Source organism: Ralstonia flaminis, assembly GCF_958415495.1.
GTDB classification, from domain to species: Bacteria; Pseudomonadota; Gammaproteobacteria; order Burkholderiales; family Burkholderiaceae; genus Ralstonia; species Ralstonia flaminis.
Map to the genome: position 1 here is coordinate 169,731 of NZ_CATZLL010000010.1, position 41,696 is coordinate 211,426.

At 60.7% G+C, this 41,696-nt stretch carries 38 protein-coding genes; 19 read left to right on the forward strand and 19 right to left on the reverse strand.

The window, feature by feature from the left end:
- Positions 1-459: 459 nt before the first annotated feature.
- The 15 genes from pilV to R2N11_RS16725 form a co-directional block, all read right to left on the reverse strand.
- Positions 460-1,758 (reverse strand): shufflon system plasmid conjugative transfer pilus tip adhesin PilV, encoded by a 1,299-nt coding sequence (gene pilV, locus R2N11_RS16655; RefSeq protein ID WP_012435640.1) that lies wholly within the window; start codon positions 1,756-1,758, stop codon positions 460-462.
- Positions 1,759-1,770: 12 nt separating this feature from the next.
- Positions 1,771-2,247, reverse strand: coding sequence for a hypothetical protein (locus tag R2N11_RS16660; protein WP_012435639.1), 477 nt, complete (start codon positions 2,245-2,247; stop codon positions 1,771-1,773).
- Positions 2,248-2,269: 22 nt separating this feature from the next.
- Positions 2,270-2,770: a type 4 pilus major pilin gene (locus R2N11_RS16665; protein WP_012755741.1), complete on the reverse strand. Its 501-nt coding sequence runs from the start codon at positions 2,768-2,770 to the stop codon at positions 2,270-2,272.
- 36 nt (positions 2,771-2,806) lie between these two features.
- Positions 2,807-3,880: a type II secretion system F family protein gene (locus R2N11_RS16670; protein WP_012435637.1), complete on the reverse strand. Its 1,074-nt coding sequence runs from the start codon at positions 3,878-3,880 to the stop codon at positions 2,807-2,809.
- The gene (locus R2N11_RS16675) at positions 3,877-5,463 is read right to left on the reverse strand and encodes an ATPase, T2SS/T4P/T4SS family (protein WP_012435636.1); all 1,587 of its coding nucleotides are present in this window, start codon (positions 5,461-5,463) and stop codon (positions 3,877-3,879) included. Before R2N11_RS16675 ends, R2N11_RS16670 begins: the two co-directional genes overlap by 4 nt.
- A gap of 1 nt (position 5,464) precedes the next feature.
- Positions 5,465-6,718 carry a type 4b pilus protein PilO2 gene (gene pilO2, locus R2N11_RS16680; protein WP_012435635.1) on the reverse strand — a complete coding sequence of 418 codons (1,254 nt, stop codon included), beginning with the start codon at positions 6,716-6,718 and terminating at the stop codon, positions 5,465-5,467.
- Position 6,719: 1 nt separating this feature from the next.
- Positions 6,720-7,337, reverse strand: coding sequence for a type IV pilus biogenesis protein PilP (gene pilP, locus R2N11_RS16685; protein ID WP_225694717.1), 618 nt, complete (start codon positions 7,335-7,337; stop codon positions 6,720-6,722).
- 105 nt (positions 7,338-7,442) lie between these two features.
- Positions 7,443-9,134 carry a type II secretion system protein GspD gene (locus tag R2N11_RS16690; RefSeq protein ID WP_012435633.1) on the reverse strand — a complete coding sequence of 564 codons (1,692 nt, stop codon included), beginning with the start codon at positions 9,132-9,134 and terminating at the stop codon, positions 7,443-7,445.
- Positions 9,131-9,655 (reverse strand): toxin co-regulated pilus biosynthesis Q family protein, encoded by a 525-nt coding sequence (locus R2N11_RS16695; RefSeq protein ID WP_012435632.1) that lies wholly within the window; start codon positions 9,653-9,655, stop codon positions 9,131-9,133. The genes R2N11_RS16690 and R2N11_RS16695 overlap by 4 nt, the downstream gene beginning before the upstream one ends.
- 17 nt (positions 9,656-9,672) lie before the next feature.
- A complete protein-coding gene (locus R2N11_RS16700; RefSeq protein WP_012435631.1) occupies positions 9,673-10,149 on the reverse strand; it encodes a lytic transglycosylase domain-containing protein in 477 nt (158 codons plus the stop codon).
- Positions 10,146-11,396, reverse strand: coding sequence for a TrbG/VirB9 family P-type conjugative transfer protein (locus tag R2N11_RS16705; protein WP_012435630.1), 1,251 nt, complete (start codon positions 11,394-11,396; stop codon positions 10,146-10,148). Before R2N11_RS16705 ends, R2N11_RS16700 begins: the two co-directional genes overlap by 4 nt.
- Positions 11,393-12,166, reverse strand: coding sequence for a lysozyme family protein (locus tag R2N11_RS16710; protein WP_012435629.1), 774 nt, complete (start codon positions 12,164-12,166; stop codon positions 11,393-11,395). Before R2N11_RS16710 ends, R2N11_RS16705 begins: the two co-directional genes overlap by 4 nt.
- Positions 12,167-12,185: 19 nt before the next feature.
- A complete protein-coding gene (locus R2N11_RS16715; protein WP_012435628.1) occupies positions 12,186-13,397 on the reverse strand; it encodes a TraB/TrbI/VirB10 family type IV secretion system protein in 1,212 nt (403 codons plus the stop codon).
- A gap of 10 nt (positions 13,398-13,407) precedes the next feature.
- Positions 13,408-14,289, reverse strand: coding sequence for a TrbG/VirB9 family P-type conjugative transfer protein (locus R2N11_RS16720; RefSeq protein ID WP_012435627.1), 882 nt, complete (start codon positions 14,287-14,289; stop codon positions 13,408-13,410).
- A complete protein-coding gene (locus R2N11_RS16725; protein ID WP_012435626.1) occupies positions 14,286-14,999 on the reverse strand; it encodes a VirB8 family type IV secretion system protein in 714 nt (237 codons plus the stop codon). Before R2N11_RS16725 ends, R2N11_RS16720 begins: the two co-directional genes overlap by 4 nt.
- A gap of 421 nt (positions 15,000-15,420) precedes the next feature.
- Here R2N11_RS16725 and R2N11_RS16730 point away from each other — a divergent pair, with 421 nt between their 5' ends.
- From R2N11_RS16730 to R2N11_RS16800, 15 genes are all read left to right on the forward strand, one after another.
- Positions 15,421-16,470: a TadA family conjugal transfer-associated ATPase gene (locus R2N11_RS16730; RefSeq protein ID WP_316681677.1), complete on the forward strand. Its 1,050-nt coding sequence runs from the start codon at positions 15,421-15,423 to the stop codon at positions 16,468-16,470.
- Positions 16,471-16,482: 12 nt separating this feature from the next.
- On the forward strand, positions 16,483-16,827 hold the full coding sequence (locus R2N11_RS16735; RefSeq protein WP_012435624.1) for a hypothetical protein: 345 nt from the start codon (positions 16,483-16,485) through the stop codon (positions 16,825-16,827).
- Positions 16,828-16,829: 2 nt separating this feature from the next.
- Complete coding sequence (locus tag R2N11_RS16740; protein ID WP_012435623.1) at positions 16,830-17,159, forward strand: VirB3 family type IV secretion system protein; 330 nt, start codon at positions 16,830-16,832, stop codon at positions 17,157-17,159.
- Entirely contained in the window at positions 17,153-19,600 is a 2,448-nt protein-coding gene (locus R2N11_RS16745) for a VirB4 family type IV secretion system protein (protein WP_012435622.1), read from the forward strand. The genes R2N11_RS16740 and R2N11_RS16745 overlap by 7 nt, the downstream gene beginning before the upstream one ends.
- A 56-nt stretch (positions 19,601-19,656) precedes the next feature.
- Entirely contained in the window at positions 19,657-20,448 is a 792-nt protein-coding gene (locus R2N11_RS16750; protein WP_012435621.1) for a TrbJ/VirB5 family protein, read from the forward strand.
- An 11-nt stretch (positions 20,449-20,459) separates the two neighbouring features.
- Entirely contained in the window at positions 20,460-21,530 is a 1,071-nt protein-coding gene (locus R2N11_RS16755; protein WP_012435620.1) for a type IV secretion system protein, read from the forward strand.
- Between the two features lie 4 nt (positions 21,531-21,534).
- The gene (locus R2N11_RS16760) at positions 21,535-22,797 is read left to right on the forward strand and encodes a TraI domain-containing protein (protein WP_012435619.1); all 1,263 of its coding nucleotides are present in this window, start codon (positions 21,535-21,537) and stop codon (positions 22,795-22,797) included.
- Complete coding sequence (gene traD / locus R2N11_RS16765) at positions 22,794-24,650, forward strand: conjugative transfer system coupling protein TraD (RefSeq protein ID WP_012435618.1); 1,857 nt, start codon at positions 22,794-22,796, stop codon at positions 24,648-24,650. Before R2N11_RS16760 ends, traD begins: the two co-directional genes overlap by 4 nt.
- Before the next feature lie 7 nt (positions 24,651-24,657).
- Entirely contained in the window at positions 24,658-25,164 is a 507-nt protein-coding gene (locus tag R2N11_RS16770; RefSeq protein WP_012435617.1) for a hypothetical protein, read from the forward strand.
- Positions 25,136-25,384 carry a hypothetical protein gene (locus R2N11_RS16775; RefSeq protein ID WP_012435616.1) on the forward strand — a complete coding sequence of 83 codons (249 nt, stop codon included), beginning with the start codon at positions 25,136-25,138 and terminating at the stop codon, positions 25,382-25,384. Before R2N11_RS16770 ends, R2N11_RS16775 begins: the two co-directional genes overlap by 29 nt.
- Positions 25,384-26,001, forward strand: a complete 618-nt coding sequence (locus R2N11_RS16780) for an IncC plasmid conjugative DNA transfer DtrJ family protein (protein WP_012435615.1) — start codon at positions 25,384-25,386, stop codon at positions 25,999-26,001. The genes R2N11_RS16775 and R2N11_RS16780 overlap by 1 nt, the downstream gene beginning before the upstream one ends.
- A gap of 59 nt (positions 26,002-26,060) precedes the next feature.
- Positions 26,061-26,927: a hypothetical protein gene (locus tag R2N11_RS16785; protein ID WP_012435614.1), complete on the forward strand. Its 867-nt coding sequence runs from the start codon at positions 26,061-26,063 to the stop codon at positions 26,925-26,927.
- 106 nt (positions 26,928-27,033) lie between these two features.
- Positions 27,034-27,378 carry a flagellar transcriptional regulator FlhD gene (locus R2N11_RS16790; RefSeq protein ID WP_012435613.1) on the forward strand — a complete coding sequence of 115 codons (345 nt, stop codon included), beginning with the start codon at positions 27,034-27,036 and terminating at the stop codon, positions 27,376-27,378.
- Positions 27,379-27,514: 136 nt separating this feature from the next.
- Positions 27,515-27,988, forward strand: coding sequence for a hypothetical protein (locus tag R2N11_RS16795; RefSeq protein ID WP_012435612.1), 474 nt, complete (start codon positions 27,515-27,517; stop codon positions 27,986-27,988).
- Between the two features lie 107 nt (positions 27,989-28,095).
- Positions 28,096-29,817: an ATP-dependent helicase gene (locus R2N11_RS16800; RefSeq protein ID WP_012435611.1), complete on the forward strand. Its 1,722-nt coding sequence runs from the start codon at positions 28,096-28,098 to the stop codon at positions 29,815-29,817.
- 4 nt (positions 29,818-29,821) lie between these two features.
- Here the strand turns inward: R2N11_RS16800 and R2N11_RS16805 are convergent, their stop codons facing one another.
- The 4 genes from R2N11_RS16805 to R2N11_RS16820 all read right to left on the reverse strand — a co-directional run bounded on the left by R2N11_RS16805 (position 29,822) and on the right by R2N11_RS16820 (position 36,699).
- Positions 29,822-31,129 (reverse strand): replication initiation protein, encoded by a 1,308-nt coding sequence (locus R2N11_RS16805; RefSeq protein WP_012435610.1) that lies wholly within the window; start codon positions 31,127-31,129, stop codon positions 29,822-29,824.
- A gap of 969 nt (positions 31,130-32,098) precedes the next feature.
- Entirely contained in the window at positions 32,099-33,175 is a 1,077-nt protein-coding gene (locus tag R2N11_RS16810; RefSeq protein ID WP_012435609.1) for a ParB/RepB/Spo0J family partition protein, read from the reverse strand.
- On the reverse strand, positions 33,168-33,866 hold the full coding sequence (locus tag R2N11_RS16815; protein WP_012435608.1) for a ParA family protein: 699 nt from the start codon (positions 33,864-33,866) through the stop codon (positions 33,168-33,170). Before R2N11_RS16815 ends, R2N11_RS16810 begins: the two co-directional genes overlap by 8 nt.
- A 718-nt stretch (positions 33,867-34,584) precedes the next feature.
- A complete protein-coding gene (locus R2N11_RS16820) occupies positions 34,585-36,699 on the reverse strand; it encodes a site-specific integrase (protein ID WP_012435607.1) in 2,115 nt (704 codons plus the stop codon).
- A 196-nt stretch (positions 36,700-36,895) separates the two neighbouring features.
- On the opposite strand from R2N11_RS16820, the gene R2N11_RS16825 reads away from it, so the two are divergent.
- From R2N11_RS16825 to R2N11_RS16840, 4 genes are read left to right on the forward strand one after another with little or no spacing between them, the layout of a single operon-like run.
- On the forward strand, positions 36,896-37,504 hold the full coding sequence (locus tag R2N11_RS16825) for a hypothetical protein (protein ID WP_225694715.1): 609 nt from the start codon (positions 36,896-36,898) through the stop codon (positions 37,502-37,504).
- Positions 37,501-37,686 (forward strand): hypothetical protein, encoded by a 186-nt coding sequence (locus R2N11_RS16830; RefSeq protein ID WP_004635264.1) that lies wholly within the window; start codon positions 37,501-37,503, stop codon positions 37,684-37,686. The genes R2N11_RS16825 and R2N11_RS16830 overlap by 4 nt, the downstream gene beginning before the upstream one ends.
- A gap of 54 nt (positions 37,687-37,740) precedes the next feature.
- Complete coding sequence (locus R2N11_RS16835) at positions 37,741-38,595, forward strand: DUF5677 domain-containing protein (protein WP_004635267.1); 855 nt, start codon at positions 37,741-37,743, stop codon at positions 38,593-38,595.
- Between the two features lie 16 nt (positions 38,596-38,611).
- The gene (locus R2N11_RS16840) at positions 38,612-41,011 is read left to right on the forward strand and encodes a restriction endonuclease (protein WP_004635269.1); all 2,400 of its coding nucleotides are present in this window, start codon (positions 38,612-38,614) and stop codon (positions 41,009-41,011) included.
- Positions 41,012-41,696: the final 685 nt, after the last annotated feature.

Consider the following 41,696-nt stretch of genomic DNA (forward strand, 5'->3'; position numbering starts at 1 on the left):
ATCGGAGTTGCTGGCGTCATACGTTCCGTCTGCGTATCCATTAAAGGGCCCAAGGTTGCCACAGCTGTTGGTTGTATACGTTGCCACCAACACGTGACCTGCAGGCGGCGGCGGGGGCGGAGGTGCCGTCGGCTGACAGTTCAGGCCTACCCAGCTCGATCCATTCCAAGAAGGGCCACTGGCAGCGTAGTAGCCCGAAGGACACGAAGGCGGTGGCTGATAGTTGCAGCCAGGCGCACTCCAATAGGAACCCTTCCAAACGGGACTTGAAGTCGTCGTCCATCCAGCGCCAGACGAACACTGCGGTGCCGGGACTGGGCCCCTTGCGATAGGGCTCGGGCAAGTCGAGTCTTGGTATCCCGGTGAACAAAGCACAGGGTTCGCCATTGCAAGTCTGGATCCCGCCAGAAGCACAATCACCGACAAGACCCTAAGTAGCATCCTCATTTCACGACTCCATTAGTATCCGCAATAGGTCCCAACAGTGGCAGTCGCGCCACCGATGCCGGCATTTGATCCATCCATGATGTAGACAGTCCACGGGCCTGATCCCCACGCTCCATAGTTGACGACCGTCGTCGGATCGACCGCAAAGTTCGCCGGGGTCACAACGATCATCGGGGTTCCGCCCGCCGGACAAGTCGGCCTCGGAATTCCAGAACCATGTTGCGCGGTGTAATACCCGAAGCGCTGCAAGCTCCCGCCAATTGGTTTCCACACGTTGTACAGACAAACTAATTGCTGGCCAGAGCCATCAGCATTGCCTGCCTGTGTTCCGTTTTGGGCACACGCCGTGTTGGGCGAAGCAACGTTACCCAGCCTCTGCGTTCCCGCCGCGACCACATCGCCGGACTGGTCGACCGAGAATATGGACTGTGTCCAAGGGTTGTTGACGATACGGAACGTGCCATTCAAGCTCTCAAGGTAGATCGATGTACCGTTCGATCCTTTCAGGCCTAGCACACCGCCCTCGCCCACCTGCTCCCAAGTGACTACTTTGCCGTTTGCGGTCGTGATCGATGGCACGGCAAGCGAACCACCGGAAAGAGCCTGCAAGCTTTGTGAGCTGATCTGCTGTGCGCCACTGATGTTGTGCAGCGCCCCCCCTTGATCGGTCATACCAAGGTCGGTCTGCATGTTGTTCAGCTCGGGATGGCCAGGAACCTGAACGCGGTACAGATAGCTGTTGTTCGCACTCACGCCTGTGAACGCAAGCAGTGACACCAGGTGACCGCTGCCTGGATTGGTGAAATTGGTCAACGGAAGCTTCCATGCCCCGTATGCGCCGTAAGCATTTGCGGGGGTCATGGTTGCGTCACCATTCTGGCCGGCATAGGGGACGAATCCGCCCTGCGCCCCTGCTTGGGCGGCAATCTGAACAAGCTGGACAGTGTCCGCGATTGCCCTCCCGCCAACCGATTGCACGACCGACTGCAACGTCCCCGCGGTGGGCTGCAGGACCTGAAGTTGCCATGTCTGTCCGAAAACATTCGTGGTCGAAAAGCCGTTCGGCAAGTAACCGCTGCTGATCAGCATTGCGGTGGTGATGGTCACCGGCACGGTAGGCGTTGCAATCGCCGCGATCGATGTCCCGTTGTCTTGAACGTACTGAGCCGCGGCCTTGTTGTAGATCACCTGCTGGCTTGCCGCGGCCGCAGTCTGCACGTTTGTCATGCCCGACGCCTGCCACTGGTAGAACTGCCCCACGCTCAGCAACGACAGGGCGATGGCGATCATGTAACCGAGAATTGCATCCATTGCGCGTCGCCTTCAGGAAGACGTCTGAACCCAATTGAGGAGTGAGCTAACGGGGATGGTCGTGGGTACTGACATGGTGTTTCCGCCCGCCAAACTCACCGCCACACCTGCGGCCCGGATGACGAACCAATTGTTGCCGCCCTGCGCATCGGCGAGTAACTTTCCCGCTGCACCAGGTGCCGCTGGCAGGTACCCGTAGACGTTGCGACCGCTACCATTCGCCGTCGTCATACAAACAGCACCAGCAGGCAGCAACACACCTGCCGGTAGCGTCACGGTCATGTTTGGACTGATTGCGCCACGCTGCGCGATCGCTGTGCTAACACATGCGGTCCCAAACATCGCAGCTTGCTGAGATGACACCACCGAGCGCGTCTCCATCTGGCCTGCGGGGCCGGCACCAGGAACACTGTCGGCGAGCTGGAACGCTTGAATGCCAAGCCCGAACAGCAGCATGACTGCGGCGAGCGGAAGGAGTGCGAATGCCATCGAAACGCTGACTCGCTGGGGCTCAGTGGAACGTCACGACAATCGTTGCGGTCGCGGAGCAAACAGCGCCGGCCTGCGACGTGTCAGGCATGTTGCTGCGTGTAAAACTCTGACCGCCAACCGTCAACAAGTCGTAGCCTGACAGACTCGTCACGGTGGACGTGCATTCGTCAGTTGTTTGCGACCCGCCACCCCCAAAAGAGATCACCCCGCTCGTGCCACTATTTGCCGAACTCAAAGTAATGGGATTGCCCCACTTGTCGAAAATGCCTCCGCTCTTGACCATGGTCGGAGGGAAGGTGCCTCCGTTAATAAGCCCGCCCAGGTTCGCGTTCGAAAAATTGGCAAAGCCGGTATTGCTCTGCGCGAACCCTGCTCGGGCCTTTGTCATGACGTAGCCAATATCCGTCGCCGCGCCACCACTCTTCTGATCCGACTTCGCCTGCCCGCTGTTGCTGAGCGTGTTGCCCACTGCGAGGATTGCCAGCGCGATCGCCACGAGCGCCCCAATGATCCGTTCCATATCACCCTCTCCTAAAGTAAAACCACGTCCAACGATTTACATCTGCCTCATCGACGACGTGAGAGCCGACGAAAGCGCGTTTGAGCCAAACTGCATGACAAACATGGCTGCGTACACAAGAAGACTCAGGGTCAACGCCATGCCACCGCCGATCGCAAGCACCTTTCGCTCGACATAGGCCGCGTTCTCTCGCGCCACGTTCGCCAGCTTTTCCGACGAGTCGGCTTTGCCCATGTACTCGCCGATCTCATCGATCAGATCCACGGAAGGGAAGTCGTGCCCAGTCCGCATCATGGAAGTTGCAAGATCAAAGCCATTGCGTGTGCCGGATGAAATGGCGAGCAGCCGCGACGCCAACCATGGCGATGCCGTGCGCACCTGTGCGGCCAGCGATTCCACTTCAGGGATGCCCGCCCGCTGCAGAGCAAGAAACGACAGCAACCAAGAGAACCCTGCGATCTCCCGATAGAGTGGGAACGGAAAAACCCATCGATCAAAGAACGCCCTCCCACGGCCAGCCCAGTTCGGTAACGCCCATGCGCACCAGAGCGCATAGGTAAGCAGCCCGTACGTCGCCAAAGGCATTGCCGCGCTTTGTGCAAACACGCCCATCAGGTAGAGGACGCGTGCCCATCCGGTCCACTTCTCGGCCGGCAAGATTCCTGCGAACTCGGGCACTACGTCGGCACCGATAAAGCCGAGTACCTTGTAGAGCGCGTAGACATAGACAAGCGCCGGCGCGAAGCCGAGGATCAGCTTCCAAAAGATGCGATCCACCAGTTCGCGCACCTCGATGACGAGCTTCATTGCCTCGGGAAGCTTGCCCGCTCGATCACCAGCGTCGAGCACGGTTCGCTCAAGATTGGTGAGCGACGAGTCCATTGCCGCCGCCAGCGTCTGGCCGTTGCGGACGCCTTGTGTCACGGCATCGATTGCAGCAGCAGCGCGACGTTTTCGCCGTCGTAGCAAGCCGGCCCCGAACCGGGTAAGCACGCGCTCTAGCGTTACGTCGTTCGCCAGATGCGTTGACGCACGTTCATAGAGGCGTTTTCGGAGCTTCCATGGCAGAGGATTGCCCTTCAGCCACTGCAGAGCTTTCTGGAGATTCATACGCCCTCGCGATACGCCTCAATGGGCACGTTCTTCTGCGCGTCGCGCGGATCGATCCTGCCGGCCAACACACGTTCCATGACATTGCCGAGCATGGATTTGTCGGAGCCCTCACGCAGGCGGTGATTTCGACGTGCCAACGACGTCCCCCTGAGGAAGTCTTCCATCAGCTCTTCGGTGCTAAGGACAACCTCTGCAACTGCCTCACGCCCGCGGATTTGCCGGCCGAAGCAGTGCGGACATCCCTTTCCCCGCACATGGACCTGTTCGATGTTTCCCCAGGTTTTGATGCGGTCGAGCAGAATTCCCGGCATTGCGTCGAGATGTTTGGCCAATGGCTCCCGACACTCCGTGCACAGCACGGGAACCATCCGCTGCCCCATGAAACCCGCGATGATTTTGTGGTTGCACATCAACTCCTTGGAAAGCAGCGTGTGGTCGAGCATTTGCAGGCGACCAATCAGTTCGAACGGATCAAGAACGTGGAGCGAGCCGAAGACCAAGTGCCCGGTCTGCGCTGCCTGAACTGCTGCAACACCTTCATTGCCTGTGCGGATCTCGCCGATGTCGATGATGTCCGGGTCCATCCGGAGCATGCGTTCGACGAGGTATGAGGAGTTCTGCCCCGTCGAAAGCAGTTGCACTGCCCATTCACGCGGGTACTCGACCGGATGCTCACGGGTGATCTGCCGCAGCTCGGGCGAAATCTGCCCCTTGTAGCGCAGCATTTCGTAGCCGGTCGTGGTCTTGCCACTTCCCGTCGGCCCCGTCTGAATAAACAGACCATCCGGCATCAGGACGACCTGCTCGAACATCGCGAGCTGCAGCGTCGTGAATCCCATCCGCTCAAAGTCGACTTTGCCGGCCGGCGCCTCCGGTCTCACCAGTCGCAGACGACTCGCCGGCGTCTCGCGTCGCTGAAGTGTGGCCGTGTGCCTGCGCGGTTGCAGGCGATTAACCATGACGCCACCACCGGCCTCGATCGGATAGGCTGGGCCGCGCGTAATGCGAACACTTTCAATATCGGTCTCAGGCAGCTTGTTGCCGCTGATCTGCGCTTCCTGGAACTCGAGCGGATTGAATGTCGGCTCTTTGACGGTTGCGAGGCCGACGCAAGTTGCTCGCACAAAAGCTTCCCCCTGCGCAGCGTTCAGTTCCCACTCGGGCACCGTCCATAGCTCGCCGTCAATGCGCAACTGAAATTCAGCATGGTCTTCTCGCTGCAGAACGTGAAGGTCGGACGCCCCCAGTTCGGCAGCCTCGACGTGCCGCCGGCGCGACATTTCCAGAAACTCAAGGTATGCGTCGCCCGATTGCCCGTCCGACGTGCTTTCGCGCGCTTGCGCCAGCTCCTGCGGGGCAAGAGATTCAACAACCGGCTCCAGACCATGGCGTTTGAGGTCAGCCAACCATGTGAGAAAGGCCGAACCACCTGCATAGCGGCCATCGACCTGAATCTTCTCGCCGACCCCCGCCCACACGACGTGTTGCATCAGCGTGGCAGGAACAGGCGGGAGCCGCATTGGCTCGACATGCGCGTCAACGCGCGAGAATGCCCTGAACCGCTCAACCAAAGCCACCATGTCAGCTCCCCACCTTGAGGGCAGCAGTCGCCCCAGGAAAACGGTTAACGTAGAGCGTCCCTTTCGCATGCCACTGGCCATCTCGCAGGTCGACGCTGACCTCGGTCAGCCGCAAACCTGGGACTTGATCGAATGCAGAAGCACCGCTGAACCATGGAGCCATCGCAAGCGTGAAATCGGCCGCATTCCCAATCCACGGGGCCGGTTCAGGTGCATCGGGGCCATTCGCGCCAGGAAGCGCGGCGGGCTGCGTCGCCGCCAGCTTCAACTGGAAAGCTTTGCGGTGCGACACGCTCCAAACGATGCGCTTCGCAACCTCAAAATCATCAATACCTGTTGGTTGGATCGTGAACGTATAGGGCTTAACTTCCGTCGAGCGAGAGTGGTTTCCATCGTCGAGGAGCGTGCCGGGCGCGTCCTCAGCCACACCCCCGTCGCGCTCCCATTGAGCGGCAACGTTGACCGTGACGGGACTACCGAACTGGCAGCTCCAGCCGGTCAGCAACCAACCTTTCGTGGCGAGTGCCCTGCCGTGCCAAGCCGAACGACATGCGTCGACAACAGCAGACGGCACAGGTTGAAGTGTCCATGGCGGAATTTGTTGCTTGGCTTGCTTTGCCGCGTGCATCGCCTGTGCAGCACGTTGTCGCGCGAGATCCGCAGCGCGCTGTGCCTCAGCCTGCCGTTGCTGATACCACCACGTGCCGACGCCGGCCAATGCCGCCACTGTCAGCACCCCGGCCACCGGTAGCACGTAGCGTCGCGGCCCCGGCTCCAGATCGGTCAGCCCCTTCACCGATCGCGAAGTGCGAACGATGTCTGCGAGTTCGGCTTCGGTCCCGCGGACTACGTTCCAGTCACCGGACGCTTTGTGCAACGCATGGAGTTGCTCCAATTCTTCGAGCGTGCCAGTCCGGTCCCCGTCCGGTAAAACCTCCTGGCCGTCGCGCACCGCGATGTACCAATACAGGTCAGCGCTGATCCGATAGAAGCCGCACCAAGGCTGAGGATGTGAGTCAGCGACAAGGGCTGCAAGCGGCTTGGTTCGCCAGTTGGAGGCAGCGCCCTCGAGGCCCGCACAAAAGCCGGCCTGTACGTGCCCTGTGCGCGTCTGATGGACGACACTCCACCGTGCTTGCAGATCACGAGCCTTCTTGCGCAGTGCCGCGCGGCTTGGCCTGGCATCCTCATGCCGCCAAGTCAGGCCGACGGCATAGGTGCCCTTGATCCCTGGAAGGTTGAGGACTTGAGCCATGTCACACCGCGAGCTTCAGAACTTGCTTGCCGCGACCCACTCTGACTTGTTTCGCATCGACGCCGATGACTTGCCAGCCATCGCCGAGCTGAGTGCCAGCCACTGCATCCGAAATCGTGATGCCGTTGATTTCGATGAGAGCCGAGTAGACGCCGTCAGCTCCCCCGATGTGAACCAGACGCGGTTTCCCATGTTTGGCCGCAGGTAGCGGAATCGGTGGCTTCGTAACGTTGCCGGGAACGACCAGCGACGGAACAACTCCCGGTTCCCCTGCCTGCCCAGGCGTCACGCTCGTTGCAGCCTGCATCGCGCGCGACTCCGAGCTTTTGATGTCCGCCTGGTACTTCGCAATTTCAGCCTTGACCTTCAGGACTGCCGCTTGCCGTTGCAGGATGCTGAGTTCGTCGGCCTCAGCACCTGCCTGAGCGGCTTCGGTCTTCGGCGAAGGCGCAGCCGCAACAGGAATCGACGCCTGGGGTGATGGAGCAGCCTGGGTTGGCCGTACAGACGTTTCTGCAACTTGCGCGGTACGAGCCGCAGGTGTTGTCGTTGGCGGAGTTGTTGTTGCCGAAGGCTGCGCATCACGAATGGATTGAGCGGCCTGCATCGCCTTCTCCATGCGAGGCGCCGAGGCACCCTGCGCAATTGCAAATCCTGCACCGGCGCTCAGCGCAAGTCCAACCGCTGCAGACAAGAAATGTCGATTCATCATGAACCCCAGGTATCAAAGAAGCCGTGCGGTGATAACGACGGCAATCATCGTTTCGCGCTTTGCGGCATCCACCCCACCGCCCGTCACTGGGACGTAGGGCGAGCCAACGCCGTTGTTCGTGGTACTGGTCGTTTGATCGCGCAAGCCGGTAAGTACCAGCGACTCGCCCGGCTTCAGGCCGACGGTCTGCTGGAAACGTGCCAGTGGCTTGGTTCGCAGCTGCACCTTGGACAAGGAGGCCCCGCTGCCCTGGGTCTGTTCTTGTAGCGGGTTCAGATTCGACAGGGTCATGTCGAACATGATCAAGATGCGGCCGTTGACAACCTTTGGCGTGAACGTGCTTGTGAAGCCGGAGATGTCAGGGGCGGTTTGCATGGAAGACGTGGAACCCACGTTCGACGCCAACGTGGTCTGCGAGCTCGGGATGTAGTCCTGCAAAGTTGCAGACTGCATTGCCATGACCTTGCCGTTTTGGGTAACTCCCGAACGCGACACAACCTGCGTAACGTTGCCCAGCGTCGACAGCGCTTGCACTGCCACCTTGGTACCGTCCAGCTTGCCGCCGACAATCGTCGCGCCGACGGACATGGGTGTCGCGTTGCTCGACACCGTTGGCGGCGCCACCCCGGTGAACGTGGCACCGGTGTGCCCATTTCCGCTCTTGTACCCGAGCGAGAGATTCAAGCCGTAGTTGTCCTCTTGATTGAGCCGGACTTCGTAGATGCGCACGTCGATGGCGACCTGCTTACCGAACATGGCATCAAGAGTACGGACCCAGTCCTCAACACGATCACACTGTGGCGGCGTCCCGGTGACAGTGACAGTCCCCAGATTCGGGTCGGCGATGACCTCCGCACCATTCCCCGCAATTTGCTTGGCGATCTCCTCCAAGCGTTTCCACGGTTTCACTTCCAACGACTGGCTGGCTGTTTGTCCGCCGGTGCCCGAACCGCTTGAACCGCCAGATGTGGAGCTAGTGGTAGAAGCCGACGTGCCGCCCGAGCTGGAAGACAGGTTGCCGTCACTGGAGATCGTCCCGCTCATGGAAGCGAAGGCTCCCATGTCAGGCAACGTGAAGTTCCGGGTCTCGACTCGGAAGAACGTGAGGGTGCCGTCGCGAAAGCGCGAGTAGACGTTGTAGCGCTGCTCGTTCGTCCGCATAAAACCCTTGAAATCGCCAACGTAGTGCAGCGGTGACTGCGTCGGCATCGCTGCGGCCCCAGACTGCATGCCACCTGGGGCGGCCAACGTTGCGTTGGGCGCGCCTGCAAGACTCGTGGCGAGCCCTGCGGGTAGTTGCGGCCCCTTGACTGCGCCGGTTGCGCCGGTGGTCACAATGGACTGCGCCGAGGGGAACGGTGCATTCACCGAGGGATCGATGACCACCCGTACGTTGTAAGTGCGAGCAATCCAGTCGGCAACGTCGGCAAGCGTACTGATGCGGTCCCGTGCGTCGTTGTACGACACGGGCTTGTTGAAGAGTTCCGGTTGCGGCTTGGTCGCCTTGACCTTCTCGCCAAGAAGCCATGCCCCCTCATGGATCTGGAAGACCGGGCGGCTGCTCGGGGCAGCGTCGAGCTGCGCGCGCGTGTCGCGCATCGCGTCTTTCTGGATGCCGCGCACCTCCGCGATACCGCATCCCGACAGACTCAAGACCGTTGCCACAGCACCGGCGATCAGCTTCGGTTGATAGAAGATCCTCATTGCTCAGCTGCTCCGTTCTGGGTGATAACGATCGTGTGGTTGCCGCGCCAGCTGTCGCCGAGCACGTCTGTTCCGTTGGCTGCCAAGTCTTCCGTGACGCGCTTCACAGCAGATTCAAAGTCATCGCCATAGGATTTATTGCCCGGCACTACCCATGCGTCCTGCACCCTCCACAAGACCTTCCAACCCGCGCGCCTCGCCCACTCAAGCAATTGCTGCTCTACTGACTCGTCGGCGATGAGTTCGAACGGCCTATTTGAGGGAACGGACGTGACTGACACTGCTGGTTCAGGTGAGGTACTCGCCAACGCGGAAGCCGCGGCGACGAGCGTGTTGGGATCGGAGGCTCCGTTGCGATTGGCTTGGCCAGCGACGCTTGCTTTGCGAACACTGCTGCCAAGCGGCTGCCAACCATCGCCGTCAACGCTCTGGGTACGGGTCCCCGCGTGGACGGAGGAAACGAAGGTGCATGCAGCCATCGCGATGACGGCCATGCGCTTGTGGGAAAGAAGGCTTCTCATAACGGTCTCGCAATGTGTCAATGACTGGCACCAGCGCGCTGCAATGCCTGCCAGCGCGCGTAGATTTGGTTGGCGTAGCGCAACTGCTTGTCCGGTGAAGTGGCGTTGTATGCGCCGACGGCTTTCCAGTTCGGCCCCAGGCGCGCGATGTTCGAGCTCAGAATCCACGCCCCGACGTAGGCGTTAACACAGGGATTCCACAAGTGCTCAGGGGCAATGCCCACACGCGCCAGCGTCGGAAACCAGGAGGAGTTGATCTGCATGAGGCCAACGTCAACACTGCCGTTAGAGTTGCGATTGACAGCAAGCGGCCGCATGCCGGACTCGTGCCACGCGATGGCGCGAACGAGCGTCGGATCGAGCCGGTAGTAATTGGCCGCGTCGTCGAGACAATCCGCCCGCGCTAAACTGGCAAGAGCCAGCAGAAGTGCGAAAAAAGCGAACAGCCTTTTCGCACCGCTCACGTCTCGCACTCGGAGTCGTGATCCGCTCATTCCACCCTCGCCTTGCGCTCGTAGAAGCGCACTTCAGGGACACGTTCCACGATCACTGAGCGGCCGTCGGCCACCACAGTCAAGCGCTCAGCGATTCCGTTGAACTTGAAGTAGCGGTCCTTCAGTTCGCCCGAGCCCTCGCCGTTGTCGTTGCGTGCGCTCACATTGGCCTTTGAAGTTCGGAATACGAGGTAGGTCGCGTTGTCCTTCTCGAAGACCGATTCGAGGCCCGCTGCGTTGTCGGCCGCGAAGTCATAGCGAATCTCAGCAGCTCGCCGAACTTCGACAGCCTTACCCGCGGCAGAGACGGTGAAACGATCCACGGTATCGAACGCGACCACGCGATCACCGTCCAGCCACGTCAGGCCCTGCTTGCTGCCCTCGCTGTTCCTGATCTGGAGACCCTCAGGCTTCGTCGCAAAGCGAATTTGAATCGTCCCGGCCTTTGTGTCGCGGATGGCCTGCGCGTCAAACGCCTCGGCCAATAGCGAGCTGGCCACGCCACCGTCACCACTGCCTTGATCGTTTGGGACCGTTGCTGGCGCACCTGTGTTGCCGACATTCGCGCCGTTGCTGGCATCGGACGAAGCCACCGCGACGCCCACGGCGATCGACTTGGGCGGCTCAACACGCAGCGCGATGTTGCGACGGCCGAAGTCGACCTCCGCGTAGAGACCCTTCTGGTCCAGCAACCGCCCGAGCGCCTGAAGCCAGTTCTCGGCATCCCGCGTGACGAACGTCGTCTCCTCCGTCAGCGCAATGGTCTTTTGGGCGGTCCCCGTCCAACCGCTGGGAGCTATCGCCTTGACGATTTGCGCCAGCGGCTGCGTGACGCTCCCGGGACGCACGAGTTGCAGATTGCCGTGCTCGCCGACCATCGCGATGCGGCCGGAGAAGCCAGTGAACCCATGGGGCAAGTCCCCCGACGGATTCGCCGGCTCGCGCGTGATCGCGTTGGAGCGTTTCCAGCGCGCCGTCACCATTTGCCCGTTCGCAGTGAAGTGCAGAACGTCGGGGACACCATCAACCATGATGTACGGACCGGATGATTGCCCGTTGTCGGCCACGATGGTCTGCCCGGCACGCGGCTGAATGTACGTGCTCGACCCGTCGTTGAAGATCATCGCGGGGCGAGCCGTGGATGGCGCCACCACCTGGTAATCGAAATCCAGCGGATCGGTGTCTGCGGCGAAGGCCTGCACGGACAGAACGGGCAGCAGCAAAGCGAGGTGTCGGAACTTCGTCATGGGCTATTGGCGGAGTCCAGCCGCTTCAGGTGGTTCAGGAATCGGGCGAAGTAGGGCCCTCCACGCGCGGGGTCAGCGCTGTGATACCAAGCGACCGCCTTCATCGGAGAGCCGCTGCGTTGCCGGTTTTCGAGCAGGATGGTTTCCGCGACACGGATGTTCGATGCAGGCGACAGGGCATCCCAGGGCGATGCGAAGCGCTGGCCGTGGTAGCACCAGTTCACCTGCATGATTCCGACATCGAAATCGCACCGCTTCGCCTCGATCAGGCGGCGGATGGCACCATAGGCATCGTCTCGGGTGGCGAAGTAGTAGCCACGCCCCGCGACGTTCAACGTCCACGGCCATGGTCGCCCCTGATACGACGATTCGTTCAGCGCAATGCCGGCCAGGATGGTCGGATCGACGCGATCACTGAATTCCGCAAAGGGGGCGGCTTTCGGTGCGCAGGCCCAACCGCCCTTGCGCTCGACGATGGCGGCTTGACCCGCGTCATCCAACGAGGCGGGACGCAGCCACCCGGCACCGGCAACAACGCTGACAAGCGTCTCGGCATGAGTCACTCCGTCGGGCTGTCGCGCGGACCCGATCTGGAACTCCTGGCCGACCAAACGCTGAGCCCAGGTTTCGAAGGCGCCCAGGCCGCAGTACAAGACCGGCTTGCCCGGAAGCGTCTGCAGCCGAACCTGTCCACCGTCGCGCACGACGTAGGCCGTCGGTGAAATCACCGCATCGACCACCACGGCGTGCGCGGACACACAGGCCGCCATCAGGAGAAGCCCAATCGCCCTATTCACGGTACGGCTCCAGGACGATGTCTTGCTTGACCTGTACCAACAGCTTCTGGGCAGGTTCCGTGGTGATGGTCGGCCGAATGTTCTGGTTGCGGTTCAGGATGGTCTGCGCCGTCTGTGTGGCGACCTGGCCCGCCGCGTTGCCGTAAGTAGTCAGGCCGTTCGAATTGGAGGTCGTCGCCGTCTGCTGATTGTTGAAGCGTTGCTCCAGCACGGCGATGACAACCGCGCCATAGAAGATCTTGAAGAAATGGTTGTTGACGTCCCCGCTCACACCGGAATAGCCATTGGTGTCGGCACCCTGCATCGAGCCGAGAGGAACCCACTTCTTATTGGGGAGCTGCAGACGGGTGAACGCCACGAGAAGGCGCTCCTGCCCGATGCTGATGTCGCTGCTGTAAGTCCCAACCAGCATCGAACCTGCCGGAATCGCGAGGCAGGTGCCATCCACCGTGTCCCATACGTTCTGCGACACCATCGCGCGAAACTCGCCCGGCTTATCCGAGTTGTTGCCGCCGACAAACGTCGCTGGAATCACAAAGCCCTGGGATACGGTGCAACTCGGCAAACGGCCCGCAATACCTGTGCGCTCGTACTTCGTTGCTGCTGTCTGTTTCAGAAACTGTTGATCGCTGTTGACGGGCGCAGCATCAGCAGGCGGTGCGCCGGTTGCGTTGGCAGCCGCTGCGGCAGCCTGCTGCATCGCCCGCATGGACGCAGGGTCCAGCGTACCTTGAAGGTCGACTTTCGGGCGTGCGTTGTCACGCACCTTGTTCATGCCTGCCTTGTAGAGCGGCGCAGTAAAGATGCTGTCCTCTTCATTCTTCTTCCCCATCACCTCGGTGCCCTGACGGCCCGTCGTGAAGTCTTTCGCCGACATGACCGGTGCGCGCTGACCGGAGTCGGCTCTTACCGCAGAGGCCTCTTGGCGGGACGCCTCATCCTTGGCGGCCTGCTGCTGGGCACGGATCTGCTGGCCGAGGTTCTGCGACGCCTCACCCGCCGTCGCCCGCGATTTCATCTTCTCCGCGCGCTGCTCCTCCGACGCCTCTTTCACTTCGGCGTCGGTTTTGCTCTGGTAGTAGAAGGCAAGCGTGCCGATCAGCACCGCAGCAATGCCTGCTGCGACGTAGATAATCCCTTTGGGGATCTTCCCCTTGGAGACTCGCTCGCGAGCGTCGGTCACGTCCTCAACCTGCTTAGCCACGGCCGATCCTTTAGAAGAGACCCAAGAAGCGACCGCGGCCGCGGCGCACGATCACCTCCGTGCTACCCGACCGAAGCGCCACGGTCTCTGCCAGGCGCTGCAGCACGAGGTAGTCGCCTCGGCGAATGAAGTTCGCTACGACGAAATCACTTCCGTCCTTCACCAGCGCGACGGGCCACTCGCTGGCAGTCGCGGGCATGCGCATCCAGATGAGCTTGCCGTCATCAAAGACAGCGTCGGGCTTGAAGTCCGCGCTTCCCGACGTCGAATAGTCGAAGTTGAGCTTGTCCGGCGAAACGCCGACGGTGTTCGCCGGACGCTCTCCCTGCTCGCGTGCCTCGCCATCTGCCCGCGCCTTGATCTTGGCCATCACGGTCTCAGGGATGCGGAAGCGAACCTTCTGGTAGAAGATCCCGCCCAGGGGGGACGACACCAGCGTGAACTCGTAGGAGCGCTTGTTTGTGGTCACCGACAGGGTGTTGACCAGACCGGCAGCGTGCGGCTTGAGATAGAGATGATTGCCGTTGTCCGTTGACGATTCCCAGCGCACGCTGTCACCCCACGCCGGCTCCGACACGATCTGCTCATCGTCCGGGAACTCAATGGTGGTTCCCTTCAGTGGCGCGGTCAGGACGCGATAAATCTGATCCTTGCTGTACGTAAAGACGACGAGGCGGGAATCGCCCGGCATAGCCAGCGGTTCCGCTCCACCGTTGAACGGATTCATGGGGTTCATGGCATCCGCCATTGATCCCAAGTTCAGCGGGGGGATAACAGGTTCGGCGCGCTTCGCGGGGCGCTCGGCAGCAGCCCACGCGCCTCCGACAACAGCCAGCGCGAGACAAGCGCATGCGAGCGCCGAGGAAGTTGTGCGCAATAGGGACATGGTCATGCCGGGGTCTTCTGGAGGGTGAAGAAGACTGGGTAGATCCCGAACGGATTCGGACCCAGCGCCTCCGCATCACTTTGGGGAGGCTTGATTTCGTAGCGGAACGTGATCGCGTACCGCATGCGCTTGGGCTTCTGGCCTTCTTCGTTCGTCGTCGCGATGAATTCGACGGCGACGGTGTTGTCAGGCAGCGGCGCGATGTTCTTGATTTCGGGTTCGCGGGTGAGCGTCGGGCTGGACGTCACGGCCCGGAACGGTGCGTCCTCGTCAAACCATTGATCGAACTGCTTGCGTGCAGTCCCAACCATCTGCTCCTTCGCGGACTTGATGCTCTTGTACATCCGCGCATCCTCGACCACCGGCGTCAGCATCGGTTCGATCGTGAACCAGCGCGTGATGAGGTCCTTGAACCCGACCGTCAGGTCACGTCCTTTCGGCTCGTAGGGCTGCAGCACTCTGACCAGGGGCTGGCCGTTGGCGTCGGAGCTGACGCCATAGGACTTCACCACGGAAGGTGCCGGCTCGCGCGTCGCCACGGCAACCAGGGCCGTCAAGCTCGCAATCAAGAAGGCGATCTTCCAATGGTTGCGGTCGACCTTGACCGCGGTCGTTTGATCGAAGACGGCCTGGGCAATGCTTTTCTCCGCATACATGCCGGGATGCGGTGAAAGCACCTTCGCTTGTTCGGATTTCTTGCTTTTGAAAAGACCCATTCCGGCACCCAATTAGATGCCGACAATTGAATCAGGAATGAATGCGGACGCTTGATTCAAAAGCCCCGCGATATTTGCGAGCTTTTCACCGATGTCATGTCAGTCGGTGAGCCACCTGACTAGCGCGTTCACGGAGTGAAGTTTGGGTGCCAAAAAGCGCGCGTTGGTTTACCGCGTTCGGGATAAATCCCCGGAAAGCGCCCATCCGCATAGAGGCTTTCCGCACTTTGGTCCATCGCGGGTATCCGCCCCGGATTGTCGTTCTACGTCCTGCGCGACAAGCAAGACGGTCTTAGCGCAGTTGAGCACCCCAGCTCTTCGAGCCTTGCATCGTCGCCAATGCATTCATTCCGCGAAAGCTGAAAAAAATGACCCCGCTTTCGCCGCGAGGGCCTGATCCGTTTTCCAAAAGAATAGCGCCATGACCGCGAATCATGACCCCTATTCCAATCAGCTCACGCCGCTCGAAGAAAGCGCCGTGAAGATGTTCTTTGAATCGCTCAAGCCGATTCAACCGGTGCTTGAAGAGGCGACCGTGGCCGAAGTCATGATCAATCACCACAACAGCGTGTGGGTTGAACGCAAGGGCCGATTGGAGCGTCTCGATCTCATGCTGGAGCCCAAGAAGCTTGAAGGCGCAATCCGCGCGCTGGCTTCGTCGGTTGAGAAATCGGCGGTCAAAGGCACCGATCAAGGGATCATCAACGCCGGCCATAAGGGGCTGCGGATCGCCGCAGTCATGCGCCCGACCGCAATCGACGGGCACGCCCTCAGCATTCGCCGTCACCGTGAAAAGAACCTGACGCTCTCCGACTACACGGCGATGGGCGCGTTCTCTTCTTCCGTCGCGCGCAACCCTGACGACGATCAGATCATCTTCCCGCCCGACGTCTCCGACGACGGGCTCGCGCACGCGCTGTCGACCATGGTGCGGCAGCGCAAGAACGTGCTCGTCGCCGGTGGCACATCGTCCGGCAAAACCACCTTTCTCAACGCGCTCGTTGGCGAGATTCCACACGAAGAGCGAATCATCTCCATCGTGGACACCCAGGAACTGAAGCTAAGCGTCCCGAACTGCGTTCGTCTTCTTTCGAATCCCGACAAGAAGGTCACGACCCAGCAATTGGTCGCGCTGAGCCTGCGTTTTCGTCCCGACCGTGTGCTGGTTGGCGAGGTGCGTGGCGGCGAGGCCTTCGACTTCATTCAAGCCCTCAATACCGGCCACGACGGCGGGATGGGCTCCCTGCACGCCAACAACGGCCGCACTGCGCTCTCCCGCCTGGAGAGCCTCGCCATGCTCGGCATCCCGCTCGGCTCGCGATGGGATCTGAGCGACATGCGCAAGCTCATCGCCGACTGCTTCCACTACGTCGTGCACATGCGGCGCACGGGCGAGATGCGGCACGTCTCCGAGATTCTGGAGATCCAGGGCTACGCAAACAACGACTACGTCATCAAACGTGTTTTCTAAGGGGGTTTCATCATGATCCAAGCAGTCCAGCGCCTGCTCAAACGCGCAACCACCTGGCGCGGCACGGTGGCACAAGCCGTTGCCATCACCACCCTGCTCTATGGGGCGGAGGCCCGCGCCGACGAATTGGCCTCTCTGTCCGGTTTCGTTTGCATGATCGCGAACTTCGTCAAGAGCGGCTACCTGCTCGCGGGCGGCGTGATTGTGATCGTGATCGGTGCAATCGCCATCGCGCAGTCCGAATCCACCATCGTCAAATTCGTCTCGACGATTGGTATCGGTATCGGCATTGCAGCGGCTTGTATCCCGCTGCTGCAGAAGTTCGGCATCTCCGCCACGTACTGCACGTTCGTCTAACCATGCGCCAGCACAAGGTTAGTCGCTCGCTGTCACTGCCTCGCATGATCGGTGGTGTCGTGCGTGGCTTCGCCATTGCCAACGGCACGCTCACCGCAGTGCTGGTCTACATCACCTACCGGGCGGGTTGGCAGTTTATCTGTGGATTCCTCGCGCTCGGCATGGTGGTTCACATGGCGCTGCGTTGGCTGACCAACAAGGACCCGTGGTGGAACCAAATCCTGATGGTCTATGACCGCTATGGCGACTTGTACGAGCCAGGCCCCTGGCACGGCAAGCTCGGCGCGCGCTTTCGCCGGCCCTACGGGTTCGACAGTGATCTGCCATGCTGAAGAAAAAACGGCCCATCCAGGAAATCGCTCCCTGGCTCACCTTTATCACGCCCTCGCTGGTGCTCGGCAAGGATGGCAGTTTGCTGGCCACCTACGGGCTGGGGGGCGTTGACGCGGACCACCCCAACAAGAGTGAGATCACATCCGCTCGGGATCAGCTCGATCAGGCCTGCCGCAGCCTGGACGGTCGCATCACTGCGTGGTGGCGCATCAAGCACCGCCGCGCACACGACTACATCGCCGGCGAGTTCGCCAGTGCTCATGACGCCAAGATCGACGAGCTCAATCGGGCCAACATGTCATCGGGCAAGTTCTACCAGAACACGCACTCGCTCGCGCTCAGCTACACGCCCGCATCCGGCCTGGACAAGATCTTCGAAAAGATCAGCTACCACGTCACGGTGGGCGGCAAGGGGCTGGTCGCGGCGTTATTCGAGTCGCTAAAGGACACGTTCCTCGCGCGCAACGCGTTCGCATTCGATCTTGCCAAGACGCAGGCCGATGCCAAGCGCTTCGAAGGCATGCTCGATGCGTTTGTTGGCGGCAACACCAAGATCGGGCTCAAACGGCAGATGCTGCAGGAGTCCATGGCACTTCTGCATCAAGCGGCGAACCCATCGGTGCCGCCACGCAGGATTCGCTTCCCGATGACGCTGCTGGACACCCACCTCACCGAGTCGATCGTGACGCCGGGTGCCGAGCAACTGCTCTTTGAGTCGGCGCATGGAATGCGCTACGCGGCCGTGGTCGCCGTCAAGGAATGGCTCGGCTTCCAAGAAGCGGCGCTGGACGTCCTGACGAAGCTCGATGTTGAGCTGGACGTCTGCGTCCTCTACCGCTTCTTGGACAACTCCAAGGCCAACGTCTACATCGAGAAGATCCGCAGCTTCTACAAGATGGCGAGCTTCAACCTGTGGAAGATTCTGAAGCAGTTCGCTGCCAAGGAAGAACAGGAGAACGATGAGGGCCGGGAACAGCTCGCCGACGAGGCGGGTCAGGCACTTCGCCGGCTGACCGCGGATGGTCAGCAGCATGGCTTCGCCAACATCTCCGTCATCGTCTACGGCAACACCGAAGAGGAATGCTCGGACGCGGTCAGTCTGGTCGTTGGCGCCATCAGTAACGCGGGGTTCGGCACGATTCGTGAAGGTACGAACCTGATGCCCGCCTGGAACTGCACGCTGCCCGGTCGTTGGGACAACCAGCGGCGCCTGCAATTTGTCGAAACACCGGCCGTGTCGGACGTCGCCCCGATTTGTACGATCAATCCGGGGCCGACCCGCAACGACTGGCTCTCGGACAAGGCCGGCAAGGAGATGCCACCACTCACCTGCTTGCCGACACGCCACCTGACTGCCCAGCGCGTCGACATGCACGAGCCCGGGGGCAATGGCCACCTCTTCGTGATCGGCCCGATCGGTGCCGGTAAGTCGGTATTCCTGAATTTCCTCATGTCACAGTCGGGGCGCCATAACCCCCGGCGCATCCGGTTTGATAAGGACCGGTCGACACGCATCACCACGCAACTCGGTGGTGGTCAATTCATCGATGTCACCGGTAAGTTTGCGACCGCCACACGCTGCAACCCGCTGTCCCTGCTCGGCGAGGCGGAGAACCACGCCTACGTGACGGAATGGCTGATCTTGGCCATCGAGGACGAAGACGGATTCAGGCTCACCCCCACACAGAAGACGGACATCTTCGACGCGGTTCAGATTCTGGCCGGCTATAGCCGCGAGCAATGGACCCTGTCCTTCTTCGCCACACTGATCCACGCCGATCTGCGCGAGCGGCTGCAGCTCTGGATGAAGGGTGGTCAGTACGGTGACTTCTTCGACAACGTCGACGACGCGTTCCAAATCAGCGATGACCTGACCATCGAGATGGGTGAGCTGCTCATCAACTACGAGCGCGCGGCGGTTCTATTCCTAGACTACGCCTTCTTCCGGATCAGCAAGAGCATGGATGGTCAGCGATTCACGCTGATCGAGATTGAAGAGGCGGGCTTCTTCTTCAAGTACGAACGCTTCTACAGGCGCTTGGAAACGTGGCTGACCACCATCCGCAAGCTCAACGGTGCCGTGTGGATGGCAACACAGTCGCTGCGCCAGATCGCGCGGATTACCGACTTCGAGGTGCTGAAGGAAACCATCGCGAACTTCATCTACCTGCCCAACAGCCTCGCCAATACCAGCAAGAACCTGTACTGCGACACGTTCGGCCTGACCGTCGACCAGGTGCAAATGATCAACGACGCCGTGCCGAACCGCGACTACCTGTGGGTCACCCGGACCACGTCGCGCATGCTCCAGACGGACTTCAAGCCTGAGATGGTTGCCCGGCTGCGCTCCGACGGCAAGGCGCAAGCGGTTTTCGACAAGCACTACATGCAGGGCGATGGCTGGGAGGACCGCTACGTGCGTGAACTTCTGGCCGCCTAAGCCGAAGTCGTACCACGGCGCTGCGTTGCGCCATCTCTCAATCGAAGGAGCCACCCATGCTCAAGACCACATTCTCTGCAACTTTGCGAAAGATGCGCGGCACATTCGTCGTGGCCGCATCCGCCGTCGTGCTGTCGAGCCCCGCCCATGCCTCCGGCTGGCCGGTGTTCGATGCCGCTAACTTCCTCAAGAACACCATCAGCGCGGCGCAAGCGTTGAAGACCGAGGTGTACGAGAACACCAACATCATCTACCAGTACAAGATGATGCTGAACCAGCTCCAGCAGGCTGTGGGCCTTGATGACATCAAGAACCAAGCGCAGATCGACTCGATCCTGGCGGACGTGAAGCGCTACTCGGACTACGGCCAAGTGCTCCAGCAGCTTTACGGGGCAGTCTCCAGCGATGCGAGCTTCTTGGACAAGGTGAACGGCCTGGTGGTGGTGTCCGGCAAGTCGCCCGCGCAATGGTTCGAGGACCAACGCACGCTCCTGACCTCTGGGAATAAGACGGCGCAAGCCTTGTTCGATGCCGGCACCGACGTCGCCAAGAACATCGCGCATCTGGCCCAACGTCGTCAGGACCTGCAGTCACAGATGACGCTGAGCCCGACGGCGCAGGCCACCGCCCAGACCACCAATCAATACCTGGACCTGCTCTCCAGCCAGAACGCCGACCTCATCAAGCTGATTGGCACCAAGGTGCAGGCTGACGCCGTGAAAGACCGGAAGGAGAACGCCGACACGGAAGAAAAAACGGCGGCCATGCAGAGCGTGATCTCCAGCCAGGACGCTCAGCTCCAGAAGCTGCGCCAGTCCGTGTACACGCGCAGCAGCACCGCCCAGTGAGAGTGGCACAGATGAGCTTTCCTCGACTGATGGGCCTGATGCGCATAGCGTTGCTGGTCTGCCTCGCGGCGTTGTCGACAGGTGCAACGGCGCAGGCAGACGCGACCTTCCCTGTCACGACACCCTCGACGCCGTCTCCCACCGGCTCTGCGGGGTCAGGCGCGGATAACCAATCCGGTCCCAACCTCGCCGGGCCGAAAGGCGCGGTCGGGGAAGCCATCTCTAGCGCGCTCAAGAAGTTCACCGATTCGACGGCGCAGGTCATCAATGCCGCGGTCGGTATCAGTCACACGATTACCCCAGAAGCCGCCAAGTTCGCGGCGGCGCTGGGCATCATCACCATTGTCCTGGCGGCAATGCGCTTCGCTGGCGCTCACCACCCCGTCACCGCGTGGACGAACTTCCTGGAAGAGATGGCGACGCTCGGGATATTCGCCGCGATCTATGTGGGATACGAGCGGTTCGCGCCAGGCATCTACCAGTACTTCAACACCATGGCCACGTCCATCGCCGGCGGCGACCTTTCGCCCGGTGCGACGTTGGCCACGACGGCCGGCAATTTGTGGGACTCCTACGGCAATGCCCTGAATGCCGCGACCTGGTACCAGAAGATTGGGGTGGCCCTGGCCCTGATCCCCCTGCTGCTTGCCTTCGCCGTGACGGTGGCGACATCGGTGATCTACAACTTCTACATCTCGCTCGGTCAAATTCAGGTGGCCATCGGCATCGTCGTCGGCCAGCTCGCGGTCGCCCTGGGTTTTTCCGAATTCACGCGCAAATACTTCCTCGCCTGGTTTGACTACATGGTGTCCGGCTCTCTGTATGCAGTGGTCGCGGCAATCATGTCGAAGCTGGTGACCGCGTCGTTCGCATCTTCACTCGGTGACGTGAACTCGATCGGTACCGACACGATGGCGGGCGCCTGTTATGCGCTCGTGCTGAGCATCTTCCTGCTGTTCATTTCGTTCGAGATTCCGAGCATTGCAGGCAAGCTGTTTGGCAATGGTGCCGGCATCAGCGGCGGGGCCGTAAAGGGCGGCATCAAGGCGGCGTGGGGCCTTGGCAAGCGCATGGCGGGCTGACGATATGAACCACACGCCAATGCCCATCGCTGCATTGACCGCCACGCTCGGTTCGCGGCTGGACCTCGTTCGGCAGTACGCGAACGAGTCGTCGAGCGCGGATTTCGAGCGCAAGTGGTTGTCCGTGCTCGAAACCTGCGCCGACTGGTATTCGTCGATGCCGCTGCGCCCCGAACAGCATCCGGAACCCGGTGGCGCGTTTCGCGCCACGGTCGAGACCGTCTACTACGCCCTGCGGCTATCCGGGGGACAGAAGTTCGGCGCCGACCAGCCCTCGGAGCGTCGGCGCAAGCTCGAACCACAATACCTGTATGCCGTGTTCCTCGCGGCGTGCTGCACCTGGCTGGACGAACCGTTCCGCCATTTCCAGTTCTACCGACTGAGAGACCAGGCCGAGTGGAGCCCTGCCGCGCATGGCGCCTTCTCGGCTTGGCTGGAAGGTGGCGAATACCGTGTGCAACGCCGAGAGGCGCCATTGCCCATCGAGCGGATGCGTACCGCCCTGCTCGCACGTTCCATCCTCGGCAACACTCGGCTGGAGCTGCTCGAGAGCATGGTGCAAACCGACCTCTTCGGTGCGATCAATCCGGAGAGCCGCCCGGCCGGTACCGAGTCGCTGCTGCACAAGGTCCTGCGTCAAGCCGTGGCGGTGACCTGCGACACCGAGGACAAAGCACGGCGCGCGCGCTTTGCCCCCGATACCACGCCGATTCCTCCCGCGAAGACGTTGGAGGACGGATTTGCCGCTCACGCTCAACCGGCCCCGGCGGCCGAGAAACGTCCATCGCAGCCCAAAGCCAAGGCGGCAAAGAGCGAGCCGTCGGCAGCGGATAGCGTCTCGGCGCTGTTCGAGCAGGCCAAGGCCACGCCGACGTCAACCGCTTCAGCTTCGCCTGAGACGCCAGCGCCGACATCGGAGAAGCCCAACACCCAAAGCTCACTGTTCGACTTGGACTCGATGCAGGTGCCCAAAGAGCCAACGGTCAAACAGGAAGACCCGTTTGCCGAAATCCTGAGTTCTGCGAGCACGCTCATGCGCGAGTTCTTCCGCGCACTCGTGCAGGACGTCGAGTCGGGCAAGGTGGCCGTGCACTGGGCCGAAAAGGGGCTGGTGCTGCAAAAGCGGATTCTCGGCAGCTACGGCATCGCCAGCGAAACGCTGGTGGACAACCTGCGCAAGCTCAACCTCCTCGCCAGCTCGCAGGGCGCTGACATCGTGCTGGTCGAGCGCATTGGCTCGCTGATCCTCGCCCGTCCGCAGCAATGAACTACGTGAGCCACTTTCGCCCGATCTTCGAGGCCCGCGCGGCCGTCGGTTGGCTGATCGGTTTGATCTTGCTCCCCCTGTCCGGCATGCCCCACGCATGGGCGTTCGCGGTCATTTGTGCTCTGTTCCTCGTGGCGCGCGCCTACCAGGTGCGCAAGGCGCTGGCCTTTCGCATGTCGATTTCGACGCGTTGGCTCACCCTCATTCAGATCGACGTGCTGCTGCGCACGAGTGCCCGCATGCGAGCCGACCTTGACGCGATGTACTTCGGTAACGGCTTCGAATGGACGCAGCGCCATTGCCAGATCGCGCACGACATCTTGCGCATGCCGTCCACCGAAATTCCGGGTCTTCCGAAGTGGCTCCCGCCGAAAGTCGCCAAGCGAATCGAGACCGCGTTTGCGCCGCCCAACAGCGTCCCCGACACGGCCCCGCAGGGCAAGTCCTGGATCCACGGGATGGAACCCAACAAGATCGAAGTGCCCCTGCACTATAAGGCGCTCGGCGGTCACACGGCCGTGAGCGGCACCACGGGTGCCGGGAAAACCAAGACCTACGAGCTGATTGCGACACAGGTCATTCACAGCCCCAACAAAGACGTCCTCATTATTGTCGACCCGAAGAACGACAAGGACTTCAAGAAGCGCGTCGAGCGTGAATGCAAGCGTGCCGGTCGCAAGTTCCTGTACTGGAAGCAGGCTGCGCCGTCCGAATCGATTCGGATGAATCCGGTTGAGAATTGGTCGCAGCCGTCGGAAATCGCCAGCCGCGTCTCCCAACTGATGGAAGAAGGCCCTTTCCGCGACTTTGCCTTCCTCTTCATCGACCGCGCAGTCAAGGGTGAGCTGTACGTCGGCGACAAGCCGAACCTCCGCTCGATCCTGAATTACGCACAGTCCGGCATCAATGGTCTGCTCGATCGATGCCTGCGCCGATTCTTTCCGGAAGCGGGCATGCTCGACTGGGAAGACGAGGCCAGAGGCTTTCTGCAGCGCATCGCCCAGAAGGGCGGGGTGGATCCTCTGCAGGGGATGGTTCAGCTCTACGTCGACAACTTCGCAAAGAAGGGCCTCGGCCACGAGACGATCGACGGCCTGGTGGCCACCTTCGTGCACGATCGCGAGCACTACATGCGGATCATCGCCTCGGCGCTGCCGCTGCTGCAGATGCTGGCTACCGGCGAAACCGGTCTCATGCTCGCGCCGAAGGCCGACGATTTCACGGATGACCGTGAGATCTGGGATATCGAGCGCGTGATCAAGCAGAAGGCCGTCCTGTACGTTGGCCTGGATTCGATGTCCAACAGCATCGTCGCCAAGGCGATCGCTTCCATGCTGCTGGCCGACGTGGCTTCTGTCGCGGGCGCCATCTACAACTTCTACGAGACGCCACCCGACATCGTCTTGCTGGTCGATGAGGTGGCCGAAGCCATCAACGAGCAGGTGATCCAGATTCTCAACAAAGGCCGTGGCGCCGGCTTCCGGTCGTTCGTGGCGTTCCAAAGCCGCTCCGACCTGGAAGCCAAGCTTGGCAGTGCTGCAAAGATGCTGCAGGTGCTCGGCAACCTGAACAACCAGATCATCCTGCGCCTTGAGGATACCGACACCGCGCAATGGTTCTCCGACAAGGTGGGCGAGACAGCCATTCGCAACATCGTGGTGTCGAGCAGCGCAAGCACAGGTTCCGAGTCGCACGTCGGGGAATTCAGCGGCTCCGTATCTCGCTCGACGCAGTTGGAGAAGGCGCCGCTGATTCCGCCACGCCTCATCACCGAACTGCCGAACCTCCAGTACTTCATGCGCATCTCCGGTGGCTCGGTCTACCAAGGTCGCATTCCCATCATCCAAGGATAACTGCAGCATGCCCAGTCTGTTTCGACAAGTCGTGAACCAGTACAAGCTTTCGTCGAAGCTCGCGCCCGTCTTCATCGCCTTCCCGGAGCTGGATGACTCCTGCAAGCGCGTCGTCGATTTTCTCGGCGTCAATTTTCGCGTGCGCGAAGAACCCCTCGTGGCCGAGATGCTGATGGATGCGTTGTCGGCTTACCGCCAGGCGCGCAAGGAGGGCGACGCGAATATTGCTTTCGTGCGCGGCCTCTTCACCCGCTCGCACGAGATCTTTTCCATGCGCTACGCCGCGTTCAAGGGCGAGAAGTACCACGTCTGGGCACCACTGCAGGAACCCATCCCGGACTTCGAGGCACGCCAAAGCGCCGGCTACCAGTGCCGCATGGTCGATGAGCCCTGCCCTGACGACGTGACGCCGCGCAGCGCTGCCATGCAAATGGCTGCGCGGGTGCTCAGTGGGCACGTCTTCTGCCGCTATTTCGAGGAATACGATGTCGCTGAAGAATTCGCTCATCGCTAAGGTGTCCCGGCTCGATCTCGATACGGTCGGCCGTATCGAACTCGCCGCCCGAGGCTACCTGCAGGAACTGGCCGAGATTCCGCCCGAGTACGCCCGCGGCCGCGAAGCACTGTGCTTCGCGCTGCAGAGCGTCGCACTTCGCCGACCGGCGCTGTTCTGGTTTGGGTTGGCTTCCGTCATCGTGACGCCGGCGTTGCTGATCCTGCGCGTGGTGCTCTGATGGCTGACAGTCGCTTCGCCTCGCACCTTCGCCTGTGGACGCTTGTTGCCCCGATCATGCTCGCGGTCGGCTGTCCCTTCCTCGAAGGCGATACCACATTCGAGATTTCCGACGCCGAACTGGCGTCGGTTGAACTGAACCTGGGAGACACCGCGGCGACGCGGGCTGCGGATCGGACCAACACGCAGTTTCGGCACTGGTTCGTCGAGTCTGGCGCCATGAAGGCGTGGACGTCCACGCTGCCGAACAGCACCGATATCTCCGACGCTGGCGCGACGGACATGAGCAACGCTTGGCTGCGGCACTTCTGGATGTCCATCTACCGAGGCATCTTCCGCGCGAACGTCGCTCTCTCGTGGGCATTCGGTGCCTTCGTCTTCGGCATGGCCATGATGAACGACGGTGCCGTCTCGCGCCGAATCAAAGCAGCTGCTGCCGGGTTCGCAAGCCCCGTTGCTTTTCACGTGGCGGCACACGCCACGGTCATCACCCTGGGATTGGGCACGTCCGCCCTCCTGTTTCCATTTTCCTTGAACACGATGTGGTGGTCAGTCGGCGCGCTGGTGTTGGGCGTGCTCGGCTGGCGGATGGCTGCATCGTTTCACGTAGGCCGATAGCCGCGTTTCATTCCGTCCCACTGGCGCCCATTTTGGGAGCAAATTTTAAGGAGCACACCATGCAGAACACGATCGATAAGGTTGCAGGCGCCGACAACTCCGACGTTGCCGTGACGACGAACGGGGATACCCTTCCCAACGATGAAGTTGAATCCAGCGCCGCAGCGAATACGGCAGGCGCAACAACACCGTCCGACGTTGAACAAGAACTCAACGAGATGGAGAGCGCGGTCGATGCGCTGCAGCGCGACAGTCTGATCTCGGCGGCCGACGCGGACAGCCAGAAGGGCGAGGTTGCGCGCACCCGCAAAATGTTCCGCGAAATGTCGCCGGATGATCGCGCCAAGATCGTGTCCCGCCGGCGCGAACTGGGGCGCCAGATCCTGACCCGTCAGCTCGCGGGTGCGTCTGTTGTCGAGACTATGGTCAAACTCAACCACACGCGCCTCAAGCCCCTGTTCGAGCAGTGGTGGCCGTTCATGAACCGGATGACCATCAACCTGACCCGCTTCGGACACAGCACGTTCACCGCGTCGGAGCTGTCGACCATCACAAAGCACTTCGAGACACAAATGGCCAATCTGGAAGCCTACGTCGATGAGCAGCTGCGCGTCGCCGAGGGCTATCGCGCAGCACGCGAGAAGGACATGGAATCCAGCGGCGCAATGATCTGGAAGCCGTCGGTCACAAAGCCGTCGATGGAGATGGTGGTCGAAGCATACTCGCCCTTCTCGATGCGGGCTCTGGGCGTGCTGAACAAGTTCGACCGGGCCATGGATCACTTCGACTTCATGGTGTGGAACGCCATCCGCGATCAGTCGGACGTGAACGAGGAAGTGAATCGCTTCCTGCGCAAGTTCCAACCGCTGGCCATTCGTTGCTACACGACGCACCTGCGTCTGATGACCACCGTGCGCAACATCTGATCTGAGCGCGCTCGTGCCCTGCCGGACGACCTCCGCCGTATCTTCACCTGTTGGTGGCGGTACGGCGTACGCATCGGCACAGAGGGTTCCGCCGGCGGCGGGCCACATGCGCTCGGCATTTCCTGAATCGCCTGCAAACGACATCACCATGGAAGCGACATCGCTGCTGAGCGAGATTCGATCTCTCAATATCGCGTATCTGCGCCTTGCTCGCAGGCTGCTAGCCACCGATCAAGCCCTGGCGACAACTGCGCTGGGTATCTCTCAATCGATGGGCGAGGCATTGCTGACCCTCGACGAAGAGGCATGCGTGCGCATGGCACAGACCAATCTGTTTTTGTGCCGCATCCACTTTGATGATCGGGTGCTCGCTGCGCTGTTGGCTGGACCTCGCCTGGAGCTGTTGGAAAGCCCTGCCTCGGCGGGCAAGGCGGCCCCCGCGATTGCGTGACGCCCCGGGTTCGGCGCGCAGCGGTCTACTCCACCGACATTTTTTGAAGCCGATTGCCGGTTTTTGCGAGTCACTGCCATTTATGGAGTGGCGACGCACTCGATCGCTAACCGCTTACACATCCATTGGGAACACCATGAACTCACAGGCCACACTGACAAAGCTGTCCGTCGCATGGACGCTGGTCCGCCACATCGCATTCTGGGGTGGTTGGGCTTTCCGCTTGCTGGTTGTCGTGCCGAGCGTCGCGTTCTGCCTACTGCTTGCGATCCATAGTGACTTCTCATTCTCCGCGATCCCGCGCGAGCTGCTCCAGTCCGTCGCTGATAGAGCCAAGTATCCGGCGGCTCCGGCTGGCTATATCACGATGCAGACATGCAAGGACACCACGTCTGCCGTCAAAGGCTTGCCCCCGCCGCAGGCCCTGTGCAAGACGTTTGGCTTCGAACAGCAGTCGATCGACGCTTCGGCGCGCGAAGCGGGGATGAATCTGGCGCTGATGTACAGCATCTTCGCGCTTCTGGGCTGGGGTTGGTACTTGTTCTCTGGGTCCTTCAACGACAGCCTGCGCGCATTCCGCTCGTCGCTTCAGAAGGTCCGTCGAGCCTAAGTCCCGGGTGCCTGCGAGTTTCCAGAAGCTTCACCCGGCTCGCAGGCCACTTGCCGACCCCATCGGCCATCGCAGGCTCGGGGTTGGCCACCGTATTGGTTTCTCAGATGCCCACGTCAATCCTAGACGAACTGAACCCGTCACAGCGCGAAGTGGCAGACCTACGCCTGCACTGTGTCGCCGTTGCCTGCCCGGGCGCCGGAAAGACAAAGACAATTGCGACCAAGGCAGCCATTCTTCTCGCCGATCCCGCATGCAGGGTCGGTGCTGTGACCTTCAACAAGGAGGCGGCCACGGAACTGCAGGAGCGCATTCGCGCGCTGGCCGGGCCGGCATCGAAGGCTCGCCTGTTGGCAGGGACCTTTCACGGGCTGGCGTTCAAGCAGCTCACACCAAAGGGATGCAAGCAGCAGGACATCGCCAACGAGGGGGACCAGTTGGCGCTGGTTGCACAAGCCCTGAAGGAAGCCGACCTTGATTGGAAGGAAGAAGCCGCTTTGGCCGCCATCGAGGCAATCAAAATGGACTTCGGCAGGGTTCCGCCTGGCAGCGTTGAGGAGCGCCTGTATTCGGCATACCAACAAGCGCTGGCGCGGAACGGGAAGCTCGACTTCCAGGACATGCTCTGTATGGCCATCGAGGGCATGGAGCGCGGAACCATCTCGCCCTACCCTTTCACGCACCTGCTGGTCGATGAGTTCCAGGACACCGATCCGCTGCAATACCAGTGGGTCGCGCAGCACGCGCGCAGTGGCTCGATCGTGACCGTAGTCGGTGACGATGACCAAAGCATCTACGGCTTCAGGGCCGCGCTCGGATTCCGAGGCATGGAGTCGTTCATCAAGGAGTTCGACGCGCGTCCCGTGATTCTGGGGGAGAACTATCGCTGCAAGTCAGAAATCCTCGCCGCTGCCGACAACGTCATTCGGAACAACAAGGAGCGCATCCGCAAAGATCTGGTCGCCGCGCGTGGCCCCGGCGGCCACATCTCGTTTCGGCGCTTCGATGACGAATATGCCGAGGCCGTGAACGCAGTGGAGGCCCTCGCAGCGTCGATGCGCGCCAGCAAATCGGCAGCGATCCTGGCAAGAACGAACCGTATCCTCGACCCAGTTGAGGCCGTCTGCCGCTCCCATGGCGTGAAGTATTTCCGAGCGTCCGGCAAATCAATCCTGAGCCGGGCCGAGGCCGCGCTAATGTGCAACCTGCTCGAACTCATCCAGAAAACGAAGACCAACGGCCTCGATGCCGTGCTGGCGTTCGCTGGCGTCGGAGCGCAAGACCTCAAGACGTTGCACAGCCGGATCGGTCCCAGTCTTGAGCAGCGGCCGCGCAAGGAGCTGGTCGAGATGGGCCTGGCCGAGAGCACCGCGGACACGTACCGGGAGCTGATGAAGCGGCTTGCCGAATGGCGCGGTCTCTGCGATCGGAAGTTCTATCCGCTCGTGCTGGAAGGTGTCTACGAGTGGATGGCTCAACGTGCCAAAGCAGACACCGCCAAGCGTGCGGTCACCACGACCTACGACGTGCTGAGCCGCCTCAACGGTCCATTCTCGGATCGTATCGCCTTCCTGCGGCGCGAGAACAACGTACCGGCGGCCGACGCGCTGATTCTCACGACCATGCACAACTCAAAGGGCTTGGAGTGGGATCACGTATGCATCATCAGGGCTGAAGAAACCGTGGTGCCGAACGAGAAGAGCACAGAGTCCGAGGAGCGTCGCTTGTTCTACGTGGCCATGACCCGTGCGCGCGACCGTCTTGAGATGAGCACGGCGAAGAAGAATCCAACCTCTCGATTCGTTCTTGAAGCCGGTGTGTCGAAATAATCAGCTAGACTTTTCCCGACAGCACGAAGTTCAGAATTTCGCCGGCATTGGGTTCGCCCCAAGTTTCGTGTGCCACCCATTCGAAAAAATTCGATTCCGCTGCCTTGGAGGGCTTCTTGCCTGCGACGACCTTCAACTCCTTCACAGAACACTGATCGTTGTAACGCGAGAGCATCGCCGACTGATCGTCAGCGGATAGTTCCCCAAAGTAGCCCTGCGCATGCGGAATGCGAGCTGCGAGGTATTGCGCCCGCGCATCCTCTTCATTCTTTGGGCTTCGTGCCAACGGCTTCTGCTGCTGTTGACCAGCTCCGGCAGACTCAGCCTTGCCCGCGCCCTTGCCCCAATCCTCCGTAAGCGACTTGCGAAAGTACGCCGGGATGTTATCCAACGGCGGAACACCCTTCTTCGCTTGTCGAGCGCGCGTGTAGCTGATTGCCTCCAGGATGCGTTCGGCTCCGAACGTGCGAACGAGGCGCTTGGCCTCGGAATGCGGGACACCGAACTTGACCACTGTGTTGACTAGGTCTTGGTGAGGCTCCTCCTCCAGTGCGCTCACTTTGCGACTGATCTTGAATTGAATCTCACCGACGGTTCGGCCGACCTTGTGCTCGATCAACTCGATCTCATGGTCTGATACATCATTGATTTCGGCAATACTCGGCGTCAACACCGCTCGCTTGAAGATCTTGTATTCCTTGTATTTGGTCTCGCTCTCTTCGCGTCCGAGTATGAGATTGCGAAAGGTGGCCAGTGGGATACGTGCGGTCAGGCCTATCCGTTCGAACCGTACAGTGTTCTCCCACAACGCAAGCGAATAGGACCGCCGGAACAGCTTGGCGATCCGCATGTCGATCATTGCGTACCGTTGGGGATCCAGTAGCTCCTCACTGATCTGCGGAGCGAACGAATACGACAAGACGGAGCCCACAATCTTGGCGCCGGCAATGAGTGTTGAACCCGTCCATGTCGACGTGCCGTCGCTATTGAGCTGATCCCAATCCACGACAGTGCGCATCAACGATTTTGCGGTCTCTTTGATGTATGCGTTGTCCTTCGTGGTGAGGTCGAGCGCTGCCATCATCTGAGGGATAGAGACCTGAAACGTGTTGTTTGTTTCTCGGCCTGCCAGGCGTTGCTCGATGGCGTTCTTGATCAGTGCATTGAAGATGCGGCGCTGCTGGAGCGACAGCGCACTACCTACCGGTGAAACGTGGATCGCTTGAACCGCCTTCTTGAACGGCTCAGGAGCCTCCTGTTGTTGAAACAGGGCGATCTGGGAACCCTTCTTTGCTTCGGGTACGCGTGCCATGACCTAGTGGGTGGGTTCGCTATAGGTGAAAAACTAGGGGTAGATTTTTCACCTATAGCGCTCGTTTGGCAATCTTACGTTGCCAGGAAGGGACAGCGCTCGCTGCCTGAGTGTTCGACTCTTGATCTCGCTCTCCCCAAAAACGTTCACCTTTTACGCGGGCTTTCGGCCCCGCATTCCTCGAAAGGTGAACGGATTTGGGGGGCTTTCCGCAGTTGCCCGTCCATCTATTGTGCTCCATAGCGCTCATTTGCCCATTTCGTAAGCATTGGAAGGGGCGACAGACTCTTGAAGTCGTCTCGGGTGCGCTTTCGGAGCCAATTGCCCCAAATCCTTTCACCCTTCCCCTCCCCAAATCCTTTCACCTATGCCCGGGAGCCTGGGGCTGGATGGAAGTGGGTACTCACGGGGTTACCCCAAATTCGTTCACCTATGGAATCCCCAAATCCTTTCACCTATGTTTGCAGGCATGGATTTGTGCGGGAGTGCCTGCTCGCATGCGCCCCAAATCCTTTCACCTTTCATCTCCCCAAATCCGTTCACCAAGCGGGTCCAACCTACGGTCTCGTGTGTCGCACCTGGGCTGTACTCTAGGGTGGCTCTCCCCAAATCTGTTCACCCTCGCCATCCCCAAATCCTTTCACCTTTAGGGTTCGCTGGCGGCGCCCCAAATCCGTTCACCAAAGCCCCAAATCCACAACCCCTTGGCCCCAATGGCTTTCACCGTAGCCCCAAATCCACAACCGGCGTTCCCCAATGGTGTTCACCCAATCCACAAATCTATGCACCATATGACCGGCAAAGCCTTACTGGGCTTGGGTTTCCGGAGCCTAAATGTTGTTTAAAGGTTTAAAGTGTTTACGTAAACAAAGTAAACGCTGCGTCTCTTTCAGAGAGCGTCAAAAAAAGACAAAGACCCAGGTACACCTGGGCCTCGTCGTTGAAAAACCTGCATACAGCGTGCTGTTGCTAGCCCGCTGATGGCTCTACCAACTCTTGGTCAACCAGTGCCTTCAGCTTCTCAGCCAGCGCCTCTTGTTTATCAGCCGGAATTTCCTTCAGCTCCAAGCTAATTCGGCCGTCAGGAAATGTCTTAAGTTGGCCGCGCTGCACACCATCAGCTTTGAAATCGAAAAGCTGGTGGTAGCGAGTGCGACTTCGCTTCGCGGTAGCGCCCGGGCCTTGCAGGTTGCGCAAGATGAGCTCCAATTCGCGCACCGTTCTCTTGCCTTCGATAACTGCCGTCAGATGACGATCAGCGCCTTCCTCCCCGACACGGTCGAAGATCAACTTGAGGCAGTAGGCCGCCTGCAACCCCACACGATCAGCACTTTCTGCCATGCGCTCTAGAATGGCTCTCGGCAGTGCGTTCAGCGAAAGAACCTTGCTGACGTATGCCTTGTCTTTGGTGACCTTCTCAGCCAGCGAATTTTGATCCGCGACCACCTGTTGCTCGATCAATTGCTGCCACGCAATCGCGTCATCGAAGATTGACTGCCGCTCGTGGTCGTTGTTCGCTCGGTAAGCCGTGGTGTAGAGGTCGATGGGCAGTACGTCATGACGTTCTTCGGCATCGATGTGCGTCTCGCCCAGCGATCTCTTCGCACGCAGCCGACGCTCGCCGTCGATGATCACATACTTGCCAGGGAACTGAGGTAGGCGCGTGAACTTGATGGCCTCAATTTGGCCTTCCCTTTGAAGGGTTAGGGCCAACTCTTGGATTTTCGCCTCTGGATAGAAGACGCGAGGGTTGTACGGGTTCGAGACGCAATCGGCAATTGCGATGCTCTTGCGCCCACCAACTGCGGACGCAGTTGGGCCGGCAGCAGGTTCCACCGTGTTGGCGGTTGTCTCGGTAACGGGTTGAGATTCTTGCTCCTGAGGGGAAGCCGGAGGCGGTTCCTGCTCTCGCTCGCGAGTCTGAATGGCCTGCTGCTCGTTCTTGAACCCCTTAATCAGCCCGCTCGCGAGGGTGAGCTTTGGGATGGGCTGCCCCTTTGTTGTCGAGGCGCCTTGCACTTTAGTGTCCTTAGTATTCTTAGACATTTTCCACCTTTTGCGAACGCGATTGAGTGATGTGCTGCGTCAACTCAAGGACCAGCGACTCGATTTCAGCGCGTGCTTCCTTCAACCCCTTCATGTATCGCCCGCACTCATGTGCGGTAGTCCCAAGAGCAAACAGCTGCCGATAGATTTCACGTTGGGCAATTTGACTCTGGAGCAGATGCGTACCAACGTCTTGCTGGTTCAGCAGCGAAAGGATTTCTTCTCGCATGCGTGTACGGCCATTGATGTTGTTCAGCATCAGTGCGGAAGCTAATTCCGGATTGATGCGCCGTTTGATGTTCTTGATTTCGTTAATCATTGCCAGAGTGCTGAACAAGTCAGCCGGCGATGGCCCCATTGGGATCAGGCAGAAATCTGCGATGCCGAGCACCTCGGGCGTTCGCGGGTCCTCAAGGTTACCAGGGCAGTCCACAACGACAAGATCGTATTTGCCTTGCAATTTTTGGATTTCGTTTCCGATCTTAGAACCTGCGGGAGCGAGACTCGCCACCGAAATCTTGAGAGGCTCCTCACCGCTTGTTGCCCATCGCAATGAGGTGTTCTGAGGATCTGCGTCGACTAGAGCGACGTCCGTGCCTCCAGATTGGAAGGCAGATGCGAGATTGAGACTCAGCGTTGTCTTACCTACGCCACCTTTTTGGTTTGCGATTGCAATCGTAAATGCGCTCATAGGTTCTCCAAGGTTTTTGTGATTTTAGCGAGACTTGCTGTGAACTCAAGGAATTTCTTATCTCTCTTAGTGTTTTTCTCATCAGCCGTTGTAAATGAGTTGCCACGTGGAAACTATCCTCGTCATGCACTGTGGACTGAACTTTGCGACCAGTTTCCACGTGACAACCCGTCACATCTTTCCTGACGCTGGAGTGCAGTTGTCACGTGGAAACTCGTGCCAAGCATACGTTGCATGTGCGGTTCGGGCGAACGGGCTTCGTGGCTGACGGGAACACTTGGAGCTATTAGCCGAATCGGCGATCGCAATGACGCGAAGTCTGGGCGAAACTTTTACGGATCTACCGAACCCCATTGGTAGCTGCCACCTGGAAACGCGATGGGCCCCTTTGCTGGCGTCACTATCCAGCATCTATGTGATGCAATAGAAGGTTCAGAAGTACGGTCTCTGGCGGCAGTCGGCGACAACATGTCGCATGATTCTGCGTGCGCATGACACTCGTCTGATAAGTTGTCACGTGGAAACTGCAGCAATGCAGCTGGGGATGCTTGCGGGGCGAGTTTCCACGTGACAACTCATTGAGGGGTTCACGGGGGCTCGCTATATACTGAAAGTTAGCCCAATGAAGGACGGGCTTCGTTTGATCTTGGCGCCAGCTTAAGGACAGTGCCGGCTAAGCCTGCAAAGACGGGGAAGTTGCGGCCCCCGCATTCGAAAATCACGAACGCTTCCAAAACCCCCGCAGCTCCTTCATCCGAATGGCCTCTTCCGACGTCACGTAGACCGTCGTGGTGTCGAGCGACTTGTGCCCCAGGTTCTGCTGCATGATCTCGACCGGCGTGCCGGCGGCAATGGCATGTGATGCGTGTGAGTGTCGCAGCCAGTGCGTGCTGGCTTCGTTCAGCCGTGCTGCTCCCTGCGGATCGGTTGCCTCCAACTCGGTTGCGCAGGCCTGGAAGAAGCGCTTGATCTGCCGGTAGAGCACACCCGGCGTCAGCGGAGCGGCAGGGCTCGCCGTGTCCCGCTTTGCCCACGGCGCACGCTCAGCCTGATCGGTCGCGTGGCCGAGCAGGGCCACCGGCTCACGAATCTGGGCGGGGTCGCTGGGGAAGCCGCGGGAGTCCAGGTACGCGCCCAGCGCGTGCACGACCTCATCGGGCACTGGCACCTCACGTACACGCGACCCCTTGCCGACCACGGTCAGCCACCAGCCGTCCATGCGTTCGCCGGAGCGGGGGAGGGCGAGACTGCGCCATGCCAGGTCGGCCGTTGTCGCTCCCACGATCTCCGCGAGACGCAAGCCCGTGGCGTAGAGCAAGGGCAAGGCGACCTGCAGCCGCAGGTTCGATGACGTGCGCTCCAGCAGGAACAGGCGCTCCACCACAAACGCCCATTGGTCCTCGGTCAGACTGCGCCCAACGTCCAGCTGTGGTTTGCCACCATTCGTCGCCCGCACGCCGCCCCACGGATTGCCGCTCAGATAGTTCTTGTCGTTGAGGTACCGGTACAGGTTCTGCAGCACGGTCAGGGCATAGGCCTGCGACTCGGGCGACAGCTTGCCCTCGAACGGTTTCCAGCTCGGCGTCCACCGTTCCCGAGAGCGTGGCGCACACCAGTCGTCGGGCACGTCGGCCAGGAAATCGCGGTAGGCGACGCAGTCCTCAGTCGTCATCGACGAGAGCGGCTTGCGCCGAATCCAGATGGCCCACAGCAGAAAGCGTTCTGCCTCCTTGCGATAACTGCGCTGGGTGTTGGACAGGTAGTGCAGCCAATCCAGCGGGCCGGGCTCGGTGATGACATCGCGCCGGCCGGTGCGCCGCCGGGCGATCTCGGCAGGCGGCAGCCCCGGTTTCGAGCGCAGCCAGGTGAGTACCGCCTCGTAGTCGTTCTGGGCGTCCAGCAGGCACTCGACCGGGGGCCGCCGGAAACGGCCGTTACTGCCGTCGAGCGCGGCCGGCACAACGATCTTTTCCAGGGGCAGGAGGCCAGTGCCGGATGCCACCACGCGGTCACGCTCGTGCGCGGTGAGTTGCCGGCGCGGGATCCGGGCGTGTTCGCCCAGTTTGCGCGCCAGCGTGTCGGCGTTCGCGCGCAGGAAGCGCTCGATGGCGTGGGCTTTCTTCTCGCCGACCCCGCGCAGCGCGCGGAACCAGCCGCCGCCCAGGCTGTTGATACGGTCGATCAGGGTGCCGATGGTGGCTACGCCGGCGGCCTCCAGCCGATCCGCGACGCCCGCGGCCAGCCACGCGTGGCAGTGGTCGTCGACCCGCACCGGCTCCGCCAGCACCTGTTCCAGGTCGGCCAGCAGGCGCAGCTGCCGCTCCATCAGCTTGGTCCGGCGCTCGGCCCGCTGCACCGCGTCTCCGAAGCGCTCCCGATAGGCTTCGAGCTGCTCCTCGATGCTGAAGTCATCCAGCCCGTTCTCCAGCGCGAACTCCTCCAGCGCTGGCAACGCGGGTCCGCGCTGCGCAAGGCCGGAGAGGTCGATGCGGATCAGGCGCACCTTGCCGTAGTGGCCGGCGCGGCGCACGGCCGCCGCCAGTTCAGCGCGCAGCCAGGCGGTCATGCGCCGTACCTTCGGGTGCGCGACGAAGGTCTCCTGCGTCAGCTCGGCCTGCGCCTCCAGTTCGCCATCGATGGCCAGGTAGCGCGCCCACATCGGCCGGGCATCCAGCCCCTGGACGACCGCGCGCAGGAACGCGAAATGGCCACGGTGGAGGTGGCGTCGAACGACAACGCGGCGGCGGGTGGGTCGAGTGCGCTTTATTTCACTTTGCAGCGTCTCGAGGCTGGGGGGTGGTTCAGGGTTGTGGTCGGGGTCGAGCGGGTCCATGGGCGGCGAAGCGTTGTCGGGCTTGGGTTTCCGGGCCTGTTGGAAAACGCGAAAAAGTGACGTTCTCGAAAGCGTACATTAATTTCACAGTACATGATAAGAATACTTATCAACCACAGTAAAAAGCGCACTTCACTCGATGGAGTGCGCTTTTAGGCATGTTAGAATCAGCCCAATAGCCTCCATCCAGACCGAAATGTCGTCGCCGACCTCAAAAATGGCGGCCCAGCGCCAAGACTGGGACACTGCCGAAAGCCGCTGCGCTGAGCGTCGCGAGCTGGCAGGCGCGGCGGCCAGCGCGGCCGTCGCGGTAGAAGAGGGGGTAACGGTGCGCTTCCGGCCGATCGGACGGACGGACGTCGATGCTGCAGATCGCTGGACCTTCGGAGGCTATGCCCCAGGCTGGCTATGGTCCCGCGAGTTGACACGGGCTCGCCGTCGGCCGCGCCGCGTGGAGGCCGCCGTTTATGCGGAGTTGCCGGATCACACGCATGTCTTGTGTGGCTTGATCCTGGGGCGGATCAGTAATCGACACGTGGTCGCGTCGATCCACCTGCTCAGCCGTGCGCCGGCACCTAACCCGCTGCAGGGCCGCTTTGCCAAGATCGCAGTGCGCTACCTGGAATTCTGTGCGGCGGCGTTTGACTGCACGACGGCCTCATTGCAGCGGCCCATTCCCGAGTTGGTAGATTTCTACAAAAGCCTGGGCTACTCACGGGTCGTGGAGAAAAAGGGTAAGATTGAGAGACTTGAGCGCGATCTGGGGGCAGTCCTGTCCGCAATGCGCAAGGGAGATCAACCATGAAGCCGACAGCACGCAAAATTCGACGCCAAGCGCTCCTGGCCGAAAAGCCGGAACAGGTCGCCGCGCGCCTCGCCGTGTTCGCCAAATTGACGCGCGAACAGGCGGTCGCGCGCCGGTCGGTAGTGGAGCCCAAAGTAGCAGGATCGGTGTTGGCAGGCCGGCGCGTAAGGGTTGCAGGCTGAGGCCACACTCGCACGTTACAGGAGCCGCCTTCGGGCGGCTTTTTCATATCTGCAATGACTGCATCAGTGCTGAACCATGATCTTTCGGGGGACTTTGAGCGCCTGCTCACGTTGGTGATGCAGCTCGTTGAGTCCCAGGCCGGGCAGCAGATCCCGGTGGACCAGCTTTGGATGAACGATGCGCAAGTGCTGGGCAAAAAATTCTGTTACCACGTAGCCTCGCTGCGCCTGATAGCCCAACCGGTCCAAATCGATATTGCCGGGTATGGCGCAGATCTTCACATCGACCACAGTTCCGTGATGATTCTTGCGCGCGCGGCTCTGGAGACCTACCTCACGTTCGCCTACATCTACGGCAGCAAAGATGTGGAGGTCCGACAATTCCGCCATATGATCTGGCGTCGTGCCGGCCTACTGGACCGACAGGCGTATCCGGCACGTGCGCCAGAGCACCAACAGAAGTTGGCCGACGAGAAGACAAGGATCGATCAACTCCAGATCGAGATCGAAGCCCACGGCGTCTGGCAGCAGTATTCCGAACCGATGCGTAAAAAGGTTCTGAAGGGCGAATGGCGCGCCGGCCAGTCTTGGATCGACACTGGCATCGCCGCCGGTTTCCACCCCGTCTATATCCGCCAAATCTACAGCTTCCTCTGCGGCTACGCGCACTCGAGCTGGCTCAGCATTCTGCAGATTCGCGATGCACAAGCGCTTTGCGACCAGGAGGCGATGGCCGCTAGGTTCGTAAGCGTGGCCCTCGTTTTCATGAGCTTCTTTGCAACGAGCTACGTTGCCTTGTTTCCGCAGGCTGAGGCGGTCCTGGCCAGCAACACCGAAGCGGCCAACCTTGCCCAGCGGTGGCATCTGACCGCTGATCGCCAGTCTGCCCTGTATGGCACAACGAACTGAGCTTGCCGATTCGCCTATGCCCGCCGACCAAAACCCACCTGCTAAGCAATTCCCCCGGAACGAACGAGTGCCGGTGGCGCGCGCGGTTGCCACGACGATAGAACATGCCACGGCCGCCCAAGTCAAAGCGCTGGCGGAGCCGTTCAAGGGAACCTCGGTGGGTCAACGGTTCTTCGGACCTGGCTGGATCGGTGAAGATGGCGTTGCTTGCATAGTGTTCATCGCCCAGGACCGTGACACCATCCAACGGCTACGTCGACAGCGGACGTGCGTCGCAATTGGTTGGCGTTGGAACAACACCCCCTCCATGGTGTTTTCCTTTACGTTGATGACAGAGGGAAAGAATCCCCATCCCCACACACGGTGGATGCGGCCGAGCGCTGATCCAGTGGTTGCGGCGATTCGCCAGCGCGGTCGCTTTCGCATGATCGCCGTTTCGCCGGAGGGGTACCAAACTGTTTGGTTTGAGGCGCAGTTGCATTCGGGTTTTGGGGAAACCGCTCCCTCACTCCAAGGCATGGAGCAGCAATGGCAACATCCGGTGCCTGGACTGCAGGGGTCACGCGAGGGTCAGCGATTCGATCCATTCGAGCGCGAACGAAAGGCTGACACAACCGATGCCGCTCCTGCGATCCCGCTTTGGGCGGAACCCGCGTCAGACGTCTGGTCGGAGCTGAACTATGACGGGCCCTGGGCAGGCGACCTAAATGCAACAGACAAGGCTCGCGTCGCATGGGGCAGGCAGGTGTATCGGAATCGCCGCCTCGCCGCTGGCTTCGTGCGCGGAATTGCAGAGCGACAGGCATATGACCGCGTACCACCGGTCGTCACGGAAGAGGGCAACTGGCTCGGTGAGGGCATTATTGCCGAGCAGGGCAGGGTGCTAGTGGCGCGTGCGCCATTGATCGGACGTTGGCTGGCAGCATTGGCGGGTCCAGCCCCCGATGCGGAAGCTGCGTATCGGGCGTGTGTTGAGGTGCTGCATGACACGTACGCGCTGTTCTGTTTGCTCGACAAGCTGATTCCGCTGCTCAACGATGCGGGCGACCAAATGTTGTCCGAAGCCGCACGTTGGACGTTCGAGGCTGCTCTGTTGGATGACAAGATCACGCAGGGCGGCACCCACCGGCCCTGGTTCGCCAACACTGGGCAACACGGTTTGGAATTGCGTAGTGCGCCGTTCAACCTCGAAGCGTCGCTGTCCGACATCGAGGAGATGTGGCGCAGCGGTCTGGACATGCTGGACCTCATTGACGCGGGCCAGCGCCTCGGGCCAAACGATTTTCCGGTCCCGTTGTCGGATGTCTGTGAAGCCATGCGCGGCGTCGCGCTCGATGGCACCGAAGACGAAGCTGAAGCGACGATTCAGGCGATGCTGCGCGAAGCACAGGAAGCTCGGCAATGGACTATCCCGTGGGGCGCACGAGTAGAAGTGGCGTTCGGCCCATTCGTGGCGGTGCGGATCTTTGAGAACCAAGGCGAGTTCGCGTGCCAATTTCTCGACGCAGCGCAGCGCTACCACCATGTCGCGATTGGCATTGCCAGCGATCCGCCGCGCGCAACAGGTGGCCGCTTGATCCGCCCGCGCGATGATGATGGCGAAGTGACGTGGAACACGGACGCCGAGTTGAGCTTGCAGTTGATCGCAGCTGCGATCATCCGGGACTTTCTTGTGGTGGAGGAGCGAGAGTCGCTGTTTGGTACGCGAACGACAACGCGCCGCAGCCGTGGCCGTGACTTGACGACGGTGGTGTACCTGCCGCGCGTACGCTATAGCCGGCCCAATCTACGGCAGGCGACACAACACGCGCACGAATCTGGTCGTGCCCCACACGCTGTCACTCAACACCTGCGCCGGGCGGCAACAACATCGGCGACTCAGCGTTTTCTCGCACAGCGGTATGGAATGCACCTTCCAGAAGGGTTCACATTCGTGCGCCCACACACTCGCGGGGCAATGGCGGAGGCTGAGCGGGTGCGTGTCTACCGCAGCCGCTCGGCATCGCGCATGATCTACGAAGAGGTATCAACCGCGCCAGAAGGTGCGCGGCCGGCATGGTTTGAGTTCGAGCGGGATTGTATGCAACTGCTCAGGGAACGAGGGCTGCGCGTGATTCACCAGGCCGCCAGTCGGGATGGCGATGGTGGCGTCGATCTATACGCGGTTGACGAGAGCGGCCAATCTTGGATCGTACAATGCAAATGCTGGGCGGCGCATCGCAGTGTCGGCCCGGAAATCGTGCGTGAACTGCATGGGGCCATTGCCTTTGCTGATCGCGGCAGCAGCGGCACCAGCAAAGGGATCGTCATTACCACAAGCCGCTTTACTTCGGGGGCCGCCGAGGTCGGGCGCGAGTTTGGCTTCGAACTAATCGACGGCCAGCAATTTGCTCAGTGGCGCCAAAATCGGCATTGAAGTTGGTTCACTGTATGAGCGAGCACCTTGCCTTGCGAACGTGCGCGCTATCATCGAACGGGCCAAAACCCTCGAAGCACTCCCATGAGATCCCACACACGATGGCTCGCCTGCAACAGTTGTGGCGTCCTGCGTGACCACGTTCCCGAAAATGCCGGCGTAACATCGTTCGACGCGGCACACCGGGTGCAGCTTTGGATCTGCACGATTTGCGGCGCTGCCCACCCGGTCGCACCGGAGCATAGTGATCAGGCCGACCGCGAGCGATTGGAGCGCCTAGGACAGTTGCGACTAATTGAATGAAGAAAGCTTGTCGGCACCCGTTTGACACCGCATTCGGTCAATCGCGTTGCTGAACTATCAACACACACAACGATGAAGGAACGCGGATGAAGTTCTACCATTTCACGTCCGTCTCGTACGCCGAAACGATCCTCTCGATGGGGATTTCGCGTGGCCACGTGAAGCATGGTGACGGAAGCATTCGCAACTCAGTGGTCTGGCTGACGACGGATCCCGATGCTGATGGTCACGGCCTGACGACAGGCGACAAAACGTTGACCGCGAGAGACATGGAGTATCGGGGTCTCCTCGTTTTCAGTGCAATAAGTGACGGTACGAAAAGCTAGCACTGGCGCGGAGGTGGTGTTGGTAGATCGTTGATTTCATTGACTTTCCTGTTCAC

Bases quoted from the DNA above. Each gene is read 5' to 3' on its own strand.
- pilV (WP_012435640.1), bottom strand. From the start codon at position 1,758: ATGGATGCAATTCTCGGTTACATGATCGCCATCGCCCTGTCGTTGCTG.
- R2N11_RS16660 (WP_012435639.1), bottom strand. From the start codon at position 2,247: ATGGCATTCGCACTCCTTCCGCTCGCCGCAGTCATGCTGCTGTTCGGG.
- R2N11_RS16665 (WP_012755741.1), bottom strand. From the start codon at position 2,770: ATGGAACGGATCATTGGGGCGCTCGTGGCGATCGCGCTGGCAATCCTC.
- R2N11_RS16670 (WP_012435637.1), bottom strand. From the start codon at position 3,880: ATGAATCTCCAGAAAGCTCTGCAGTGGCTGAAGGGCAATCCTCTGCCA.
- R2N11_RS16675 (WP_012435636.1), bottom strand. From the start codon at position 5,463: ATGGTGGCTTTGGTTGAGCGGTTCAGGGCATTCTCGCGCGTTGACGCG.
- pilO2 (WP_012435635.1), bottom strand. From the start codon at position 6,718: ATGGCTCAAGTCCTCAACCTTCCAGGGATCAAGGGCACCTATGCCGTC.
- pilP (WP_225694717.1), bottom strand. From the start codon at position 7,337: ATGGAGAAGGCGATGCAGGCCGCTCAATCCATTCGTGATGCGCAGCCT.
- R2N11_RS16690 (WP_012435633.1), bottom strand. From the start codon at position 9,134: ATGAGGATCTTCTATCAACCGAAGCTGATCGCCGGTGCTGTGGCAACG.
- R2N11_RS16695 (WP_012435632.1), bottom strand. From the start codon at position 9,655: ATGAGAAGCCTTCTTTCCCACAAGCGCATGGCCGTCATCGCGATGGCT.
- R2N11_RS16700 (WP_012435631.1), bottom strand. From the start codon at position 10,149: ATGAGCGGATCACGACTCCGAGTGCGAGACGTGAGCGGTGCGAAAAGG.
- R2N11_RS16705 (WP_012435630.1), bottom strand. From the start codon at position 11,396: ATGACGAAGTTCCGACACCTCGCTTTGCTGCTGCCCGTTCTGTCCGTG.
- R2N11_RS16710 (WP_012435629.1), bottom strand. From the start codon at position 12,166: ATGGCGGCCTGTGTGTCCGCGCACGCCGTGGTGGTCGATGCGGTGATT.
- R2N11_RS16720 (WP_012435627.1), bottom strand. From the start codon at position 14,289: ATGACCATGTCCCTATTGCGCACAACTTCCTCGGCGCTCGCATGCGCT.
- R2N11_RS16725 (WP_012435626.1), bottom strand. From the start codon at position 14,999: ATGGGTCTTTTCAAAAGCAAGAAATCCGAACAAGCGAAGGTGCTTTCA.
- R2N11_RS16730 (WP_316681677.1), top strand. From the start codon at position 15,421: ATGACCGCGAATCATGACCCCTATTCCAATCAGCTCACGCCGCTCGAA.
- R2N11_RS16735 (WP_012435624.1), top strand. From the start codon at position 16,483: ATGATCCAAGCAGTCCAGCGCCTGCTCAAACGCGCAACCACCTGGCGC.
- R2N11_RS16740 (WP_012435623.1), top strand. From the start codon at position 16,830: ATGCGCCAGCACAAGGTTAGTCGCTCGCTGTCACTGCCTCGCATGATC.
- R2N11_RS16745 (WP_012435622.1), top strand. From the start codon at position 17,153: ATGCTGAAGAAAAAACGGCCCATCCAGGAAATCGCTCCCTGGCTCACC.
- R2N11_RS16750 (WP_012435621.1), top strand. From the start codon at position 19,657: ATGCTCAAGACCACATTCTCTGCAACTTTGCGAAAGATGCGCGGCACA.
- R2N11_RS16755 (WP_012435620.1), top strand. From the start codon at position 20,460: ATGAGCTTTCCTCGACTGATGGGCCTGATGCGCATAGCGTTGCTGGTC.
- R2N11_RS16760 (WP_012435619.1), top strand. From the start codon at position 21,535: ATGAACCACACGCCAATGCCCATCGCTGCATTGACCGCCACGCTCGGT.
- traD (WP_012435618.1), top strand. From the start codon at position 22,794: ATGAACTACGTGAGCCACTTTCGCCCGATCTTCGAGGCCCGCGCGGCC.
- R2N11_RS16770 (WP_012435617.1), top strand. From the start codon at position 24,658: ATGCCCAGTCTGTTTCGACAAGTCGTGAACCAGTACAAGCTTTCGTCG.
- R2N11_RS16775 (WP_012435616.1), top strand. From the start codon at position 25,136: ATGTCGCTGAAGAATTCGCTCATCGCTAAGGTGTCCCGGCTCGATCTC.
- R2N11_RS16780 (WP_012435615.1), top strand. From the start codon at position 25,384: ATGGCTGACAGTCGCTTCGCCTCGCACCTTCGCCTGTGGACGCTTGTT.
- R2N11_RS16785 (WP_012435614.1), top strand. From the start codon at position 26,061: ATGCAGAACACGATCGATAAGGTTGCAGGCGCCGACAACTCCGACGTT.
- R2N11_RS16790 (WP_012435613.1), top strand. From the start codon at position 27,034: ATGCGCTCGGCATTTCCTGAATCGCCTGCAAACGACATCACCATGGAA.
- R2N11_RS16795 (WP_012435612.1), top strand. From the start codon at position 27,515: ATGAACTCACAGGCCACACTGACAAAGCTGTCCGTCGCATGGACGCTG.
- R2N11_RS16800 (WP_012435611.1), top strand. From the start codon at position 28,096: ATGCCCACGTCAATCCTAGACGAACTGAACCCGTCACAGCGCGAAGTG.
- R2N11_RS16805 (WP_012435610.1), bottom strand. From the start codon at position 31,129: ATGGCACGCGTACCCGAAGCAAAGAAGGGTTCCCAGATCGCCCTGTTT.
- R2N11_RS16810 (WP_012435609.1), bottom strand. From the start codon at position 33,175: ATGTCTAAGAATACTAAGGACACTAAAGTGCAAGGCGCCTCGACAACA.
- R2N11_RS16815 (WP_012435608.1), bottom strand. From the start codon at position 33,866: ATGAGCGCATTTACGATTGCAATCGCAAACCAAAAAGGTGGCGTAGGT.
- R2N11_RS16820 (WP_012435607.1), bottom strand. From the start codon at position 36,699: ATGGACCCGCTCGACCCCGACCACAACCCTGAACCACCCCCCAGCCTC.
- R2N11_RS16825 (WP_225694715.1), top strand. From the start codon at position 36,896: ATGTCGTCGCCGACCTCAAAAATGGCGGCCCAGCGCCAAGACTGGGAC.
- R2N11_RS16830 (WP_004635264.1), top strand. From the start codon at position 37,501: ATGAAGCCGACAGCACGCAAAATTCGACGCCAAGCGCTCCTGGCCGAA.
- R2N11_RS16835 (WP_004635267.1), top strand. From the start codon at position 37,741: ATGACTGCATCAGTGCTGAACCATGATCTTTCGGGGGACTTTGAGCGC.
- R2N11_RS16840 (WP_004635269.1), top strand. From the start codon at position 38,612: ATGCCCGCCGACCAAAACCCACCTGCTAAGCAATTCCCCCGGAACGAA.